The organism is Alkalibacillus filiformis (assembly GCF_030814115.1).
GTDB classification, from domain to species: Bacteria; Bacillota; Bacilli; order Bacillales; family Alkalibacillaceae; genus Alkalibacillus; species Alkalibacillus filiformis.
Genome location: NZ_JAUSUP010000003.1, coordinates 1 through 57671, shown reverse-complemented (window position 1 = coordinate 57671; position 57671 = coordinate 1). Strand labels below are relative to the sequence as shown.

The window sequence follows — 57671 nt, the reverse complement described above, 5'->3', positions numbered from 1 at the left end:
GAACTGAGCTGCAGAAGTTACGTTTGCAACTGTCCAGTTATTTTCAGCAGATAATTGTAAGAAACGCTCTAGTCTTGCACTTGAGTGCTCTGGCCCTTGACCTTCATAACCATGAGGAAGCAACATTACAAGGCTTGCAATTTGCCCCCATTTAGCACGGCCGGACGCGATAAATTGATCAAAAATCACTTGTGCTGCGTTTGCGAAGTCACCAAACTGTGCTTCCCAAAGAACAAGTGTATCATCACATTCAACGCTATATCCATACTCAAATCCTAAGACCCCATTTTCAGATAATGGACTGTTATAAATGCTAAATGATGTATCCACACCTTCTAGTCCATGGAACGGGCTATATTTACGTTGTTTTTCAGTATCGTGTAATACAGCATGACGGTGAGCAAACGTTCCACGTTCTGAATCTTGACCAGTCATACGGATCGGTGTGCCATCTTTTAAGATTGAAGCATATGCTAAAGCTTCACCTAAAGCCCAGTCAATTTTCTCACCTTCGTTAAACGCTTTTTCACGACGCTGTAAAATTTTCTCTAGCTTCTTGAAGCCGTTAAAATCATCTGGACGCTTTAACATGTCTTCATTTAATTTCTTCAATACATCTGTATCGACAGCTGTTTCAATTTGATCTAAGCCATTAACAACCTCTTCAGGTAAATCAGGAATCGTATGTTCAACGTCCTCATTTTCCTTCATGCTGTTGTATGTTTCACGAAGTTTAGACATAACATCATCTTTGAATGTTTTAGCGTCATCTTCTGAGATCACATTTGAATCAACTAAGAAATCAGCAAATAGCTCGTAAGCTGTTTTATGATTATCAATTGACTGATACAGTAACGGTTGAGTTCCACGCGGCTCATCCATTTCATTATGGCCATAACGTCTGTAACCAACTAAATCAATAATGACATCTTTTTGGAACTTCTTGCGGTATTGATATGCTAGTTCTACAGTCGATAAACATGCTACAGGATCATCTGCATTAACGTGGATAATCGGCATTTCAAAACCTTTAGCTAAATCACTCGCATACTTCGTTGAACGACCATCTTTATGGTTTGTTGTAAAACCGATTAAGTTGTTTGCAATAATATGGATGGAACCACCTGTCTCATAGCCATCTAATTGAGACATGTTTAACGTTTCGGCTACAACGCCTTCACCGATAAATGCAGCATCACCGTGAATTTGAATGGTAAAAGCTTTATTGAAATCGGGATCAGCATAACCAGAAACTCCACGGTTATCTTGAACGGCACGTGTATAACCTTCAACTACAGGGTTAACAAATTCTAAGTGAGAAGGATTATGTGCTAGTGTAATCTTCGTCGTCTCTTCATCACCAATTTCACGGTTTCCACCGAAGTGATATTTTACATCTCCAGTCCAACCGTAGTTAATACCGCTAGAACCTTCAGAAGGTACTAATTCTTTATCAGGTGAATGAGCGAATTCTGAGAAGATTAACTCATAAGGCTTTCCGAGGATATGTGCTAATACGTTCAGACGTCCTCTGTGAGCCATGCCCATCATGACGTGCTCAACGGAGTCTTCATTACCGTTCTTCACCATGTGTTCAAGCATTGGCACCATCATGTCCAAACCTTCAATAGAGAAACGTTTCTGTCCAACGAACGTCTTACCTAAAAATTGTTCAAAGCCTTCAACTTCGGCTAATCGTTTAAGTACTTCTTTCTTTTCTTCACCACTTAGAGACACGTCAATAGCACCAGTCTCTACTTTGTTGTAGAGCCACTCGCGCTCATCATCATCAGGAATATGGTTAAACTCATAAGAGGCTTTTCCAGAATAACGTGATTTTAAATGTTGAATAAGATCCCAAGCGTTTTTTACATGGCTTGGTGCATCAGATACTAAAACACTAGCATCCATTTGTTTTAGATCCGACTCTGCTAAATCATATGTTTTTGGATCAACTAACGGTGTCGAACGATCGTCTTGTTTGCCTACTGGGAAGATATCCGCTTCAAGATGTCCATGACGTCGAATCGCATCAACAAGCTTCATTGCAGAAGTTAACTTCTTCATGTCTGCAACGCTCGCCTGCCCACCACTTGAAGGTTCAACACCACCTGACTGCATCCAATCAGGAGCTCCATGTTCTTCAAACATTTGACGCAGCGATTCATCAACTGCATCAGGGTCATCTAAAAATAATTCATACTGCTCTTCAATATAGCCCATGTTCGGGCCATGAAAAGCATGCCATACATTGTCGTTAGACCCTTTGATTGCCACTTTTTACTACCCCCATCGATTTGTACAAATTGTTTTATACTTATTAGTTTATAACAGTTCTCCTATAATTCTCTACTATAATGTTTACCCATAAAACAAGGTCTACAAACAGTAAATAGAGAACATTTGGAAAAACATAATATACCTTCAATTAGTATATATGAAAACAAGCTTATAGAAAAGGTTCATGCGCGAAAAATTGCAGATTCATCGTCTTAATGTCGAATTCTACCTATATATATAAATTTTATCGAGTTAACGTATCATATAGATCTTCAACTAGTTTGTTTGAATGCTTTATATTCTTACTTTCTAAGTACGATTTAAATTGATGTTGTAGCCATTTACGCAAATCACCTTTTACATCTAACTCTTCCACATATTCTTCCAATAGCTTTTGCTTAAAAACCTTTTGATATTCTTTAGGCAATAAATTTATACTCATTTGATCATCAGTCTGTTCATCTATAAGCTCTTTTAACGAACTATACATGTCGTCACTAACATTAAGCCAACTTTCTACTTTTTCACGATCATAAAGAGATTCATAAACAAATCGATCTAAACGCTTTGACTCATGCTTACATATGAAATTTTCTAAAAGTGTTTGTATTTGTATATAATAATCTTTTTCTGCTCTTTTGATTAAGTCCTTGTACCAATGAAAACTTGCAGTGTCTAAGCGATAGTCTAGTTCAAGCAATTTGCTTAACTCCTCTAATAAGTCATTAGCACTAACAACACCAACTCTACTCATACAACGACCTAGCACTTGAAAAGCTATTCTCGCCTCTATCCCAAACATACCATCTCTTTTATTAAGCGTAAAAGCGTTTGCTTGGTTTAAATTATGAATACGTTTAATCAAAGTGTCACCCTTTTTATGGTGATCCAACCTTGACATTATAATTGCTTTTGCAAGAGTTTCTAACGCTAGGTACCCTAAACGAGTTAGATCCTTTTCATTTAATGCAGATTTATAAAGGGTCACTTCTTCATCTAGTTGCAAGTTATGCGGGACGCGTATGAAAATCATTCGGCTTAGTAGTGCATTGTTTGTATTTTGTTGTATAAAGTCTTTTAAATCTTCCTCATTTGAATGCCCGATTATGACTTGGTCAGTATAAACCATTGATTGACGTGCGACTTTATAAACATCCTCTTCAGCTAACGTCAAAAACGGATACATGAGCTCCCTGCGTGTCTTAAACACTTCATGTAACTCTAACAACCCTTGGTTAGCTATTTGAAATTCCCCGTCATAACGATAGGCTCTTGGATCTGATACCGAACCATATTTCGTAATAGTTGAATAATTTACATCACCGATTAAATCAGTGACCTCTTGTGAATAAGGGTCACTCGGTACAAATGTTCCAATACCATTACGGTCCGTTTCACTAATATAAAAACGTTCGACTTCAATTTGACGCCAATTACCGTCATAATCCTCGATTAATCGATGTTGATTGAGAGGGGATAAAAATCCTTTAACATCTAAATTTACTTTTGTTTTCAGCTTCTCTTTAATGTCATCAGGCAAAGCTAACAGCGGGTTTTCGTTTAACGGGCAATCTTTAATTCTATAGACCGCACCTTCGTCTGTTTTGGAAAACGACATTAACGCTTCTTTTATTAAACGGACAATGGACGTTTTACCACTTCCTGGCGGTCCAACTAATACAAGTAAACGTTTACGGGCATCATAACCTTTAGAGGCAGGTATTAAATAGTTCTTTTCAATTTCATCTAGTATATAGTCCATTCCATATATTTTAGTAAATAAGCCTTTTCTCCTCGCCCGCTTGAAAGCTAGGTATAACCGTTCGTGACTCGTTTTATATGGAATGTCCCGATCTATTATAGACTGTACATACTCTTCCAATGTTCCTTCCCACTTCATACAATTCCCCCAATAAAACTAGTTAAGGTAAAGATTTAATCTAGACCTTCATATCATTTTATTCAGAGGATGGATGTTGTTATACTTATATAGGCACTGCAATTTAGAAGATTATTTGAACTTGTTAACACTTATATTCACAATTCCAGAACTTTTGGTTATAATAAGGTTACGCATAGTCTTGATAATAAGGAGGATTCCCCATGGTAACAGCAATCATAATGGGTGTTTGTTTAGTATTTTTAGTTGCGATTTTCACTGCTGGTTACGAAGGTCAGCCAGGAGAGCCGCGTAAATAAAACACTCAAAGACACTCGCCGAGTAACGGGACCTTTAAGGTGAAGACAAAGGCGTAGTTGTACTGATCATTGAATATTTACAACAAAAAAGCAGAGGGACAATCCCTCTGCTTTTTTATTTCACATTTGGAAACCCTTGTTGCCTTAATGCTTCATAAATAATTATTGCTGCTGTATTCGATAAATTTAAAGATCGAACGTGTTCAGTCATATGTACTCTTAAGCATTGTTCTTCTTTACCAACAAGCAACTCTTCTGGAATTCCATCTGTTTCTCTTCCGAAAATGAAAAAGATATCTTCCTCTTGATTACTATAATCATAATCTGTGTAATGTTTTGTCCCGAAATTCTCAATATAATAAAAAGACCCTTCAGGATAAGCATCATACATATCATCCAACGAATCGTGATATTGAATATTAACATCATGCCAATAATCTAATCCTGCACGCCTTAACATCTTATCTTCTGTAGAGAATCCTAAAGGCCTAATTAAATGCAATGTCGCGTTTGTCGCTAAAGCAGTACGAGCTATATTACCTGTATTTGCTGGAATTTCCGGTCGGTATAATACAATGTGTAAACCCAATGTTTCCACCTCTTTATTTGTTAACTGACGAAATGTATTATACCACAAAATATTAGTTTATTTTTAACCATTTTTCATCTTCTGCCTCAAGAGCTAATAATGCTTTCTTTCGCTCAAGACCACCTTCATATCCAACAAGCTGTCCATTGCTCCCAATAATACGATGGCAAGGAATTAAGATCGAGATCGGGTTTTTATTAATCGCTCCACCAACAGCCCTTACTGCCTTTGGGTTATTAATCGCCTTGGCAATTTGCTGATACGTAGCAGTCTTACCGTAAGGAACTTGTAAAAGAGCATTCCAAACCGACTTTTGAAAATCAGTACCAATTAGCTTCAATGGTAAATTCTCACCTAAAGGTTCTTGATTAAAGTAGCGTTCTAACTTTTGAATAACTTTTTGATTAAACGGACAATCTTCAACCCTTTCATATTGATCAAAAGCTTTTACTTTCCTATTCAACTTGATAAGGTTTTCGTCTTTTAAATGCTCAATTAAATATAAATGGTGATCATAACTACCGATGATGAGAGGTCCTATTGGTGATTGATAAGTGGTAACTTTCATATTCCCCATATCATCATACTCCCCTTTTACATAGTCGGATCTTTCTTTTTAATTAACTCATAAAACAACCCATTAAATGTCAATATAACTATAAATATAATAACAGAATAATACACTTCGTAGTTATTTTGATAATGAATAACGTTCATAAATTTCGATAGCACTTCTAACAATAGACCAATAATCACCCAAATAATGGTATAAGGGATAAACGTTACCTTTCTTATATTCAGCTTCTCATAAAAATAAATATAAAAATAAGCAAAAGGTGCAAAGTTAATGTATGTTATGACATCTGTAAGCTCATAAGCATTTGAATCATTGACTTGATAAAAGTTTAACATACCGCCACCAATTGTGAAGTCAAAAATAATCGGAATGGTAAAACCTATGAGTAAGTATAGCACCGTAATGTGTTTAGGCAATACTTTAGGTAATAAAAAGAAAACAGCATAAACCACTATTAACATAGCAATGAGGAATATCTCATTTCGATCAAACTCTTCCCATAACATCATGTTTGCTTCACCACTTCGTCGTAAAGGTTGTGATAAAATTTATAACTCAATATAGAAATAAACATTAAGCCTGAAAAATAAATTAAATCATAAACAAAATTCCAATTTGTAAACTCAAACACTCTAAAGTACGTAAGTGAATAGTTTACAACCGTTAAAAATAGAACAGTCGTAATAAAGAGAAAGACTTTTGTTAACGTTCCTTCACTTTTTAACATTAAGGCTAAACCAAGCATTACAATAAATGGAGCAATGATACTTCGGTTTAGTAAATAAGCAATGTATTCTTGTGGTTCTTCTGTTACTTGGATCAATTCCATCTCTTCAATTAAGATCCATGACACATTAATCGAAACGACAATTGTTACTAAAAAGACCACTGTACTTTCCATTAAGTTCATTTTATTATTTATAACGATATAACATCCTATTAATAACCAGGCCAGTGTAAAGTATACGACGATTGACATAACGTCCTCCTGCAGTTGAAATGAATTGATACATATTTATTATTCTAAAGTTGCCTAAGTTTAATACGTCATTTACAAATAAAAAAAGCTCGGTTACGATAACCAAGCTTTAAGTCGTTGTTTGAACTTTTAAAAAGTCTAATCCTTTATCAATCTCTTCTATTACGTCTTCATCTTGTTCATAAAGTTTAGCTGTTTCTAAAACTTGCTGAGCATCTTCTCTACCGATTTTACCAATTGCCCAAGCTGACGTCCCACGTATGACTGGACGGGGGTCTTTTTTCATTAAGTTAATTAACGTATCGACTGATTCTTTCTCTTTGTAATGGGCTAACGCAATGATCGCATTACGTTGGATCGGTTTTTTCCCTCGCCAAGAACCTGACATGTAGCCAAATTTTTCTTTAAACTCTCGATTTGATATTGTTAATAGTGGCTCAAGTCTAGGTTTTGCTAATTCTGGATCTGGCTCCATATCAGAGTGTAAGTGATAGTCTACGCCTTTATTTTTCGGACAAACGACTTGGCATGTATCACAACCGTAAAGTCGATTACCGATTTTCGTACGATACTCATCAGGTAAGAACCCTTTTGTTAACGTTTGGTAAGCAATGCAACGATTCGCATTAAGCTGTCCACCTTGTACTAAAGCGCCTGTCGGACATTTATCAACACAAATGTTGCAATCACCACACCCTTCTTCTATTGGTTCATCAGGTTCAAAAGGAATGTTCGTAATTATTTCACCTAAATAAACCCACGAGCCATACTCTTCAGTTATTAAGTTGCAATTTTTACCGACAAAACCAATACCAGCCCTTTCCGCAACAGCACGGTCATGTAACTCACCGGTATCAACCATTGCTTTAAAATGAGCTCCTTCTACTTTCTCTTCAAGAAATTGACCAATTAAATTCAACTTTTCACGTAACACATCATGATAGTCTTTTCCCCAAGAGGCACGAGCAAAAATGCCACGTCGATCACCTTTTTTACTTTTCGGTGCATCTTTCATTTTAGAAGGATAAGCTAGAGCGATTGAAATGATTGATTGGGCTTTCGGTAACAATTTAGTAGGGGTTGTGCGTTCTTCTACAGTCCCTTTCTCAAAACCCGATTGATAGTTAAAGGCTTGTTGTGTGATTAACCGTTGCTTTAACGTATCAAACGTATCAGTTGAAGCAATCCCTACTTTTTGAACGTTAATTTCCTCACAGTAGTCGAACAACTCACGCTTTAATTGCTTAAAATCCATCACAACCCCCTCCTTTCTCATAAATAATTAAGAATCTATTTTCAACTGACGAATTCGATTAATCGCCGCTGCTATTTCAAATTTTCTTGGTCTAGCCAAGTCTCCAGGATGTTGATCTTTTCGTCCTTGTGTAAAGCTTAGACCTTGTTCATCCATGCTTCGTTCAAATAAACTAAGCCATTGCGCAATAGTTTTAGGTTCCTCACGACTGAACGCCATATATTTTAACATATTTGCAATCATTCTTGTTTGGGAATCATCGACAATTTGTTCGACTAAAGCTAAATCGACCGCTTGCTTACCTAACATAACGGTCTTTTGCCCTTTAGCTTGGGCTTTCGCTTTATGACCTAACTTCTTATGAATGGAGTTCGCATTAATTTTACGGTTTGTCCAACTACCAAAAGCCCCTTCTTCTATTACTTGCTTTCTAGGATCATTTTGAGCAATAAAACGAGCTTGTGAAGTAACATTAACAGGAACGTACTGGTCCATCATGATGACCTCATCTGCTATGTCAAAATAATCACCTGATCCACCCATAACTAATATTGTGGATCGATCAAGTTCGTCTCTTAATTGTTTCACCTTTTGGACAAACGGCGTAATCGGTTCTTGAGTTTTAGCCACGAGTTGTTGCATTCGTTCATCACGAATCATGAAGTTAGTTGCACTTGTATCCTCATCAATTAATAAAGTTGAACAACCGGCTTCCACCGCCTCCATTACATTAGCAGCTTGTGATGTACTACCACTAGCATTCTCTGTTGAAAATGATTCCGTATCTGTACCATTTGGTAAGTTGTTAATAAAAGGTGAAATCGTCACATTAGCTATACTACGGCCGTCTTCTGCTCTAATTTTCACTGCATCAAGATCCGTTAAAACATACTCTCTTCCATCACCATGAATATGTTCGTAAACACCTAACTCTAATGCTTCTAATAAAGTACTTTTACCATGATATCCACCACCGACAATTAACGTAATTCCTTTTTTAATAGCCATACCTGTAATTGGTTCTTCTCGGTGCGGAATAGTTAGAGATACTTCATTTTCTTTAGGGCTTTGGAATGGAACTGCTTGTTTTAATGGTTTTGAACTAATACCACTTGCTCGCGGTAAAATAGAACCGTTAGCTATAAAGGCGACCCAACCTTCTTTTTTCATTTTACCTCTTATGGCATCATGTTGATCAGCGAGTTCTAGCGTTTCATTTAATCGTTGTTCATTTAACGATAAAGCGGAATTTTGCACGATATGGGGTATCGCTTTAAGAAATAATTTCTCCGCTTCCTGTCCGTTAATCCTTCTACCGTTTGCAGGTAAACCGACTGACAAACAAATGGTTAACCCTTTTTCACTAAGTTCAACAGCTGTTCGTTCTAAAATTTGTTGATCAGGAGAATCGATGGCGATCATGCCGCTTTTACCGCTTCCTTTAATCGTCATTGACAAATTGTTAATCGTGTGACTCACTTGCCTTGCAATAAAGTCTTCAGCATATACTTTTCTTTTTTTCGTTTGAAGCCAATCCGTTGGAACGGATTGAACTTGTTCTGGAATGAAAATCCTAATTTTTGACGGTGATGCAAAAGGATCACCTTGAACATAATCTATGTGTAGTGTATATGTGTTGAATTGATATTGACCTTGTATGTCTTTATAGGATTTATAACTTTTGCGATCAATTTTTTGTAAGTGCTGTTGTAGATGTTTCATACATTTATCGCCTCCATAATCTAATCTGGTTTAAGGTCTTCAATCGCTCGCATAAACTTGTTATTACAAATAAACGGAATGACAATAACAATCACAAGTAGCGCAACTGTTCCGATAACCGTCATAACATTACCGTCTACCAAGCTGGCACCGACCAAGCTATAAACAATTGTACCTGGAATAATACCAATAACCGTAGCTTTAACAAAGTCCGCAAGCTTTACTTTAGCTAACCCTGCTGTATAACTTATTAAGTCAAAATTAATAACTGGAATTAATCGTAACATTAAAATATACAAGAACCCTTTTTCCTCAAACTTCTTACGGTAATACTCTGTTTTACCCTTTTTATGAAAGCGTACTGCTTTTTCCCCGAATCTTTTAGCGACTCCAAATGCAACTATAGCACTTAACGTTGCACCAATTAAAGCAAAAACAAAACCTAAATAAACACCAAAAGCTAACCCCGAAACAATTGAAAAAATTGAAGCTGGAAAAAGTACTAAAGGTCGCATTGCATATAAAATAATATAAACTACAGGAGCTAACCATCCAGCAGCGTATATAAAGTTACGAATGTCTTCAGGTGATAGATTTAATGCTCTTTGATTAATAAAAAGTAAAATTAAAACCATCACAAACAAAAGAGCCCACTTTACAATCGTTCCACGTTCCAAAACGTTCACCCTCACCCATGTTTTTATAGTCATAATTCCCGTTTAAAACTTGTATCAATCCTTCTTTTTAAAAATTCACTAACATAATTTGTAACATCGTTCATTTATAAACGTCTACTACATTACTATGCGAAATTTAGGGGGCATTGAATAAATGGTTAAACGAAAAGTGAGTTATCTTGCGGTTATGTTATTAATTATTTCAGTGATCTTGTATGGTTGCTCAAGCGACGATGCTGCAATGAATGAGGAAAGTTACGATACTGCAGACGATGGTGACTTAGGTGTGGTTGAAGAAAGAGAGATGGTTGAACAAAGTGGTGGGGATGAAGAACAAGCGAATGCAAGTCATGTAGAAGAAGTCGATTATGATCAAAATCGAATGGTTATATATACAGGTAGACTATCCCTTGAGGTACGCAACTTTGATGAAGCCGAACGAAAATTAACAGAACATATTGAAACAAGAAACGGCTACATTGTTGAGGCATCGCACTATGAACACGAAGGTGATTTTAAATCAGGGGCGATCGTAGCACGTATTCCAGAAGAACATTTTCACGACTTTATGAACAACATTGAAGGCGAACACACGACTATTACTGAAAAATCAATCCAAGGGCAAGATGTCACTGAAGAATACGTCGACTTAGAGTCTCGGTTACGCTCGAGAGAAGCTGTTGAAGAGAGGTTGCTAACATTTTTAGATGAGGCTGAAAGTACAGAAGATTTACTCGCAATTTCTAACGACTTATCACGAGTTCAAGAAGAAATTGAACAATTCAAAGGTCGTATGGATTATTTAGAAAACCATAGTAACTATTCAACTGTCCACATAAACATAGAAGAAAAAAGAATTGATATTCCTGACATACAAGACCAAAGCTCTTTAAACACGATCGAACGAGCACAACAATTACTCATGAATACAATAAACGTAATCATTAATATGTTGTCACAGTTATTTGTATTTACAATCGGACTTTCACCCATCTTAATCCCGTTAGCTCTTATTGCGGTATTTATATTAGTTAAACGCAAAAAACAAAACAACGCCGAGTGAATCACTAACTCTCACTCGGCTCATCTTCAGAAAAATCGATAAAACGTCGTAATAGTTTCGCGATAAAAATACCTATTATAAAACCGACAATATGTGCTAAAATCCCCGTCCAAATCGGCCCTAAAAGAACACCCATTATTTGAAATGTTGGTGAAGCAATCACACCAATTGTTCCTAAAAAAGCCGCAGAAGCAAACGGTATATAGGATAGAGGTTTTTGACCACCACCGGCATCACGATAAGCATCCCACATGGCAAACATATAAAGACAAGGGTAAAACATAATCCATTGATAATTAGTTGCTTCAATTGCTATATCCGTATTCCCTTGAAAGCTTGGTATAATGATATAATTAAACCTCGCTTGTACATTTACAATAATCTCTAACAATATAAAGAAAAGTCCCTTAATATAGCTTTTATTGAGCAATTGAGCAAACCCTGGAAGAGCAATACTCCATATAATAGCTTCCACACGTTTATCCTTTTTCATAAAAAAACCTCTACTCGTTTTTTAGTTTGTCTCGCTCTGCAGCTTGTGGTGGCTGCTCTAACCACCCGTGATCAATCATCATGTTTGTACCGTCTTGAGTATATTGTGCTACCTCAGCCATTAGTCTCGTATAATGAACTCCTAAATCATGCCTAGGACTATTTGCAATGCTTAGACCGTAATAAGATAACCCTAATGCATTTAAGGAGGTCGTTTGATATAACATCAATTTATCCGAGAATACGAAAGAAGTACTATCAGTTACTTCTGTATCCCATGTCATTGGTACTGGCAAATCATTTTCTCGTAAGAGCGAACTAAAAATTTCAATATGCTTATTCGCTATTTCTTTACCTCGTTGAAAATACCGCCTTAGCTCTTTGGACTGTGTTGTTTGGGTAAATCCTGCCATCGTAGCAGCTCCTAATGCATTACGTTGAATATTCGAAAACAGATGAGTGACCTCTGGACCTGTTACAGGTCGCCTATCACCAAACCAGCCTTGTAAAAAGCTTTGTTTTTTTACAAAGTCAGGTTTTTTAGGTATTGGTAAGTATGGTGGGCGCATGTAGGTACCTTGTTTTAACGATACTTGAACGGCTTGCCCATGAAACTGTTGCGTTTCTTGTAAACAATTAGAGAAATACTGGTAAACATCTGATCTTGTTGAAAAAGCGACAGCCGAACTATAAGCCTTCTTACCAATCTGACCCATTTCCCTTAAGTACTCCAACATATATCCATCTGAAAAAATACGAGGTGAATTAATATCTACATCCTCATTTTCACTAAAAGCGACAGGAATTGGGTAACCTTCGTTATTGAATATAGTCTCAATCTCCTGTAAATGATTAAGCGCAGAAGTTAAGCTACTTTCCACTAAAGGTTTAATTTCATCGTCCTCGACTTTATTTAAGAAATTTTTCATCACACAAACTGTTAGGGAGTCATTCATATATGCTCCCCAAAGTTCTGATACTTCTGCTGCGGTTAAGCGAATGTTTTCCACCGTCATAAACGTTCCTCCATTATTTAAAATCTCATACTGTTATACTCTCCTATAACGCGAGGAACATTCACGAAATGGTTACAATTTACCATTTAAATACTAATTGTTTGATTTTAACGTTTCATTCATGCGAATTTGCGCCATCAACCCTGCGATCAAAGGTAGAACGGCGACAATGCCAATCGCCCAAAAAAGATTAAACCAGTCGGCAAAAAATCCTGCTAAAATTGCGCCAAATGCATAACCACTATCTCGCCAAAAACGATAAACCCCCATTGAAGAAGCTCGCCAGCTTGGCGCTACTACATCACTAATCGCAGCTTGTAAGGTTGGATAAACCATTGCTGTCCCCACCCCTAATAAAACAGCTGCGATTAACCAAAGTACAAACCCATCTACTATTAAAATTAACCATAAAGAAATAGCCTGTAAGTACATCCCATAAGTTATTAATAGCTTTCTACCAATTCGATCACTTAATACACCTGTAAACAATTGAAAAATACCCCATGCAGCTGGGTATGCCGCTACAATAATGCCAATTTCACTTACAGTTAAGCCAACAGTGGCAAAGTATAAAGGAAATAACCCCCAAGCCATACCATCCTTCAAATTTGTAGTAAGACCTGAGATACTTGCAACTGATAAATTGCGATCTTTCCATGTCGTTAACGCGAATACTTTTTTAGCTGACAATCCAACCTCATCTTTTTGTGTTGTTTTAGCTTTAACTTGCTCTTTTAAGAAAGGCTCAGTGTCTTTTACGAGTAACGATAAAATAATTCCAATTACAAAAACAGCGATTCCTAATAAGAAGGGTTCAGGTCTTAAGGCAAAGTTTGAAGCAACATAACCTGATAAGGCCGCAAAGATCGCAACACCAGAATACCCTGCAAACTCATTTAACCCTACAGCTGTTCCACGTTGATTAGCTTTAGCTATATCGACTTTCATATTCACGGTCATTGACCACGCAAGACCCTGATTAATTCCTAATAGAATATTAGCAACTACAATAACCCACCAAGCATGAGCAAAAATAATTAATATCGGAACGAAAAAACCAATCGCCCAACCAACAATTAATACTCTCTTTCTTCCATAACGGTCTGCGACTTCACCTGCAAAATAATTAACAATTGCTTTTGAAAAACCAAAGCTAACAATGAATGATAAAGCAGCACTTGTTGAAGCTAGTCCAAAATGTTCTTCGCCTATAATGGGTAGAACCGTTCTTTCAATACCAACCATTGCCCCAACGAAAAAGTTCGTAAAAACTAACATCATAAATAGAAACAAGTTCTCTTTAATTCCGATTGTTACTTTTCCCATCTATTGTTCACCCTATTTTCATTTATTTTGAAATACATTCATACATTTAAACTAAAGGAGGTTATCTTTTTGTCTAATGATTTAACTGTCGAAGATTTTGCAAACGAACCTCTCCCATTTACCGCAACTCGCGACGATCCAGCTCCATTATTTACAGCTGAAGCTATAGTGAATGGAGATATCCAACAAGTAAATCTCGAAGACTACAGAGGTTCTTGGGTAGTACTGTTTTTTTATGCCAGCGATTTTACATTTGTTTGACCAACTGAATTGGCAGCAGTTGCTGCTATATATTCTGAGTTGCAGGATCTTAACACTGAAGTTTTAGCCATTAGTACAGATAGTGTTTACGCCCATAAAATTTTTAAAGAAATTTCACCATCAGCACGCCAAGTTCAATACCCTTTAGTCAGTGATCGTAACCAATTAATTAGTCGAGCTTATCGTACTATCGATGAACAAAACGGTGCTGCATTCCGCACAACTGTCATTGTTGACCCAGAAGGTACGATTGTTTCAAAGATTACTTACCCACGTGAGGTAGGTCGTAACAGTCAAGAATTGTTACGCCTCATACAAGGGATTCAATTTGGCCGCGAGACAGGTCTCGGTGTACCTGGTGACTGGGTTCCAGGTATGCCAGGCATTCCTAGAAGGCCTGAAGATATTGGACGGATATAATGAGTTAAGCCGGATTATAAGACAATCCGGCTTTTTACATACTTTAAAAGACTCGATTAACAAGCGTTCCTAAAACAAATATTATTCCTACCAGGAATATGAGCTTTTGAGATGGTCATAACGATTGCCACAGCTTTTTGATCATGTCAGTCCCTCCAATTCATACTGTCTTTAATTTAACCAAGTTTAAGACATTGTGTAAAAAAACTTGCTCATCCTACTAGGAATAAAAAAACAGCCATGGAGTAACTACCATGACTGGGTTCACATTTACTGCATATGCTGATTTAAAAACTCTTCTAACCATGCTGTGTACGTTTCTTCATAGATCGCAAAGGCCTCACCGTGACCTGCATCTTCGAACAATTTAATTTCCGCTTCACTATTAGTTGCTTCATTTAAATCCTCTGTCATTGATGTAGGAACAAACTGATCATCTTTACCGTGAAAATATAATATTGGAACTTCAGCTTGTTTCACTTGGTCTAATGCTGATGCTTCTCTTAAGGTATAATCTGCTCTTACTTTCGTCACTAAGCTAGTTGTCGGTAAAACAGGAAATGAAGGTAGGTTGTACATCCGATCCATTTGGTGTTCAAACAAGTCATATACTCCTGTATATCCACTATCCGCAACAATAGCTTTAACTTGATTAGGTAGCTCTTCACCACTTGCCATTAATACAGCTGCAGCACCCATAGACAATCCGTGCAACACAACTTCCGTCTCAGGTCCTTGGTGTTCAACGACTCGGTTAACCCAATCAATTAAGTCTAATCTGTCATGCCACCCAAAACCAATATAATCACCTTCACTATCGCCGTGTCCTCTTAAATCAGACAACAACACATTATAACCTAACTCTTCATAATAATATTGACCATAGAGCGCCATATCTCTTCCTCTACCAAGGTAACCATGAGCGAAGACAACTGTTTGATCTGTTACTTCTTCAGCCTCTAAGTAATAGCCTTTTAACGTTAAGCCATCAAACGACGCTAACTCCCAATGCTCAAAAGGTTGTGTATTAACCCATTCACGCCATCCACCTTCTAAGAAAACATTCATCGCACTTGCCGAAACGACTAAGTCATCATCTTCGACTAGAAAATCCTTCTCATCACTCTTAATTGCTAAATTATAAAAGAAATTACTTGCCAATATATTAACGATTAATAACAGTGTTAAGAAACTTCCCCCTATAATGATGATCCATTTTTTCTTTTTCATAGATGCTCTCCCCCTATAAAAGCGACTATGTATCTAGTATAACAGGGGAACTGTCAGAATGTTTTATCATTTATTGGTAACTAATTAAAAAAAAGCGCCTAACACTTCGTTTAGACGCTTACAACTTATAAATCATCTTCATAATCAGGACCATCAGATAAATTAGCAATATTTGTAGACCCGTAAATTAGTAGCAATACAAGAATGACAAGCATTATGGCATTCGATAAACCAATTCCATCAAATCCACTCATTATAATCCTTCCTTTTCCAACCTTTTATTTAAAGCTTCAAATATTTCATCTAAGGTCAAGTCCCCATTCTCCTCAAGGAACTCCTCTAATGCATTGATATGTTCTTTTTTAGGTACCATATAACGCCCAAGTAATGTAACTTCAACTGACGGGTTATTTCGGAATAACTCGACGGAATCAACTTTTAATTTTCCTGTTAACAATAACGCTGCGGTAATTAAATCTAGGTGCTTCCCTCTATACAAGTCAGCTACAGAGTAATCCGCTATGTTAGGATATTGTTTAGCATAATTTTTACTCGTTCGTTTTCGCTTCGGACGCCGTTCCATCCAAGAAAGCACCTCCTCAACATAATTTATGATTGATTTATAGAGTGTGTGATTGTCATGTTAAGTCATCAAAAAAAGACAGGTTAACTAACCTGCCTAATCTGCTAACATTTTATAACCAACGCCTCTGATCGTTTTAATGTAATGTTTGTTTAATTTTTCTCGTAGGTGTGCAATATGCACATCTACTATTCGAGTCTCAACGATATACTCATACCCCCATAATGCAGTCATGAGTTGATCGCGCGATAATGCTTGACCTTGGTGTTGAGCTAAATACAACAACAATTCAAATTCTTTCGGAGTAAGAACTAATGGATTGCCTTTAAAGTAAACTTCATATTCTTTGACGTAAATTTCAAGTTCACCAATAGTTATAACTTCTTTTTGAATTGAATGTTCGTTAAACTCGTGCGTTCTTCTCATCAAAGCCCTTACTCTTGCCACTAACTCCTGAGGGCTAAATGGTTTAGTCATATAATCATCAGCACCAAACTCTAACCCTAATATTTTATTAACTTCATCGTCTTTTGCTGTCAGCATTAATATAGGAACGTTATGGTGTTCTATCCTAAGTTCTTTACAGATTTCCATACCGTCAAGGTTCGGTAACATAACGTCTAAAACGACAAGGTCAAAGTGGTTAAATCTAATTAAATTCAAAGCTTCTTTACCATCTTGTACTGATTCAACACTATAACCTAACTGCTCTAAATGGTGCTGTACTAATGCAATGATTGATGTTTCATCGTCCACAACTAACACTTTACCAGTCACATTAACCTCTCCCTCAAGAACAGAACATCTTATATTTCTATTCTACATGACGAACTAAATAAATAGTGTTAAGAGTTTGTAAATTTCGATGTTTATCCAAAACGCCCACTGACATAATCCTTCGTCCGTTGATCTTGTGGATTAGAAAACATACGATCCGTTCGATTATATTCGATTAACTCGCCATGCAAGAAAAAGGCAGTATGATCAGATATTCGAGCAGCCTGTTGCATGTTATGTGTGACAACAACAATGCTATACAATTCTTTTAGCTCTTCTATTAAATGCTCAATTTTGGCTGAAGAAATAGGATCAAGAGCACTTGTTGGTTCATCCATAAGAATAACTTCAGGTTCAACTGCCAAACATCTAGCAATACACAGTCGTTGTTGCTGTCCTCCTGATAAGCTTAATGCACTTTCATTCAAACGGTCTTTTACCTCATCCCATAATCCAACTCGTTTTAAACTGGATTCCACAACCTCTTTTAACTTCTTCTTGTTTCTTACACCATGAATTTTTGGTCCAAAAGCGACATTATCAAAAATGGATTTAGCAAAAGGGTTTGGCTTTTGAAATACCATCCCAATTGCACTACGAAGTTCCACAAGGTTTACTGACGGGTCAAAAATATCTATATCATGATAAACAATACTTCCACTTGTCTTCACATTTGTATTTAATTCAACCATTCGATTCAATGTTTTTAAAAAGGTCGATTTCCCACAACCTGATGGCCCGATTATTGCTGTGACTTGCTTTTCTTTAATATCAAAACTAATATCTTTTAATGCTTGATTTGAACCGTACCAAAGACTTAATTCCTCAACTTGAAAGACCTTTTTAACATCCCCCTCAAAATACGGTTGAAACTGTTCTCTTACATCAATTTGAATTGGTTCAGCTTCTTTAATCGCCATGATTAACCCTCCTAAAATGGTCTTAAAACCTCTGTTTACAACAGCTCATTTTTTCTTCGGTAATAGTTCCGAATAAAGATTGCAACACTATTAAGTAAAATAACTAATATAATTAATACTAATGCTGTACCGTAAGCAATCGGTCGAACGGTAGCTGTTTCAGAGTGTTGTGTTGCTAATATATATAGATGGTATGGTAGTGCCATAAACTGTTCTTTTATATCATGAGGAATAATAGGTAGAAAATAGGCAGCTCCCGTTAATATAATTGGTGCTGTCTCACCTGCTGCGCGAGCCAACCCTAATATTGCCCCAGTTGCCATTCCTGGTATAGCTGATGGCAAGACCAGTTGCCTAATCGTCTGCCATTTTGTCGCTCCTAATGCTAAGCCACCTTCTCGAAACGATCTTGGAACAGCTTTTAATGCTTCTTCTGCACCTGTAATTACCCATGGTAAAACCATAATCGCTAACGTTAAGGCCGCTGCAATTAAACTACGTCCAAACCCGAAAGTCGCAGCAAATAATCCAAGCCCAAACAATCCATAAACAATAGAAGGAACACCAGATAAGTTTCGAATAGATAAGCGAATAAGTCTTACAAGCCGGCCTTGTTTCGCATACTCATTTAAGTAAATTGCTGCGCCGATTCCAAGTGGCACTGAAATCGCAATAGTTAATAAAGAAACATAAATCGTTCCAACAAGAGCTGGCCAAATCCCACCTGCTGTCATGTTTTGTTCAGGCATTTGGGTTATAAACGACCAGCTGATGACCTCAGCTCCGCCAACAATAATCCAATAAAATAAAAACGCTAATGTACCGACAGTAATGACGGCAAATGTTGCACATATAGTTACCCACATGAGCTGAACATTTCTTTTTTTCTTAATCAAAGCCGCATTAGTCATTACGTAGAGCCCCTCTCTGTCTGTTAATTAATAGATCAGCAATTAGATTTACGATGAATGTAATGACAAATAAAATCATACCGACAACAAATAAAGCACTATAATGCAAACTTCCCCAAGCTACATCAGATCCTTCAATGGCAATGTTTGCAGTTAAAGTACGAACAGACGTCAAGAAGTCAGGAATTGTAAGACCAAGAAGCTGTTGAACTGGCATATCTATCGCATTCCCCGCTGCCATTAATACGGTCATCGTCTCACCTACCGCACGACCAAACCCAAGCATGACTGCTGCGATAATCCCAGATTTAGCTGCAGGTAATGAAATGTCCTTAATAACTTCCCATTTAGTAGCCCCTAGCGCGTAGGCACCTTCTTTAAAATCACTTGGTACACTATTAAGTGAATCTTCTGCAATACTAATGATTGTCGGTAACGCCATGACAGACAAAATAACTGATGCTGTAATAGCCGTTAGTCCATTCGATAAGTTAAAAACATTAGCTACAATAGGAGATATTACGATTAAAGCAATAAACCCTAAAACGACTGAAGGGAAAATAGCAAAAACCTCGACTACTGGTTTAAGCATTTCTTTTAATCGTTTCGGAGCAATTTCAGAGATGAATATAGCTGTAAAAATCCCCCAAGGGACTGCTAACAGTAAAGCACCGACTGTAACCATGACTGAACTTATAATAAAGGGCAAAGCACCATAACGTGGATCACTCGAAGATGGGTACCAACTTTGGCCAAAGATAAATTCAGAAATACCTACTTCCCTTATAGCGTCACTTCCTTCACGAAATAAAAAACCGACAATTAAAAGTAAAATGAATATCGCTAAAGTTCCTAATACGAGAAACAGTTTTTCCATTAAATAATCGCCTAAATTTGTTACAAAAGATTTTTGCGTTAACTTCTGTTTCGTTACGACTACTGATTGATTTGAATCAACATTCGTCTTTAAACTTGGTAACCGCACGATGATTCCCCTCTCACCTAAGTGTTCACCAAGAGGTTGATTAACCTCTTGGTGAGCTTATTACATTTACCATTCCAAACCTAATTCTTCATATAAAGCTTCATTTTGTTCCTCATAATTTCCAACACCATAAAAACCTGTGGCATTTAGTTGCTCTTGTGCTTCATCTGACTTAATGACCCAATTGAGATAGTGCAACATTAATCCATCTGGTACACCATTTGTGTAAAAGTACAGTGGTCTAGCAATTGGGTATGATCCATCGTTAATATTTTCTGCTTCTAAAGGTGATACGTAATCGTGATCTTCATCAATAGCTACGTTTGCTACATTCACTGTGTCTACGTTATAACCAATTCCACTATATCCAATTCCGTTTAAATCTTGAGATATCGCTTCTACTAAAGCTGCAGAGCCTGACATAAACTGTGCTCCTGCTGCCCAGTCCTCACCGTCCATAATATTTTCATTAAAGTAAACGTAAGTACCAGAGTTGCTTTGACGTGAGAATACTGAGATTTCTCCTCCTTCGTCCCATCCAAGCTCAGACCAATCCGAGATTTCACCTGTAAATATATCTTTAACTTGTTGGACCGTTAGTTCATCAATAGGGTTATTTTCATTCGTGTAAACCGCAAGACCATCTTGCCCGACAACAAACTGATGAACATCAACATTATTGTTTTCAGCTTCTTCTAACTCTTCGTCTTTGAACGCTCTTGATGCTTGTGCGATTTCAACATCGTCATTAATTAAAGCTGCAATACCTGTGCCACTTCCTCCTCCAGTCACGGCTACACTGCCAGGGAATTCGGACATATAAGCCTCGGCGAAAGCTTGACCAAGGTTCACCATCGTGTCAGATCCTTGAGCTCTTATATAACCTTCTGGGCCTTCTTCCTGATTTGATTCATCATTTTCGTTTTCGCTTGCCGATACGACATCTTGATTTTCTTCCGAAGGTTCGGCATCATCTTCTTGTGTACAGCCAACGATTAGACCTAGTAATAATACGAATCCAATAAGTAGTGTCGCTTTCTTTAATACATTGTTCATTTAAATCCCCCTCTTTGTATTTGCCTTACAATTAGAAGAGTACACCCTCACTATTAAGTCCATATTAATGAATTGTTAATATTTCGTTTAGATTTTCATAAATCAGTTGTCTTAATGAAACAATAACGTATGGAAGATTACCATATCCTTGAAAGGAATGAATCAAATGCAAGTTAATAAGCCAATCCCAAAAACAGATGGAATTGACCATACGTTAACGCTAATTAAACAAGGGTTTCATTTTTTACCTCAGACTAGAAAGAAATTAAGTTCTGATATATTCGAAACACGTCTTATGGGGAAAAAGGCAATCTGTATGGCTGGAAAAGAAGCAGCAGAAATGTTTTATGACAACACGATTTTCAAGAGGAAAGGAGCAGCACCTCTACCTTTAAAGCAAACATTACTTGGACAGGGCGGTGTACACGGATTAGACGGTGAGCAACACAAACAAAGAAAACGAATGCACTTATCTTTAATTACACCCGAACGACTTGAAGCGATGAAAAATATTGCCTTACAAGAGTTAGATGCTAAAGCGAAAACGTGGGAGAACAAAAAACAAGTTATACTTTTTGACGAGTTAAACGAGATCTTAACTCGAGCAGGGTTAAAATGGGCTGGCATTCCGTTAGAGGAGAAAGATGTGAAAGAGAGAACAGAAGAGCTAACGCATATGGTTGATTCTTTTGGCGGATCGGTGTCACGCTATCGTAATGGTAAAAGAGCTCGTGACAATCATGAAAAGTGGCTTAAAGATATTATCAAGAAGATCCGCGCAGGAAAATACCGACCGCCAGCGTATACACCTGCTTATATCGTTTCTAACCATCATGAACCAAACGGAAAATTACTTGACTTACAAACAGCTGCTGTTGAATTAAACAATACTTACCGCCCACTTCTTGCAACAACTTATTGGATTATTTTCGGAGCACTTGCTTTACACCAATACCCAGATACTTATGTCAAAATGAAGAAAGATGAAAACGACTATAGCCATATGTTTGCCCAAGAAGTTAGGCGCTTTTACCCATTTGCCCCAGCTATGGCTGCCAAAGTGAAAAAGAGCTTTTACTGGCAAGACCATCATTTTAAAAAGGACCTTCTCGTCGTATTAGACTTGTATGGGACGAACATGCACGAAGATGACTGGGAGTCACCAAATGAATTTAAACCAGAGCGTTTCACCAATTGGAAAGGAAGTCCATTCAGCTTTGTCCCACAAGGCGGAGGGGATCACCACATCGGTCACCGCTGTGCAGGTGAGTGGTTAACCGTTATGGTGATGAGGTCTTTTTTCAAATACTTCGTTAGTAACTTAAGTTATGACGTACCTGATCAAGATCTGTCTTTTAATTTGAACCGTATGCCGACATTACCAAATAGCCATTTTATAATGAAAAATGTTAAGAGAACGAAAGATTCGATTGAAGATTTAAAACTCGACATTCAAACACGTCCTGTTATTTAAATAGGTGAAATAAAAAAACGGCGAACGACAGTATTTCAAGCGTTCGCCGATATATTTTGATTTTCGCTGATATATCAAATTTTTCGCCGATAAAATTAAAGAATCGCCGATAAATTGCCCACTACACTTTCCCAATCTTATCTGAGATGAACCTATGAATTAATATATTTAATTCTTCACTTTTGTTCGCAGGAATTTGGTGGCGCCCACCTTTTATAACTTCAATCTGACAATCAGGCATTTGCGTTGCAATATTGAAACCATAACGCCCTAAAAGTGGATCGCGCTCACCATAAACGAGCAAAGTTGGTTGATCAATTTCAGACAGGCTTCCTGTGTAGCCAGATTTTAAATAAGCATCATAAAAGGCTGCAGCATCTGTTGGATTCGTTTTAAACGACTCTTTTATTAATGGGAATAAGACATAAGGCTTCTTCGTATTGCTAAGTGCTCCAAAAACGGCGATTATATTGGTAATGCCTTGACTCGAAACCATAGCCCCACCTTTGGAGAGTGTGGTTAAGATGGGACTAGCTACTTCATCCACTGCTCCAACCTGGATTAAACCTTTTACATAACTAGGGGCTCTTAACCCTAGGTCAAACGCAATTGAACACCCCGCTGAATAGCCACAAGCCCATACAGGCCCAACTTTCAAATGGTCTAACAAGCCTCTAAGGTCTTCAACGATCGTCACAAAGTCCCATTTTTCTTTCGTTGAAGTACTTCTTCCATGCCCTCTTAAGTCGACATTAATGACTTGATAAGACTCTGATAAGTTTCGACTTTGAGCTTTCATAACTTGACTAGGAAATAGCGGACAATGAATGAGTAAAATCGGTTCGCCACTTCCTTTTACGTTGTAATATAACTTAACGCCATTTACTTTTACATAAGGCAAATTAACGACCTCCAGAGCTATACTAGGCTATTCTTAACTTGGCTAGAATTGGCTAAAGCATGCATAAAAAAAGCAGCAGAGGATCCCCCTCTACTGCTAACTTCTAACCTAACTCTCGGTCTAAAAATGCGTAAAAATCAACCCACTCATCAATTAATTTCGAAGTCGGTTTTCCTAATCCATGGCCTGCTTTAGATTCCAGTCGAAGCACTGATGTTGTTTCAGGCGTTTTTTCTTGCAACGTAGCATGGAATTTCTTCGCGTGTGCTGGAACAACACGATCATCACTTGCAGCTGTTGCAATTAGAACTGGCGGATACTTCACGCCTTGTTGAACGTTATGAAGTGGCGAATACTCATATAAATAGTTAAACTGTTCCGGATTTTCTGCACTTCCGAATTCCGGAATCCAAAACTTCCCAATCGTAAACTTATGATAACGCAGCATATCAATAACAGGCACTCGACAAACGACAGCTCCAAATAAATCAGGTCGTTGTACCATACAAGCGGCTACTAATAATCCACCGTTTGAGCCTCCCATGATTGATAACTTTTCTTTCTTCGTATAATTCTGCTCGATTAAATATTCTCCAGCTGAAATAAAATCATCAAACACATTCTGTTTATTTTCAAGCATGCCTGCTTCATGCCACTTTTCGCCGTATTCTGAACCACCACGTAAATTAGCAACAGCGTACACGCCACCTTTTTCGATCCAACGTAAAACAGCTGGGTTAAATGCGGGCGTTAAACTAATATTGAATCCTCCATAACCGAATAAAATAACAGGATTTTCACCATCTAAAGGTAAATCCTTTCGTTTCGTAATAAACATCGGCACTCGAGTACCATCTTTAGATGTGTAAAACTCTTGGACTGTTTCAAACTGAGACGTTTCAATCGCTAGTTCTGATTCAGCATAAGTCGATAACTCATCTTTTTCTAGGTCGTATCGATACACAGCTGTCGGACTTAAATATGATGTCATACCGAAATACATTTCAGCTTCATCATGCTTTCCAGTTAAATCTGTGATCGAACCTAACATTGGCACATCAACTGCATGACTTTTTGAACCATTTAAGTGATAAACGTAAAGCTGGTGATGCGCATCGTGTAAGAAAGCAATGACAAACTGACCATTAAAAAAACGGACAGCATGCATATAGTCTTCTTGCTCAGAGATCACTTCTTCCCAGTTTCTCCGTTCTGGTTGTTTAAGATCAATCGCAATAATACGATTTTTCGGCGCATCTAAATTCGTTAAAAAGTAAAAACGTGTCCCTTCGTTGTGAACATACGTATATTGAGCATCTGCATCATCTAACAAACGATGAAACGCTTCATCTGAATCATATTTCTTAACGTAGAAACGGTTTTGTGCTGACGTTCCAACGTTAACGTCTAAATAGATATAATCCCCTTCATGCGTAAGGCTAGGGAAAAACAAGTAATCTTTCGCATCTGGTCGCTCATAAATTAACTCATCTTCATTTTGATCAGTGCCAATACGATGAAAATAAACTTTATGATGTTGGCCTTGCTCCTCTTCACTCACAGTATCAGGGTGCGGATAGCGACTATAGAAAAATCCTGAATCATCAGGAGCCCACTTAATTGGTGTGAACTTTAACCATTGTAAGTGGTCACTTAACGTTTCATCCGTCTCAACATCCTTCACATAAACTTCTTGCCAGTCACTCCCGTGTGTCGAAGTCGCATAAGCGACATAACGTCCATCTGAACTCGCTGTACAATTCGTCATGGCAACCGTTCCATCAGCGCTTAATTGATTCGGATCAATGACGACTTCCTCTCTATTACCATCATATACATATAGTACCGCTTGGTTTTGTAAGCCATCATTTTTCTGATAGAATAACTTGTCCTTTACGCGTTTTGGAACAAAATATTTCGGGAAATTCCAAAGTTCCGTTAACCTTTCGCGATCTTCTTCTTTCGATTTAACGTTTTGAAAATAGTCATCACACTGTTTTCCAACTTCTTCAACCCAACTTAACGTATCTTCACTTTTTGGGTCTTCTAACCAACGATACGGGTCTTCTACTTTCGTCCCATGAAAATCTTCAACGACGTTACTTCTTTTAACAACTGTCATACAACCCCTCCTCTCCTTATATAATTCGATACACGAAATGAATTCCCTGCTCGTTAAATGCAGTTTTGATAAAATCCATTGGAGACGATGGGGTTAAACTTAACCGTGTTTGGTAGACAAGTGACCATTTTTGAAGAGAATCTATTTATCGTTAGTTTCACCATCAATATGAATTCTTTTAGCTACAATTAGCTTCAAACGAGCGAACGCTTAAGTTTTACGATAGAAAGTCAAAAACGCTTGGTCCCACGCCCCAAGCGTTTTTACTTTGCAAAATTCACAATTTGCTTATACACTTCTTTTGGCTTTTCGTCCGTTATCAAATGTCCTGCTTTCTCATAAACCACTAATTCAGAGTTCGGCAAGTCTTCATTTAACTTTTCCCCTATCTTTAACGGTACGATTTCGTCTTCTTTACCCCAAATTAGTAACGTCGGTGTATTAATTTGTTTTAATTCTTCAGTTGATAAGTCACCTTCTCGATGTCTTAATAACCTTAATAATGACTTATAAAAATCTTGCTCCATTAGCGGTCGCTTGTACTCTTCCATCATTTCATCAGTAATTAACGAATGATCATATAAGACGTGCTCCATAACGCTGCGCACATCTTTCTTTTGAAAATATCGATAGGCGTACCAATGAAATAATGGTAAATAAGAACCGTAACGTAAAAAACGGTTGGCCTTTTTTAAATACCCTGAACTACATAACAGTACGATTTTCTTCACACGTTCAGGGGCATATTTTGCCACGTTTAATGACACTTGACCACCCATCGAATGCCCGGCAAAAAAGGCATCCTTCACTTTAAAATGATCCATGATCGCTAAGATTAGCTTTGTATAATTTTCAAAGGAATAGTTAAACGTTGTCGATTTCTCACTTCGTCCAAATCCAGGCAAATCTACTAATAAAACCGAGTAGTGTTTAGATAAGTTTGGAACGATTTGATTATATGTAAAAGTTGAAGCTAAAAAGCCGTGAATTAAAATGATTAGTGGCTTTTCATTTATCGAATGTTCACAATAAACTTCAACGTCCAAAATATTAATTGTTTCTTTTTTGATTGTTTTTTCCACATCGATCGCTTCCTCTTTTATGTTAACCATACGTAAGTTTATATGTTATATTTTAACCATACTATAAATTTAAAACCGTGACGACAAGGAGTTTTTTGTACATGTCTAAAACATTAATTCTAGCCTCATCTTCTCCAAGGAGACAAGAGCTGTTAACCCTTGTAAACCAACCTTTTACTATTCGTAAGCCTGACGTAGATGAATCACAAATTGAAACCAATGACCCTGTTGAGAAAGTGAAGCAATTAGCGGTATTAAAAGGTAGAAATGTGCCTATTTATCGTGATGATGAAATTATTTTATCTGCAGACACTGTCGTTTCTTATCAAAATTCTATATTTGAGAAACCAAAAGATCGACACGAAGCTTATAACATGATCAAAGCGTTAAGTGATGATACTCATGAAGTGTATACTGGATTTATGCTTCGTAGTAAAGATGAAGAAGTTGTCCATGTAGAAAAAACAGAAGTACAATTTTGGCCGTTAACAGAAGAAGAAATCGAGCAATATATCGATACAAATGACCCTTACGATAAGGCTGGATCATACGGCATTCAAAGCCTAGGTGCACTATTCGTTAAACAGATTATTGGTGATTATTATAATGTCGTAGGTCTGCCGATTTCCCGGGTTATGAAAGTGTATAAAGAGTTTAGATGAACGCATATTAAAAACCCTCTTCAACTTAATGAAGAGGGTTCGGTTATATTATTTGATAAATTATAAACCATTCCGCACGATGTCGTAATCCGATTGCCTTTTTAACCCGCATTGGCAGGTGGGTAACCGCATTAAACCTTCCAAAGTCCTGGTTAACAGGCGTGTTGTCCAGTTTAAAATTTAAGTTTCCCTTTTAGATCTTATAGGTTTAAGACAAAATGATATTACGAACAACGCAGAATTGGTTGTTAGAGAACTATGTCTCTATAATTAGTACTATATCAACTTTAGCTAGTCAGTGCAATGGTAATTAAACCCAAGTTTACGCTTCTTCCTAAGCATACGTCAACTTAATTGATTTTTATTAACTAAAGTGTTAAAATAGAAACAATGGTCAAATAAATTTGGCTGTACATTCAGGAGGTTTTAGTCATGTTAAACATTGGCGATTTAATTATCTACTCTAGTCACGGTATCTGTCGGATTGATGGTATTAATAGTATGAAAATTAACGGTGTTACGAAAGATTACTACGTACTTCATCCACTAGAAAATGATCAACAACAGCTGACGATCAATGCACCAGTAGATAACGACAAGATCAAGATGAAAGAATTAATTAAGAAGCCAGAGGCAGAAAAAATCTTGGAGTCATTTCATTTAGATGGCGTTGAATGGATTGATAATCCGAACTTACGATCACAGACTTATAAGAAAATCGTAAATAACGGAGACCGCTTTGACATCGCTAAAGTAATTAACACGCTTATTAAGAAAAAACATGAACTCGAAAACAATGGCAAAAAGCTATATGAACAAGACAACAAACATCTAACGACGATCCAAGGTATTCTATTCAAAGAGCTGTCCTTAGCATTAGGCCTCTCTGTTAAAGAACTACATGACAAAATAAACCAAAGACTTCTTAAAGCTGTCTAAACATAAATAACGAGTCTACTCAATTAGAGTGGACTCGCTTTTTTTATTTAGACGCGCAGCACTTTAAATTGGCCGCCACCTAATAATGTTTTCGTATAATCAATTTTGGCATTAGTGAAGTAAGTTTGATCCTTGTCACTCACCAAAAACTTTACTCCTTCAACCTCAGTCACTTCGTCATCATCATTTGCTGACTCCTCCAGAGCCAGTTGTAATCGTGGGCCACCTCAACCAACACCCATTGAAAGACGAATGATTGGTATCTCATCTTCATTAACTCTTGATTCAACTTCCTTCTTCACTTGGTTTACAGCCGCTTCTGTAACTTTAACCATTCAAGACCCTCCCTTTCTCTAAATTTTATAATACAAAAATGAAACAAGCTAAATTAATGCTCACACTTCATTGAAAGGAGTCCTCTTCATTTATAGCTTTAACCTCTTCTGCATGACATTCTTTACAATAAAAATAATGTAAACACTGGTGGTTCGCTTTCGATTCACGATCACCATCTAATAGCTTCATCGATCCAATATCCATATAGGCACTATAATCATCAAAGTAGTCTGTAATTTTGCCTTGATCATCTATGTGTGAATCACACGTTGAGCATGTAAATGAATGCTGTTCTAAACCATTACACAAAGGACATAAGTACATCATTCCAACTCCTTTATTACTACTAAAATTCCCTCAAGCAAAGCCGTTTATGTACACCAAAATAATATAGGCAGAAACTGTAACACCTGCCTAGGTCAGCGCATACGAATAGGCAAGAATTACTATATTCATGTAAAGGAGTTAAAAGCATGGAGCTGACCTTAGCGCATTGGTTATATTTAACTGGGACACTCATCATTATTTTAACGATGTTATTTAGACAAAATGTTGTCGTTCCAGCCTTAGTCATGGTCTTATTTGTGGCTTGGGCTTTTACAGGTTCCTTTTTAGATGGCGTTCAAGCAATCTTCAATGCAAACTTAACAGCGGCCACTCAACTGTTTAATATATTTTTAATCATTGCGGTCATGACGACATTACTTAAATCGATCCAGTCCATCGGGGCAGATGAACAAATGATTAAACCTTTTCAAAAGGTTATGCGAAACGGACCATTAGCTTTCTGGGTACTCGTAATCGTCACATACTTTTTATCATTATTCTTCTGGCCAGCACCTGCCGTTCCATTAATTGGTGCACTTATGATTCCAGTTGCCATTAAAGCAGGACTTCCACCGATTGGAGCAGCTATTGCAATTTCATTAGCTGGACACGGAATGGCGCTGTCATCAGACTTTATATTAAAAGTAGCACCAGAATTAACAGCTTCAAGTAGTCCATCCATTTCCTCTGGGGACGTTGGGGAACTAACGTTAATTTTATCGTTAGTCGCTGGTATTGTTTCAATTACGATTGCATACTTTATGATTCGAAAACATATTAAAAAGCCATCACAACAAAACCTAACAGAATGGGAAGAAAGCGGGGATGATGACTTAAACATCCGTGTAAAAGATACAGATGTTAAGAAAGGTAAATTCAGTCCAGTATTTGCGGTTTTAGTACCTGTTATCTTCTTAATCATCGTAGCTTATGTAGTAATTGCGACATTCTCAGATTTCATTCCAGCAATTGAAGACGGCGCAGGCTCTTCACTAGTTGGTGGTACAGCATTAATTTTAATTATCATCATGTCACTGTTTAAAAACTACAAAAACACGTTACAAGATGTTAGTAAGCATATCGTAAGCGGGTTCGTTTTTGCTTTTAAAGTGATGGGACTCGTGATTCCAGTTGCTGCCTTCTTCTTTATCGGAAGCGGACAATTAGCTGCAAGCATTTTAGGCACAGACCCGAATACAACACCTTCATTCTTGTTTGATTTAGTTCAAGCAAGCCAGGCGTATATTCCAGATAACAACTTCTTCACCGCATTAGGTGTACTAATGCTAGGGATGGTTTCCGGTCTTGATGGCTCAGGGTTCTCAGCCCTTCCATTAATCGGTTCATTATCTGAAGCATTAGGCGCGACGACTGGAATGGACGCAACAACACTAGCCTCAATCGGGCAAGTCGGCGCCATTTGGGTAGGTGGCGGAACACTAGTTGCTTGGTCACCAATTATTGCAATTGCCGGATTTGCGAAGATTTCAGTTATTGACTTAGTAAGAAAAAGCTTTATCCCAGTTGTCATTGGTTTAATTGTTACAACAGTGTTTGCGGTATTACTATTTTAGGATTTGAAAAAGGCCGGCAGTGGCGCCGGCCTTCTTATTTTTGTCGCTTATGAGCTATTGTTTGGGGGCTATGAGCTATTATTTGGATTCTATGAGCTATTTAATCTTCTTCATCATCTTCTACTTTCTTCAACAACGTTTCAGGAATCATTTCAAATCCTTCGATCACTGTATTTTCCTCAACCTCAATCATGAGACAAAGCTTTCCACCTAATTGCGTCTGACGGACATACTTTAAGTCTTGTGGGCTGACTGAGATGTCAGCTACTTTCGTTTTAATTTTGATCGACTTCGAATTATACTTCGGTACGACGTTGCTTGCTTTAAGCTCGTATGATTCATCGTCTATTACCGTTTTAAAAGCTTCTTGAACTTTCTCTGGCTCAGTATCTTTTACACCGCTACTTTTTAATACTTGCTCAACATCTTTATAGTCTAACTTAGGCGGTTCTTCCTCTTCACTTTCTTCAACTACACGGTTCACCTCTTCATAAACGCTTGAGAGTGTTGATGTATTAATTTGATCGCCGGCTACTTTTCGAATAACTTCTTCAAAAACAACTTTATCTTCTTGTGCTGTTACCGCTTCTTCAGCATTTAACACCTCTTCGATAAAATGATAATCGAGTTCATATGCTTTTCCTGAAGAATACAAGATATGGTTCACATCAGATGCATTGTCCGTAATCGCCGGGAATAAAAAGCCTGAGATCGGCTTTTGTAAGTTAATAACTGGATCAACGACAATATTATATTTAAATTCTTTTTGCACATAATCAAACAGCAATTCTTTTTTCGGATCTTGTGTTTGATTCATGCTACACAAAATGAACGGATGCGAATAAACCGTATCATGACTACTTTCATCCGATTCTTCGCTACGCTTTTTCGTTGGGTTGCGAAACTCAGCACGAATAAACGTGACGACGATATCCATTTCATATTGTTTATCCTTCAACATTTTCTCGACGATCTTAAGCATTTGCTCTTTCCATTCTTCAGTTCCTTGACTGAGCAAACCTTGGTGTAAAATGAGCTGACTGCTATTTTCAACGTCCTTTTGGAATGTTAGTTCAAATAACTTTTCATCCAATTGACCGGTTAACACTTTTTTGAAGTTATTCATGAACAACTCTTGTTGCTCTTCTTCTAAAAGGTCAAACGGCATGCTTTGATGATGATAAATCTCGCTTGATTCTTTCATAATATAAACGTTAAAAATCTCATGGATATATAATAGATCATTATTCACTTTAAACTGTTTTTTAATGTTAGCGATGTCTTTTTTGTTCACTCTCGTTCCACTCCTATGCCTGAAAATTCATTGTTTCATTTTATCATAGAAATGGGACTATGAACGAAACTTTAGCAAAGAAAAAGCACCCTATTTAAAAGGGTGCTTTGACAAAACTAACTTCTTGTATTGCGAGTATTAGACTTACCTTTCCTTCTTCTTTGTTCGTCCGGAACTTTATGCTCGTTATTTCGCTTCGCTTTAGGTGCTTTTGAATCTTTAGTCATTTGAATTCCTCCATTATCAAAAGTCACTTTATATCATAACCGTGTCTTTATGGATTATGCGCAAAGTATTGACGAGCTAAAACAAGGCAGGGACTATTAAGCCCCTGCCTTTTATTTAGCCACGTTATCTAGTCACTTCTTCCACTTTAATCGGCCACTCTTCTAAATTTTCAGCCATATCCCAGAACATATACTCAAGTAAGCTCGTTTTGACAACGATTTCTTCTAATTCCACTAACTCACGCTCTGGCTTACCGTCTGCTAATTCATTCATCAGCTTCTTACAATCCTCAGCTAGCTCTGTGAATTCATCAGACGAATACATTTCGACCCAGTGACCGTAGAACTCATGGTCTTTAGAACCTGGCCAAGTCGCTAACGCTTTGCCGATAAAATTATAACTCCAGGCACATGCCAAGACAGAAGCCACAACATTCTCAACCCCGCCACGTTGGGACACATTCAGCATATAACTCGTATAAGCTGTAGTCGTTGATGCTGCATCTGTTTCCTCTAATTCTTCAGGCGTAATCCCAAATTTACTTGCATATTGGCGATGAAGGTCCATTTCCATATTTAATGTGCCGTGAAGGAGATTAGCAAAAGTCGTCATCGTTTTTAAATCATTGGACTTAGCACTCCCTAAAGCCATTAACCTTGAATACTCGACTAAATAAACATAGTCTTGTTTTAGCCAATGTTTAAATTTCTCTTGTTCTAACCATCCTTCACCAAGCCCCTTTACAAAAGAATGTTCCAAATACGAATTCCAAATTGTTTTTACTCTTTTCCATAATCGATCGGTAAATTGTTCACTCATGTTCATTCCCCTTTCAATTAATTTTTCTAAATATGATCTACTTTTAGAAGAAGATCCTCACCCCTTTCAAGCGCTAAGGAGCATTAAAAAGCCCATCCACTAGCAAGTAGGGATGGGCAGTAATCGTCAATATAACAATAACTAACCACTCCACTTCCCTACGCTAGTGTTACCTAGATCAGGTTCAAAGGGTCGGTCAAAGACCTCTCAGCAATGCGATGCTCCCCTAGTAGATCGGTTTAATATTTAATTGTGTAGATCACTTGAAAAAGCTGTCTACTAACTATAACGTTTAACAACTCATAAAGTTTCGTTTGCTCAAAAATTTTTATAACCTTAACGAAACATACTTCGTCTCTAAATATTCATCTATCCCTTGATAGCCACCTTCTCGACCTAATCCACTTTCTTTAAAGCCGCCAAATGGTGCTTGTGTCGTTGAAGGTGCGCCATCGTTAACGCCAACAATGCCGAATTCAAGAGATTCACTTATTCGAAACGCGCGACTCATATTTTCGGTAAACACATATGAAGCTAGCCCATAAGGTGAATGGTTCGCTCGTTTAATGACTTCATCCTCTGTTGAAAATGTTGAAACAGGAACTAACGGACCAAAAGTTTCTTCGTTCATACAAAGCATGTCGTCGTTAACGTTAGATAAGACAGTTGGTTGATAATAGTACCCTTCTCCATCAGCTACCTTTTCCCCACCAACTTCAATGACAGCTCCTTGTTGAACCGCTTCTTTTACATGTTGATCGACTTTCTCCATAGCATTTTCATCTATTAATGGACCAATATCTACACCTTCATCTAAGCCATTTCCTACTTTTAGTTGCTTCACTTCTTCGTTTAGTCGTTGCAAAAATTCTTCTTTAATCGATTCGTGAACATAAATTCGATTAGCACATATACAAGTCTGCCCAGCATTACGGAATTTCGACTGAATAACGCCTCTAACAGCTTTCTTTAGATCAGCATCTTCCATAACGATCACCGGGGCATGACCTCCTAATTCTAGTGAGATCTTTTTCATTGTATCCGCTGCATCACGCATTAACACTTTACCCACTTCGGTTGATCCAGTAAAGGTAAGCTTGCGAACACGGCTATCCTCAGACCATGCTTTACCAATCTCACTGGAACTACCAACAACAATATTGATGACACCTTTTGGTATACCTGCTTCTTCAGCGAGTTCCACTAGTTTAATTGCAGTCAGTGGTGTTTGAGTAGCTGGCTTTAATACGACTGTGCAGCCTGCTGCTAGTGCTGGCGCTATTTTTCGTGTGATCATCGCAGCTGGGAAGTTCCACGGAGTAATCGCTGATACGACTCCTACTGGTTGTTTTTGAACGAAAATTCTTTTTTTAGGGTGTGACGCTGGGATGATATCGCCATAAACACGTTTCCCTTCTTCAGCGTACCATTTAATAAAACTATTAGCGTAACCCACTTCTCCAACCGCTTCTTTTAACGGTTTACCTTATTCTTCTGTCATCAACTTGCCGATCGACTCTTTCTCTTGATCAATAAGCGTGTACCATTTCTCTAAATAGTGAGCTCTTTTATCAGCTGTTAAAGATGACCAACTCGGTAAAGCTTCATGAGCCGCATCGACTACTTTCAACGCTTCCTCACGACCAACTTTCGGTACTTGAGCAACGACTTCTTGGTTAGCTGGATTTACAACGTCAATCTTTTCAAAACGTTCACCAAACCACTCTCCATTTATGTAGAGCTCATGTAGCTGTGATAATTTCTCCACATCACTTCACCCTTTCTTCAAATTTTTATAACGTTCATGAATGTTATTTTTCTTATACGTTGGGTGGGCAAATTCGAACAACTCTAATGAAAAGGCAATGTAGCGTTGATTAAATAATGGTTCCAAATCATTGATGATCGCTTCGTATAATTCATCACAGATTCGCTTTTTCTCTTCATCTGTTCGCCCTTTACCCAACTTTAAAGTCGCATGAACGAAAGCATCATCTTCTTGACCATCTGCCACGACATAATCGTTCAACTCAATCGCTCGTGACCTTAAGCCCCCGATTGGAATTAAATCACTGTGCTTCAATAACGCTTGATTGATATTTTTTAATAGATTTGCAACATCTAAATCATTTTTTAAATTATCGGTGTACTCTAATATTAAGTGTGGCACTTACTTCACCCCTTTTAGCTCACTCACTAACTATCGTGTTCGTTAATCGGCCAACTCCTTCAACTTCAGTCATGACTTCATCGCCAACTTTAGTATCAACAGAACCTTTAGGCGTTCCTGTTAAAATCATGTCTCCTTCATTTAAAGTCATAAAACTACTTAAGTACTCGATTAATTCAGGAATCCCTAAAATCATATCTTTCGTCGAACCTTCTTGTGTTTTCTCACCATTTACAAACGTTCTAAGTTGTAAGTTCATCGGGTCTTCAATATCTTCTTTTGCTACAAACCACGGACCAATTGGCGTACAGCCATCTCTATTTTTCACCCTTAAATTAGGGCGGAAATAGTTTTCGAGATAATCTCTAAACGCATAATCGTTAGCAATGGTATAGCCTTTCACATAGTCGAGTGCATCTTCCCTGTTAACATTTTTGCCTGACTTGCCAATAACTACTGCCAGCTCACATTCATAATGCATGAACTCAACATCTTCAGGCCTAACCGTCGTTCCACGGTGACCGATGATCGTATTTTTACCTTTTAAAAACACGAGTGGTTCTGGTAATGGACTCGTAAAAGATAACTCTTTCGCATGGTCTGCGTAGTTTAAGCCGAGTGTAAAAATCGTCTCCGCTTCAACTGGCGGTAACCATTCAACTTCATGTTCTTCTACTAACCTACCATCTTTCAGTTTTACTTTTCCGTCTGTTTCAGTTACATGATGTAACGTTGATTCATATAAAACTCTACCTTGCTTCATCAACAGCCACCTCACTTACGAAAACGTCATCTTCATGAATGACTCTGTTATTTAAGCGCCCAACTTGTTCAATTTCAATACTGACTTGGTCGCCTTCTTTCGCTAAAGGTTGATTTTCTGGCACACCAACAAGTAGAACATCTCCTTCATATAACGTCATAAATCCCGTCACTTCTGACACAAGTTCAGGAATCGAACGTATTAAATTGCCTGTGTAATTTTCTTGTTTTACTTCTCCATTAACTGAAACTTTAATGGATAGATTGTGAGGATCATGGATTTCATCTTGGTTAACAATCCACGGACCAATTGGGCAGAAACCGTCTCTCGCTTTTTGTTTGATCGCTGGTCTGTAATAACTCGTAATCGGTAAACTGACATCATTCACAACCGTATAGCCTTTAATATAGTTATAGACTTCTTCGGCTTTTACTTTAGTTACTGTTTGACCCATAACTAGCCCTAAAGCCGCCCCAATTTGGACTTGCTCTTCTCCATTTGGAAGTGGGATTGGGTTACTATGAGCAGAAAAAGTATTAACTGGTTTAATGTACAAAATAGGAGCTTTAGGTGGATTTTGATAAGGTTTGTCATTCATTTCTGGCTTAAGTTGTTCATACTCACCTTTATAGTTTAGAAGTGTGCCATACAACGTCCCCGTAATCGGGTTATCAAACTTCAGTTGATTGACGTTATATTGTTTTTCATCTATGGTTACTTTTTGAAAATCGCGATCTAACGTTCCTTCTTTAAGCTGTGAAAAGCCTTGAAGCTTAAATTTAGCGCGTGTCATCTACTTTCACCTCTTATAAAGACTAGCCGGCTATTAGCTAACCGGCTTAGTATTATTTAATAGATTATAATCAATTAGAGTTTCACGGATTACTTGTTGAACATCGTCTGTCGGTAAATCCATTGGCAGCCTTAAAACTGGTTCAATTTTATCCATCATACCTAAAGCTGCTTTAACAGGAGCAGGGTTTGTGTCCATAAACAACACATCATTTAGTCGCATCAGTTCAAAGTGTAAGTTTTGCGCTCTTTCAACATCCCCTGCAAACCATGCATCATGCATTTCTGCTACTTTCTTTGGTTCAACATTGGCTGTTGCACTAATTGATCCTGCACCACCGATCGCTAACATCGGATAACATAAAAGCTCTATTCCTGAGAATAGTAAGAAGTCTTTACCGCAATTTAATAACACACGATTAACGTGTTCAAAGTCTTTGTTCGACTCTTTAACTCCGATAATGTTTGGGCAATCTTGAGCTAATTGAGCTAGTGTTTCAACTTCTAAGTTTTTCGCTGTACGGCCTGGGATATTATAAACTATGATCGGGATATCGACTGAATCCGCAACAGTTTTAAAATGTTTATAAAGCGCCTTTTGGTTCGGTTTATTATAATAAGGGACGATGACCATTGCCGCATCAGCACCCATTTCTTGTGCTTTTTGCGTTAAATAGATCGTCTCATCGTGATTAGTTGAACCTGTGCCTGGTGCAAATGGTACGCGGCCATCAATCGTTCTTGCCGCATTTTCCATGACTTGAACACGCTCTTCAACCGTCATCGAACTCGGTTCACCTGAAGTCCCTGTTACAGAAATGCCATGTGTTCCATTGGCTAACTGGTATTCAATTAACTCTGATTGCTTAACGAAATCTATTTCGTGGTCTGAGTTAAAGGGGGTAATTACAGGTGTAATCGAACCTCTTAACTTTTGTTTAATCTCTTCAAACTGTTTAGACATTGTCATTCCTCCTATCAATCTATTAAATCATGAACTGAGGCTTCGTCTTTTTAAGCTTCGGTTCACCCGTTTCAACTGGTTCTCCAGTATGAACATCTAATACAATTGATGCTTCATCAAACCAACTATCTGGCGCTTCATGACCCCAGAACGTTTGACGTAATGGATCATTTAAATCCCACTTAATTGGTTTAAAATCTGGGTCACTCGTTAAATAGTCACCATTGTAAAGTTCAATACGATGACCATCTGGATCTCTTAAGTATAAGAAGAAAGCATTCGATAATCCGTGTCGACCTGGGCCTCTTTCGATGTTCTTTGCATAGCCCATCGAAGCTAATACATCACATCCATCGATTAAACTCATCGGGTCTTTTAACCAAAAACCGATATGGTGCAAACGCGGCCCAACACTATTCATAAACGCCACATCATGAACACTCGGCTTTCGATGGAGCCAAGCTGCCCAAATGTTCTCCTTATCATCAATCGTATATTCAGAACAAGCAAACCCTAATTCATTAATATAGTAATCATAGCTTTGTTGTACATCCTTTACAGCACAGTTAAAGTGGTCGATTCGTTGGACTTTTGCCCCTTTATACAAATTATAACGTTGCAATAGTCTTTCAACGGAATCCATTTCAGCATAAAATTCCACTGGTAAACCTTGAGGGTCTTGAATACGAAACGCTCTACCTAAAGCATGTTGAGAACCTTTTTCTAACCATTTAACTGTCGTGCCTTCACTTTCAAAATGACCAGCAAGCTGATCCAAGTCTTCATCAGAGTAAACTTTATAACTAATCGCCTCGACAACTGGTTCGTCTTTTTCTTTTAGTAACAAACTATGATGGTTATGCTCTTCAAGCCCTCTTAAATAAACACAGTCTGAATCAGATTCAGTGATTACAAACCCTAACGCTTCGTAAAAGGCCTTAGAACGCTCTAAGTCAGTGACATGTAACACAGCACGACCACAACGAATAATGTTAAAATCCATAACTTCAACTCCTCTCCATTTACTTACCAAACTGTGGAATATAGTGATCTTTCATTGCAACGTGAATGATTTGCGTTTCTGTGTAAAACTCAAATGCATAAAACCCACCTTCGCGGCCAATTCCACTATGTTTGGATCCACCAAATGGTGTACGTAAATCGCGTACGTTTTGCGAATTCACCCACAACATACCAGCATCGATCGCTTGCGCAACACGATGACCACGTTGCATGTCTTTCGTCCAAACATAACCTGCAAGACCGTAACGCACGTCATTTGCCTTTTCAATTACTTCATCTTCATCTTTAAATGTCATCACTGCGATGACTGGACCGAAAATCTCTTCTTGGACGACTCGCATATGCTGATCAGCGTTTAATAGTAATGTTGGCGCGACAAAATTACCTTGGCTATGCTCAGCTGGTACATGACCGCTATAAACTTCACAACTTTCTTGTTCGGCCAATTCGAGATAACCTTTTACATTGTCATAATGATTACGGTGAACTAACGGGCCTACTTGTGTATTAGGGTCCATTGGGTCACCAACTCGAATGCGGTCAACTCGTTCTTTTAACTTCTTAATAAATTCATCAGCAATATCTTCATGCAGATAAACTCTCGAGTTAGCGGTACAACGTTCACCGTTAAACGAAAATACACCCCAAGTACACGCATCAAGCGCACGGTCGAAATCAGCATCGTCAAAAATGATGATCGGTGACTTTCCACCTAACTCCATCGAGAATTGCTTTAATGCATCTGCACCGTTTTTCATAATTTCTGAACCTGTCGTCGTCTCACCTGTAAATGAGATGAGTGGAACATCTGGGTGACGAACTAATGCAGCACCCGCTGTCTCACCATACCCATGCACAACGTTAAAAACGCCATCAGGAAGTCCCGCTTCATTAATCACTTCCGCAATACGATTAGCCGATAGCGGTGACCATTCAGCCGGTTTTAACACGACCGTGTTCCCTGTTGCTAAAGCCGGAGCAATCTTCCACGTTTCTAACATGAAAGGGGCATTCCAAGGTGTAATTAACCCCGCTACACCGACTGGCTTACGAACCGAGTAATTGATGAATTCATCATCGACTTGATACGCTTCACCATATAAATGACTTTTGACCATTTCAGCGTAAAACCTAAAGTTTTTCGCCGAACGGGCAATCATTTTACGCGTCTGACTAATTGGTAAACCTGTATCATAGGACTCTAATACTGCAATTTCTTCACTATGTTCCTCAATTAAGTCACCAATTTTATAAACGTAATCTAACCTTTCGTCTAACTTCATTTTTCCCCATTCACCGTGAAAAGCTCTTTTAGCAGCAGCGACTGCCTCATCAATATCTGACGCATCACCAGCTGCAATGTGGTTTATTGTCTCATTCGTAAATGGGTTAATATTTTCAAACGTTTCTTGACTATTGGACTCAACAAATTCACCGTTAATATACAATGATATATCTTTTAACTTTTTCTGAGATGGCGCTTGAAACTGCGTCACAAGATCCTCTCCTTTTGCTATATTTTATTCATGCTTGATCGACTATACAAACTTCAAAAAGAGGTGTTTAATGACAACACCTCACGACTTATACCGGTTGATAACTCCCATACTTACCGCCGAAAAAGGCAAGTGGATTGCCGTCAGTTAGTTTAATCTCAAGCACTTCCCCAATAAACAACGTATGATCGCCAACTTCATAAGATTCGATCACGTTACACACGACAGCAGTTAGCGCATCACGAATAACCGGTATTCCACTAACAAAATCAAATTGAACGGCTGCTGGATTGTCTTTTTGCCCAGCAAAATGCATCGACACATCCATTTGCTCATCAGATAAAATGCTTACTGCAAACTGTTGTGATTGTTTAATACGGCTATACATTTTAGCGTTATGATCAATGGAGATCGTCACTAACTTAGGGTCTAAAGATACTGACATAAAAGCATTGGCCGTCATACCATGTGTTTCGTCATCAACTTGTGTTGTTACTACCGTAACCCCTGTAGCAAATCGCCCCATCGCATCTCGGAAAGTTCGACTGTCCATATTTCCCCTCCTGACTCATTAAAGTTATACGTTCATCCCACTATTAATAGCACTTGGCTTTGAAATATTCTCTTGTTTTAAGAAATCTTTTACAACGTCTTTATATTTTTCTTTATCGTACTGATCAAAGTAAGCCATTCCCATTTTGATCGGGTCACCGAAGAAGTAATACTCATAGTGCGTTTGGCGACTACCGAATGCACTCATCGTTAAATCCCAAGCTAAACGGAAAATTTGCACACGTTCAAAACCTTCAACATTTTTCCCTTGCATAGCACGATGCAAAATAGGACCAATCTCATCAGAAGCAAAATCGTCATAAGATGGAATGCCCATCATGCCTGATGCACCTAAAATTCTTAAAATCTCGGCTAAACGTGGATACACTCTTGGATACCAGTTTCTAGCTGCATTAAGCGCTTCAAAGTCTGGCGTCATCATGCCCCATTTATCTAACTTCGCATTATGTTCTGCACGGAATAAGTGAGACTTCATATTTTCTAACGTCAACATGACTTCAGTTCCTTTGTCCTTAACATGCTGGAAACCGTCAATTCCGATCGAATCCATTAACGTTAAAACGACACCTAATAAAAACTCAGTCTTGGCAATGTCTTTTGCGACAACTTGGTGCGTCATATGAACAACCGCATTCGTCTCCGCAAAAGCTTGATTACAAATGGTCGAATTCTCTAAAATAAAGATTCGATCCCACGGCACTAATACGTGATCAAAGGCTACAATCGTATCACCTTCTTCAAATTTAGAACCTAAAGGATGATCATAACTGTTCATACCATAATCAAATGATTCACGGCTAAGGTAGCGAAGTCCTGGGGTGTTATTCGGGATGGCAAATGCTAATGAATATGGGTCATCCTTCTCCCCTGCTTTCTTAACAGTGGACGGAAATACCATAATTTCATCCGTAATTCCGCCTTGTGTCGCTAATAAACGAACACCATCTACGACGACACCATCATCATTTTTCTCAACGACATGTAAGGCTACGTTTGCATCTTTTTGTTCTGCTTGGATCTTGGCGCGGTTAACTTGTGGGTGGATTAAAGTGTGGGTTAAACTAATATCATTTTCTCTAGCATACTCTGCATACTTACGAGCGTTTTCGGCAAACAGTGGATTGTCTTGACCGTAGAAATCGTAAGCCGCTTCCATCGTCATAACTTCTGCGTTTAAGTAATCTGGCGAGCGTCCCATAACACCTTTCGTAAAGCTTTGCCATTCCATAATCGCTTCACGGCGTTCTATTAACTGATCAATCGTCTTCGGCATCATAAATGTTTTACCGACTTTATCACCCGTTGTCGGTGAGTCATACAACATTTTTTCCGGCTTCTCATACTGCATGTCATAAAGCTTAGCCATCGATTGGATAACGTTTTTAAACGCAGGGTGTTCTGTCACATCATCAACACGTTCACCCCCAATGTAAACGTTGTTGTTAGCTTTTTTGAGACGTTCAATATACTCTGCACCTGTTTTTGCTGGCATTTTAATAAAACCTCCTCATTTTTGTATGTATTTCCATACGCATCACGCTTTTTTCTTTATATTTTGAATATTAGCACTAATTTTGGTATATTAAAAATATAAGTTTTGTTATAAGACCATATAAAAAATGTATGGGAGTTGAATTAACAAATGGACTTTAAACGATTGAAGTATTTCCATACGATCGCAACGGAAGGTCAAATTACGAAAGCAGCGAAAAAACTACACATGCAACAACCTCCCCTCAGTAAAAGCCTCAAAGACTTAGAAACCGAACTTGGTGTTACCCTATTTGACCGTCAATCTAGAAAACTCGTACTAACAGAAGCTGGAGAAGTTTTATATAAAAAGGTTGAATTACTCTTTTCACAAATTGATGAGACGGTGACGGAAGTAAAAGATATTGAAGAAGGTGATCGCGGACAACTAGCTGTTGGCTGTGTGAAAACGTGCTTTTCATACATGCCTGAACGACTGAAACAGTTCAGAACACAATACCCAAACGTTACATTTCGTTTAAAAGAAGGCGATTCATACGCTCTTGCTGAACACCTTCTGAACCACGAGTTGGATTTTGCCATTATTCGCCTCCCATTAGACTTACAACCTTTCGAATCACGACCATTACGAGAAGAGAATTACGTCGCCGTTTTACCAGAAGAGTGGGAAGTGCCCAATTCAGAGTCGATTACTATGGAAGAACTATCAAACTTACCTCTTATGTTATTACATCGTATTAGTGGGGTTGGACAATATGAAGTGATTTTGGAGAAATTTAAAAAACACGACCTCACGCCTAAAATCATACTAGATTGCCCAGATGTCGATATGATCATAGATTTAGTGAGGTCAGGTATAGGGGGAACCATCATCCCTGAGTCGACTTTCCAACATAAAAACTTAGATGGCGTGAAGATACTGATCATTGCTGATGAAAATATATACTCAGAGTCAGCATTAATTTGGTTAAAAGACCGCTACTTAACTAAGAGTGCTAGAAGGTTTATCGGGCTATTTGAGTGATGGCTAATTAGTATGAAAAATAGCTTACGGTTAACAGAATACAAAAAACAGAACTTCCGTATAAGGAAGCTCTGTTTAATATTTATGTTGTCATTTAATTAATAACCCATAATTTCAAAGTCATCAATGTTAATTCGTTCACCTGATGGGCCTGTTACTTCTATTTTAAACCGAACATCATTCGGCTCATCAACTGTCAAAATCACTCTCTCTAAATCATATTGACTCTTAAATGTCTCACTTAATTCAATCCAACTATTTCCTTCATCAGTAGATTTATAGACTGTAATTTCACCTTCAGTATCTGAACCAAAATTAGCATGATAAAACGAAATATATTGTGCTTCTGGCGCATCATAATTCATAGATATGGAGCCATTAGAGCGAATACGTGCTGAACGATCTCCTATCTTTTTATCACTACTATGCGAGCCTGTTAACGCATTATCAAAATGCCAAGAGCCTGATTGCAGTTCAACATCTCCAGCAGAGTATGAACTTTTCCATCCATCTTCAAAATCCTCATAAACGAAGCTTGGATTACCACCAACCCAGTCATGCTCAAAGACTTCTTTATAAAAATTAGCTACCTCTTCATTCTCGATAATAACGGCTGCTTCGCGGTTGTTTTTTCCACTATTTTTAGACCAATTAATACTAGAAATCAACACTTGATCATCTGCTACGACTGCTTTATTATGTGTCTTGTCAATTCCAATTGATGAAGAATCAACTAGTTTAGCTTCTAAATCTAGATTTTCATCGTCAGATATATCATTTAAGTATGAAATCGTATTCGTATTATCACGTGAATTATCAGGATCTAACCAAGAATCACCGAGTAGAAAACGAACGGTTGCACCGTTACGTCCTGCATCAATCACTTCTTCCATATAAATATTAGGATGCGTTTCCGGTCCATCATCCTGAGCTCCCCAATGAGCATGTGAATACATTTGGTCAACATATACATAGTCACTTGCACTATTAATCATACCTAAGATTGAATCTTCAATTAGAAAACTTGTGTCAGGTGCAATCACTGGCGTTACGACAAAATCACCATCAATCGTTTTACTTTCAAATTGAGCTTCATAGTTTCCTGTTGGAATACTATAATCAGGATCAAAATCTTCTGGCGGGTTTCCGTATACATCATGATTAGGTGAATGAGCAACAACATCAGGGAAACGGTCATCCCAATCCGTTTCAAATACATCTAAATAATATTGAGCCACATCCTCATTTTCAATAACAACACCATACCCTCTGTTCCCTGCTGAATTATCAACTGGTACACCTGTTCTTTTCCAATTTTCACTTTGAACAAGCAACTTTTCTTCATCAATGATTGCGTATTTAGAATGATCCCAGCGATATCTTTTATGTCGATCTTCATCTCGGTCCAATGTTATATAACGAACTTGTCCACCCGCTTCGTACAGTTGTTGTGAAACCCAACGTGTTTCATCTGTTAAGCCACCTACAGGACCACCATCAAAATGAGCACGAACTTCTACCCCACGTTCTAACGCATCTACTAAATGTTCAGTTAAATAAGGACTATGCATTTGATATACACTCAAATCGATTGATACCATTGCACTATCAATAAGAGTCGATAACACTTCATAACTACTATCAGGAGATGTATAAGCCGTAACACTTCCTGTAAATTCAAAACGTTCTAAATCAAATCGAGATTGAGCTTGTTTATACGTACGTAACTCATCAGATTCAGCTAATGGATTACCCTTTAAGCTAACCCAATCATTATATGTGTCTGTATCAACCAGTACACCGGTTTTTTCATTTGTATTTCGGACTAAGACATCACCAGAGCTTCCAGTTGGAATCGAATCGCCTGTCCAACCATCACCATCATAATCAGACTCACCATAAATAACTATGTCGACTAAGTTGTGGTCAGGATCTCGAAGCAATACTTCATCACCATTGTTTGCAAAACGAGGTGCATCCCCTTCCATGTTTGGAACCTCATCAACTGTATTATCCGAGTACTCAAAGTCAGGCGCTATACCATTTAATATGTTTTGTTCCAATGCAACATTAGCTTCACGTACGATATACAGCGTTTCACCACTTTCAATCAACGTTCCATCAGGGAAAACAGCTTTTGTGCCTATCTCTCCAATTTGCCAGCCAGATAGGTCAACCGCTTCACTTAATGGGTTATGGATTGCAACATATTCATCTGGTTCATAAGATACTTGTGTATCATAATACACTTCAGATATGATTACAGAATTTGCATCTGCCTTTGCATTGTTACCACCATCAAAGTGAGTTAGAAATGATAAGGTAACTGCTAGAACTAATAACATCGACATTAATATAGATTTTTTTTGCACCAAATTATTCCCTCCAAGTTTTATGTTGTTTCATTTTACGATTATAGAAGATAAACAGATAAATCACTATACATTTTTTCAAAATTTTTAATCATCAAGATTTTTAGACCAAGTGCAATGTCTTATATAAACGAAGCAGAGACAAACGACAGACTATCTATTTTTATGATTCACTGAATAATGATGCTGTTTCTTCAACTGTTGGGTAAGATTTGTAATAAAGCCCATTATTATAGTTCACTTAATCTATTAATTAGAATTAAACCGCAAAAAACGAGAAGAATTTCTCACACTTTTACTAGTACACTGAATGCTACGAAAGGTGTGAGACTATGAACAATAAATCTATAGGATTATTTCAAGGAATTGCTTTATACATTGCAGCTATTCTAGGCTCAGGTGTCCTTTTTCTATCGGGGGCAACCGCCTCAATTGCAGGACCTGCATCAATTGTATCTTGGCTGATCGTTATATTAATTAGTTTTCCGCTTGCTTATTCCTTTGCTAGTTTGGCACGAGAATACCCTGATGCTGGTGGAACAGCAACCTTTGTTAGACGTTCTTTCGGATATCACCTTGGCAATATCGTTGGGTGGTTTTATTTCGTTACAGCCGCAGTCGGTCAAACAATTGTATCCTTAACCGGCGCTTTTTACGTCAGCCAGGCATTTGCATTCTCACATTTTGAGACAGTGATCATTGCTGTCTTTATATTGGTAAGTGCAGGTCTTTTCAATTATCACGGGGTTAAAGTAAGTGGTAAAGTTGCATTAATTTTAAGTACTTTACTACTGATTCTCCTAGTATTAACTATAATTGTGTCACTTCCGAGAATACAGTGGGATAATTTCACACCCTTTGTTCCAAATGGATGGTTTTCTCTCGGAACAGCAGTCACGATTATCTTTTGGTCTTTTTTCGGTTGGGAGGCGATCTGTAATTTAGCTTTGCAATTTAAAAAGCCAGAAAAGGATATTATCAAAGGGGCGGTTGTTAGTGTAGTTGTTATAGGATTTTTATTTTTGGCGTTAAGCTTTGTTACTATTGGAACGGCTACATATGGCAGTCAAGAAAGCAATCTATCTCCTATTGGTGTTATAATGGGAGATACACTAGGCATGGGGGCTAAAGTCGTCACAGCTGTTTTAGCATTAATTATTTGTACAGGAACAGCAAACGCATTTATCGCCAGTCTCACTCAATTAGGATATTCACTAAGTAGGGATGGTGCTTTTCCGAAATTGTTTTCAAGACTACATACAACTACTCAAATTCCGAGACTGATGGTATTGTTTGTTATTTGTTTCTCAATAGCAGGTGTTTTGGTAACGAAGGCTTTGTCACTAGCATTCGATGACATTTTATTTATACCGACTTCATTAGGGATTATAGTTTACCTTCTTTCAATGGCAGCAGGCATAAAATTGTTTAAGAAGAACACAATGGCTTGGTGGACATCACTTACGTCCTTCATTTTGTGTTCACTCGTGCTTCCTTTTTTTAAGTTATATATTGTTGTTCCATTGATTGTGGCATCGTTATATGCAATTTATATGGTTTTTGAGAGGAAGCTTTTTCTTACAAAGGAGGTTTAAAAAGTCATGAGGAATCACAATAATCTGTCTCAAAATATTATGTGGGAAGCGACAATTTCATGTAATTCTGCATATGATGGATTATTTTTTTATGCAGTCAAGACAACGGGCATTTTTTGTCGACCTTCTTGTAAATCTAGGGTCCCCAATCGTGAGAATGTATCTTTCTTTTCAAATGCCACTAATGCTCATAAAGCGGGATATCGTCCATGTAAGAGATGTCGACCTGACTTGAAATCGATAAAAACTTTTGACCCTCTTGAAAAAGTTATAGAAGATATAAAGCAGATCATCGAAGAAAAGTATGGTCAAAAAATTCTATTAGATGAATTAGCATCCATGGTAGGAGTCAGCCCTTATCATTTAAACCGGCTCTTCAAAAATAGAACAGGAAATACTCCTCGTATGTATTTGGAACAGATCAGGGTTAGCAAAGCAAAGGAACTACTTTTAACGACTAATTTAAATAGTACAGAAATTAGTTTTAAAGTTGGTTTTCAAAGTATGTCCAGTTTTTATCATGCCTTTAAACGGAGGACTGGGCTTTCACCTAGTCAGTTTCAAGCTCAGTATTTTAAAGACTCGGCTAATGAGGATTAAACCGATTTCGCTTCTGTGTAAAAAAATATAATCCTTCCCAGTCAATTAAACAGCGACCGAGCTTTCATCTAGTCAGTTTCAAGCCGATATGTTAAAAGCTTAGCTTATGAGAATTACTTCAAAACTTTTCTTTTATCCAGGGCTAAATCACTTTTTTGCTAGTTCATCACGGTCTAATGCCCGTGGTGGTTCTTCCATCCACCCATGTTTAATCATGATTTTAGCCCCATCATCAGCGTATTTTAATATTTCTGAAACTAATCTGCTATACATAACGCCAATATCCCTTCTTGGACTCATCGACATACTTGCCCCGTAGTACCCTACGCTAAGTGCAGTCAAACTGGTTACATAAAACATCATTTTTCTATCAGAAAAAGTGTACTCAGTAGAATCATTTACCTCAGTATCCAAAGACATAGGACTAGGTAAATCGTTATCTTTTAAATATGAACCAAATATTTCACAATGCTTTTGAGCCATTTCCTTTCCTCTTAATAGAAAATTTACCACATCATCATTCTGTGCAACTTGACTATACCCTATCATTGTTGTACTTCCTATTGCATTTCTTTGATAGTTGGCATATAAATTGGTGATTTCAGTACCTGTTAAAGGTCTTTTTTCCCCCAAAAAGCCTGCCAAAAAACTTTTCCGTTTTACAAAATCGTACGATTCAGGCTTTGGAAGATATGGTGATCTGATATACAGCCCTTTTGCCAATAACAGATCATTAGTTTGTTTGACAAGATTATCTGATTCCCTTAAACACTGACTAAAAAAGCTATAAACATCTTCTCTTACCGCTACAGCTAGAGCTGCGCTATATGCATTCAAACCAATCTTTCCCATATTATTAAGCAAATTTAAACAGTAAGTGTCAGAAAACAATTTTCGCGCATTCACATCAACATCTTCATGTAATTTAAAGCCATGAGGAACAGGATAACCTTCTTGAGTAAATATCTCGCTTATTGTGTCTACATGTAATTGTGAAATGTCTAATGCATATTGAATAACAGATTTAACTTCCGTGTCTTCTACTGTATTTAGGTAATATTTTAAATGGCAAATAGAAGCGCTATCATCCATATACACAGTCCATAAATTTGTAATTTCTCCTGATGTTAATTTAATGTTATTGTTTTGAGAAGAATCCATTTCTCTTCACTCCTTAATAATCACTGAGTCTAATCTTCAGTTTAACCATTTTGTACCTATTATATGTAGAATGATTTTGATTTGTCGGAGTGAAAATAGAAATAATTAGTGAATTAATTAGAAAGGAACAGGAAGGAAATTATAATATAGAAAATACTTTAACCTTCAATGGGGTTGGTTTAGATGAACACTTTTTTTACTCCCCCGAAAATTCAAGGTTGAAATTTAGGATTAAAATGATCAGGAGGCAGGAATGAATCTGATAACAAATGGGGTTCAAATAGGCAATATCAATCGATTTCTCAAAAATAACGAAACCCTCGTAATCACTGCAATTTGCCAGTGATTACGAGGGTTTCGTATATTTCAAGAATACATCAAAGTTAAACTAAAATACCGGTGGTCGGGTTCGAACCGACACTCCAGAAGGAACACGATTTTGAGTCGTGCGCGTCTGCCAATTCCGCCACACCGGCATGTAAATAATATGTTCGTTTTCGCTCGTGAGAACAATTATAAATCAGCTACCATACTCAGGTCAACCTTTTATATTTACACTCTCAATCATTCCCCTTTCCGCTTCCAATCCTCAAAACCTTTTGGATCAATTATTGGTATTTCATCCATTTCACCTTCGCCATAAGCCATGTTTTGTACACTTTCCATTTCATTTATATACTCCTCAGCTTCTTTCCGAATCGATTCTGGTGCGTTTTCATCGACGTACATACCATTTTTACCAAACTTTATATAAGGTGATATTCGATCGTTTGGTGGGTCAAACGATGGCATTCAAATCATCCTCCATTTGATTTGTATATAACCATTATAAATGATTTATTGAGAAATATTACATAAAATTGAAACGTATTTTCACTGTAGTTCGTTAATATATATTGAAGAGAAATTACATAAAAGGGAGATGTTATGATGGATCCAATTTGGTATTTTGCTATTGCATCTATTATTGCAGTCATTGGAATCGTTGTTGTGTTTGGTCAGTTATCGAACAAGTTAGAAGACCAATTGAACCAAGGTGAAGTTTCATCCGATTTTACACAAAGCTTAACAACCCAACTTCTTATTAGAGTGACGATTATTGAGATTGTACCGATTCTATTAATTGTTTTTGGCTTTATACAATTAACAGGTACAGAAAGTTCTGTTATCCCACTCGTTTTAACCTTAGTCGTGTTTGCCATTGGGTTAATCAGATTATTTTCTAAAAGAGATTTACTTAAGCACTCAAACATTGACCAACGAACTAAGGTCTTTTACCAATCCACACAAAAGACAGCGATGATGCTTGCCGCTTCTTTTCCTGTCATCACTTTAATTGCATTTATTATGTAAAAAACGCCTACAATTCACTGAATTCCACCCTCCCAACTGTTGTCCTTTCTTGTAGAAATATGTCAAAATATTTAAAATTATCAGTGTTTACTTTCTAGTTTGTATAATGTATAATATTTGTATAAAAGTAAAAAGGTGGTGAAAACAATGAAGAAAAAATTATTAACAGGGATTGTTAGCGTGACAGCTTTCTCTTTTTTAACTATTGGTAGCATCTCTGCATCAGTCGACTTTACAGCTTCGACTTGTCCGCCTGACATGTCAGAAGACTGCTTGGCACGTCCATAGTACTAGTATTTTTACCCAATATGCTCCCCCAAAAAAGTTAGAGAAAAATCTAGCTTTTTTTTTTGGGGGGTGTTTTTATATAGCCAAATATAGTAAAGAGTTTAATTTAAAGATTTTAAACGAATACTTTGAAGGTCCAATTGGGCTCTAAATTGTTGGCTAAACAATTTGGAGTTCCCAATCACAGACAAATCAGAAGGTGAGGAAATGCCTATAAGGCTTTTGGTGAGGAAGGTTTAAAAAGAAAGCGTTCAAAAACAGTTTATCCTGTTCAATTCAAGTTAGATGTATTAAACTATATGAAACAAATGAACTCTTCTTACCAATACACCGCTATAGAATTTAAGTTGACTAATCCATCTCTGATTGCGATCGTTTAGAAAATGCGTATTTAAAAAGTTAAGAGCTTTTCAGGAGAATTCGAATGCCTTCCTCGAAAAGCATTAGCAGCGTTGGCGTTCGAACTCAAAGAAGAAGGATTCAAATTAAAAGAGGTTCTCTTGATTGTAGTCATACCTGAAGCCACTTATCACTACCACAATCATCGGTTAAGAAATGATGAAAAACCAGATCGTAAATTGATAGAAACAACTCATGAGTTGTTTTAAGAAACACGAGGAAAAGTACGGATATTTGCAAAAGCTGGTCACAAATCTCGTGGAGTTCAAGTGTGTAGGAAATGAAAATCTTTACTTAAATCCGATATTAGACTTGTATAATGGTGAGGTCATTTCTTATGGCATTTCGAATAAACCAACATTAGATGTTGTCATTGACAGCCTTGAACAAGTGGTGAACAACATCAAACATGGTCCGAATATTGAACCACCATCCATCCAGGCTAAGGATGGCATTACCAACATAATAAATGGGTGAAAACCTTAGAGAAGAACAAGGTTTTTCAAAGTATGTCTAGGAAAGCAACCTGTGCGGATAATGCCGTCATGGAGAACTTTTTTCTGAATTATGAAACAAGAAATGTATAATGGAGAAACCCTTGATTTCTTATACTGAATTAAAACAGAAAATAGAGGAGTACATGATTCATGGATTATTACAATCACGAAAGAATAAAAGAAAAAATTGGCTGGTTTAAGTCCAGTTCAATACCGGACTCAAATCAGCCAAATAGCTGCATGGTCAAAACCCCAACTTTTGGGATTAACTACCCTAAGGGTGCTTTATCTTATAATTCATCAAACCCATTATCATCCGATACTTTCGTATACTGCCTTGATTTTTGCTCGAAGAAATCAGACTTTCCTTCATCGACTTCTTTGTATGCTTTAATCCATTTAAGTGGGTTTTCTGTTACTTCTGGGAATGGAACTGGTGCGCCCATTAATTTACAGCGTTTGTTTGCTGTGTGTTGGATGTATTGCTCTAGCTCGTCCATGTTGATCCCATCAATTTTGTTACCAATAATATGTTCGCCCCACTTCACTTCAAGTTCTGTTGCTTCTCTAAATGTTTCTGTCACAAACTGAAGGTTTTCCTCTGTATTAAGTTCAGGGTTTTCATTCAACGTTTCTTTGAAAATGTGTGCGAATAAATTAACGTGTAACAGCTCATCACGATTAATATAATTGATCATTGTGCTCGTTGATACCATCTTTTGATTGCGTGCTAAGTTGTAGAAAAACGCAAAGCCTGCGTAAAAAAACAACCCTTCTAACACGACATCATACACCACAGATTCAATAAAAGCTTGTGGTGATTTTTCTTTAACGAATCGTTCATAACCATCAGCAATAAATTGATTACGTTCAATTAAAATGTCATCACTCTTCCAATACTCAAAGATCTCATCTTGCTCGCCTTTTTCAACGAGTGATGATAAAACATATGAATAAGACTGGTTATGCACAACTTCTTGGAACGACAGCACTTGCATTAATGCAGCCAAGCTCGAGTCAGTTAAGTAATCGGCGACTTTTGCGGAGTAGTCCGTTTGAACTGAGTCTAAAAAAGCTAGCAGTCCAATAATTTTCTTAAACGACTCACGTTCTGCATCTGTTAACTCTGCCCACTGTTTTTGGTCACTCGACATGTTGATTTCAAATGGTGTCCAAAAGTTAGCTAACATATTTTTATACATCGGATAAGCCCATTTAAATCTAACATCGTCCCAGTTTAAAACGTTGGAACTTTCGCCGTTAATAATGCCAGTTGATGCGTTCGGTGCATGAATGTCATATAACTTTCTTTCACGCATTGTTTCGTTCATATTAATCCTCCTTATGATTCGCAGCTTTCACAATCTTCTATGTCTGATGATGTTGATCTCGTATAGTAAGTTGTCTTAAAACCTGAATGCCAAGCTGTTAAATGCAAGTCTAGTAATTCTTTTGCTTTAATCGTGTTTCTAACGTAAAAGTTAAACGAAATTGCCTGGTCAATATGTTTCTGACGTTTCGCGTTTTGCTTAATCGTCCACGTATGATCGATGTCATAAGCTGACTTATAATACCAGAACGTCTTAGGACTTAAATCAGGTGCTGTTACTGGAATCTTGTAATCTTTCTTTTCTTCTGAATAAAACTTTTTGAAAATCGGATCGATACTAGCCGTGCTTCCGGCAATAATACTGGTGCTTGAGTTAGGTGCTACAGCCATTAAGTACCCATTTCTTAGGCCATGCTCATGCACGTCCTGCTTCAGTTCATCCCACTTTTCACCTTTATACCCTTTACCTTCGAAATAACTTCCATCATGCCATTTAGACCCTTTAAACAGTGGGTAAGGGCATTTCTCTTTGGCTAGTTCCATACTTGACTGAATCGTTAAGAACGCCACTTTTTCATACAGCTCGTCAGCAAATTCAACTGCTTCTTCTGATTCCCACGCAATCTCTTTTAGCGCGAGTAAATGGTGGTAACCAAAAGTCCCTAATCCAACTGCACGGTACTTCTGATTCGTTAACTGCGCTTGTAGCACTGGAATCGTATTTAAATCAATCACATTATCAAGCATTCTCACTTGAATCGGAATTAATCGCTCTAGCACATCATCTGGCACAGCCTTACCTAAATTAATACTTGATAGGTTACAAACGACGAAGTCACCAGGGCTTTTCGTAATGACGATCTTGCCATCCTCTGTATACTGCTCTTCAACTGTTGTCGCACTTTGATTTTGCATAATTTCAGTACATAGATTTGAACAGTAAATCATGCCTTGATGGGAGTTTGGATTTTGTCGATTCGCTTCGTCACGATAAAACATATAAGGTGTGCCAGTCTCAAGCTGGCCAACCATAATTCGTTTCATAATATCAATCGCTGGCACTTTCTCTTTTGATAGCTCCGGGTTATGCACACACGCTTCATACTTTTCTCTAAATGAACCTTCACCTTGTTTTTCATCATAATAATCTTCTAAGCTAAATCCCATTATGTCTCTTACTTCATGAGGGTCAAATAAATACCAATCTTCACGCGCTTCTACCTTTTCCATAAATAGATCTGGCAGTGACACACCCGTAAATAAATCATGTGTACGTTGGCGCTCGTCACCATTGTTTAACTTCGCATCTAAAAACTTAAAAATATCCTGGTGCCATACATCCAAGTAAACCGCAATGGCCCCTTGTCTTTGACCGAGTTGATCAACACTTACTGCTGTATTATTTAACTGCTTCATCCATGGCATCACACCACTTGAAACACCTTTAAACCCTTTAATCGAGCTCCCGTGTGAACGAATTTTCCCTAAATAAACACCAATTCCGCCACCATTTTTCGACAAATTAGCAATATCTGTATTCGAATCATAAATACCTTGTAAACTATCATCCACCGTATCGATAAAACAACTTGATAATTGGCCGTAAGACTTCCCTGCATTTGATAAAGTCGGAGTCGCTACCGTCATATAAAGATTACTTAATGCCCAGTAAGCTTCTTCTATTAATTGAAGACGTTTTTCTTTTGGTTCATTAACCATTAACGTCATCGCAATCGTTAGAAATCGTTCTTGTGGCAGTTCATAGTAATGGCCTTCATGATCTTTTGCTAAATAACGGTCAGCTAACGTTCTTAAACCGATATAAGTAAAGAAGTGATCGCGTTCAGGCACGATGAAAGATGCAGCTTCATCAATTTCATCTTTAGTATATTGATTTAAAATTTGATCGCTGTATATGTTTTCGTTTGATAATATATTTAATAATTCATAGTAAGAACCATACTTAGTTGTCCCATCATAGCCACGGTTAGTCGCAGCTTCTTTGTACAACTTTTTTAAATATATATTGGCACAAACGTAAGTCCAATCAGGTTCTTGTGGACTAATATTTTCTAACCCTCTTAATAATAGTTCGTTCGTAATTTGGTCAGGTGTTAATTCATCTTTGCTTTGTACAGCTTTCATAACCTTCTCTTCATAACTAGTAACACTTAAATGCTCGTACCCTTTTATTACTTCCTTAACAAAAAAACTAAGTCGTTCTTCTGAAAAAGTTTCTCTCTCTCCGTTCGTTACAACGAGAGTGTCTTGTTTAGTGATCGTCGTCATAAAATCCTCCTAAAAATAAAAAATTCGCTTCCAACGGGGGAAGCGAATAAAACGACTTATAAGCATACTTTGGTCAATACCAGTATGTATCACGAGTCGTTTCATTCTCTTATCACCCCGAAGAAAATGTAACTTAGCTCATGTAGACAGGTCTCCTGACTGACGCTTCACCCTACTCTGGACCTTCCCTTATAAGTAGCAAACACTTAGCTTATAAAGTGGTCTTCCATTTCGTCCACGTTTACAGTTGCGGGGGCAGTTTTGGACTTTCACCAAATTCCCTTTTAAGCCTTTCGATAGGCATCCACATAAACAAAAACACAATATATAGTTTTATATCAATTAACTAACACCAATATATTGATGTTACCTTTAAGTATAGAAGATTGAATATAAAAAAACAAGAGCTTTCTTTTAAACTATTTTAAATGTAACAAAAAATCCTCTGTCTATAAACAGAGGATTCCTTACATAAAACATTATCCTTTTATAGCACCTTCAGTCATACCTTTTGTAATTCGACGTTGGAAAATCGAATATAAGATGATCACTGGAACAATGGCGAATACTAAGCTGGCAAATAATACGCCCCAAGCATTAGTATACTGTGCCTCATTTTTATGTCAATCATATCTTTAATTTATAAAATTTTATTTCAAAATAGGCATAAAAAAAGTTGATAAACATTTGTTTACCAACTTGGGATTATGTATTAAATATTTATGGAGGCGGCAACCGGATTCGAACCGGTGATAAAGGTTTTGCAGACCTCTGCCTTACCACTTGGCTATGCCGCCATCAATATACTGTATGATTGATATGCGGTGCATGTGAATGGAGCGGAAGACGGGATTCGAACCCGCGACCCCCACCTTGGCAAGGTGGTGTTCTACCGCTGAACTACTTCCGCATATGGCTGGGCCATCAGGATTCGAACCTGAGAATCACGAGACCAAAACCCGTTGCCTTACCGCTTGGCTATGGCCCAAAAAAAGGGCGATCGGTGGGAATCGAACCCACGAGTGCCGGAGCCACAATCCGGTGCGTTAACCCCTTCGCCACGACCGCCATATAAAAATGGCAGGGGTAGTAGGAATCGAACCCACATCAAAGGTTTTGGAGACCTTCGTTTTACCATTAAACTATACCCCTACGTTTTAAATTGTAAAAATGGTGGAGGGGGACGGATTCGAACCGCCGAACCCAAAGGGAGCGGATTTACAGTCCGCCGCGTTTGGCCAACTTCGCTACCCCTCCATTTTGAAAAATGGTGGCTCGGGACGGAATCGAACCGCCGACACACGGATTTTCAGTCCGTTGCTCTACCGACTGAGCTACCGAGCCATTAGATAGAAAATATGTATTAATATTAAAGTGGCGGTCCGGACGGGACTCGAACCCGCGACCTCCTGCGTGACAGGCAGGCATTCTAACCAACTGAACTACCGGACCTTTTGGTTGCGGGGGCAGGATTTGAACCTACGACCTCCGGGTTATGAGCCCGACGAGCTACCAGACTGCTCCACCCCGCGATGTTGACTGCAATTCCTATATTAGGAACCCAGACTATAAAAGGATTAAATTATTTTGCGACGGCTCGTCGCGTTGTAAGTGTTTCGGTGATGCTTACGCTCCTCGCGAAACTGCGATATTAACCGCCATTCCTATAATGAGGAACACATTTGAATGGTGGAGGATGGCGGGCTCGAACCACCGACCCCTTGCTTGTAAGGCAAGTGCTCTCCCAGCTGAGCTAATCCTCCGGTCAATGACCCATAGGGGACTCGAACCCCTGTTACCGCCGTGAAAGGGCGGTGTCTTAACCACTTGACCAATGGGCCATATTAAAAATTCTATGGCGGAGAGCGAGGGATTCGAACCCTCGAGACCGCGTTGGCGGCCTACACGATTTCCAATCGTGCTCCTTCGGCCACTCGGACAGCTCTCCAAAAAATGGCTCCAGCGGCAGGATTCGAACCTGCGACCAATTGGTTAACAGCCAACTGCTCTACCTCTGAGCTACGCTGGAATATTTTTTAACTGTCCACGAAGGAGAATTGATCGCCCGGCGGCGTCCTACTCTCACAGGGGAAGAACCCCAACTACCATCGGCGCTAGAGAGCTTAACTTCTGTGTTCGGCATGGGAACAGGTGTGACCTCTCTGCCAATACCACCGGACAATATCTTTAGTAATTAGTGCAACAAATTATATTATATTCACCTTCGAGCAAAATTGCAAGAGCTTTACTTGAAAAATTCAACTCTTAATTATAAAGGATTATACCTTCAAAACTAGATAAGATTCAACCAAAGTCGAAAACGCGCTTTTCACTTTTGTTTTAAGTTAAGTCCTCGATCGATTAGTATTCGTCAGCTCCACGTGTCACCACGCTTCCACCTCGAACCTATCTACC

Annotated in this window: 50 protein-coding genes, 14 tRNA genes, 1 rRNA gene, 1 other RNA gene, 3 pseudogenes and 2 riboswitches (1 of these 71 running past the window's edge); of the genes and pseudogenes, 11 read left to right on the top strand and 58 right to left on the bottom strand. The window is 37.9% G+C overall.

All coding sequences use genetic code 11. The features are described 5' to 3' along the window. The 9 genes from J2R98_RS07155 to J2R98_RS07115 all read right to left on the bottom strand — a co-directional run. Window positions 1-2277 carry the 5' portion of a 2-oxoglutarate dehydrogenase E1 component gene (locus tag J2R98_RS07155; protein ID WP_370871946.1) on the bottom strand. It extends 546 nt beyond the left edge of the window, so the window shows 2277 of its 2823 coding nt (coding positions 1-2277); the start codon lies at window positions 2275-2277; the stop codon falls past the left edge of the window. Between the two features lie 247 nt (window positions 2278-2524). Then, entirely contained in the window at window positions 2525-4180 is a 1656-nt protein-coding gene (locus J2R98_RS07150) for a P-loop NTPase family protein (RefSeq protein ID WP_307067504.1), read from the bottom strand. A gap of 414 nt (window positions 4181-4594) precedes the next feature. Beyond that, complete coding sequence (gene trmL, locus J2R98_RS07145; protein ID WP_307067502.1) at window positions 4595-5068, bottom strand: tRNA (uridine(34)/cytosine(34)/5-carboxymethylaminomethyluridine(34)-2'-O)-methyltransferase TrmL; 474 nt, start codon at window positions 5066-5068, stop codon at window positions 4595-4597. Window positions 5069-5120: 52 nt separating this feature from the next. Continuing rightward, window positions 5121-5645, bottom strand: a complete 525-nt coding sequence (locus J2R98_RS07140) for a methylated-DNA--[protein]-cysteine S-methyltransferase (RefSeq protein WP_307067500.1) — start codon at window positions 5643-5645, stop codon at window positions 5121-5123. Between the two features lie 17 nt (window positions 5646-5662). Then, entirely contained in the window at window positions 5663-6154 is a 492-nt protein-coding gene (locus tag J2R98_RS07135; protein ID WP_307067498.1) for a hypothetical protein, read from the bottom strand. Further along, the gene (locus tag J2R98_RS07130; protein ID WP_307067496.1) at window positions 6151-6624 is read right to left on the bottom strand and encodes a hypothetical protein; all 474 of its coding nucleotides are present in this window, start codon (window positions 6622-6624) and stop codon (window positions 6151-6153) included. Before J2R98_RS07130 ends, J2R98_RS07135 begins: the two co-directional genes overlap by 4 nt. A gap of 109 nt (window positions 6625-6733) precedes the next feature. Then, window positions 6734-7879: a tRNA epoxyqueuosine(34) reductase QueG gene (gene queG, locus J2R98_RS07125; RefSeq protein WP_307067495.1), complete on the bottom strand. Its 1146-nt coding sequence runs from the start codon at window positions 7877-7879 to the stop codon at window positions 6734-6736. A 27-nt stretch (window positions 7880-7906) separates the two neighbouring features. Further along, the gene (locus J2R98_RS07120) at window positions 7907-9601 is read right to left on the bottom strand and encodes an ABC-ATPase domain-containing protein (protein WP_307067493.1); all 1695 of its coding nucleotides are present in this window, start codon (window positions 9599-9601) and stop codon (window positions 7907-7909) included. Window positions 9602-9621: 20 nt separating this feature from the next. Continuing rightward, entirely contained in the window at window positions 9622-10287 is a 666-nt protein-coding gene (locus J2R98_RS07115) for a TVP38/TMEM64 family protein (RefSeq protein WP_307067491.1), read from the bottom strand. A 145-nt stretch (window positions 10288-10432) separates the two neighbouring features. Between J2R98_RS07115 and J2R98_RS07110 the strand changes: the two genes are divergently transcribed. Further along, window positions 10433-11341, top strand: a complete 909-nt coding sequence (locus J2R98_RS07110) for a DUF4349 domain-containing protein (protein WP_307067489.1) — start codon at window positions 10433-10435, stop codon at window positions 11339-11341. A gap of 4 nt (window positions 11342-11345) precedes the next feature. On the opposite strand, the gene J2R98_RS07105 is transcribed toward J2R98_RS07110, so the two are convergent. The 3 genes from J2R98_RS07105 to J2R98_RS07095 all read right to left on the bottom strand — a co-directional run bounded on the left by J2R98_RS07105 (window position 11346) and on the right by J2R98_RS07095 (window position 14175). Then, window positions 11346-11834 carry a hypothetical protein gene (locus J2R98_RS07105; protein ID WP_307067487.1) on the bottom strand — a complete coding sequence of 163 codons (489 nt, stop codon included), beginning with the start codon at window positions 11832-11834 and terminating at the stop codon, window positions 11346-11348. Window positions 11835-11844: 10 nt separating this feature from the next. Next, entirely contained in the window at window positions 11845-12849 is a 1005-nt protein-coding gene (locus J2R98_RS07100; RefSeq protein ID WP_307067485.1) for a DUF3231 family protein, read from the bottom strand. A 93-nt stretch (window positions 12850-12942) separates the two neighbouring features. Continuing rightward, a complete protein-coding gene (locus tag J2R98_RS07095) occupies window positions 12943-14175 on the bottom strand; it encodes an MFS transporter (RefSeq protein WP_307067483.1) in 1233 nt (410 codons plus the stop codon). Between the two features lie 69 nt (window positions 14176-14244). Between J2R98_RS07095 and J2R98_RS07090 the strand changes: the two genes are divergently transcribed. After that, window positions 14245-14856 carry a peroxiredoxin gene (locus J2R98_RS07090; protein WP_307067481.1) on the top strand — a complete coding sequence of 204 codons (612 nt, stop codon included), beginning with the start codon at window positions 14245-14247 and terminating at the stop codon, window positions 14854-14856. 270 nt (window positions 14857-15126) lie between these two features. Here the strand turns inward: J2R98_RS07090 and J2R98_RS07085 are convergent, their stop codons facing one another. From J2R98_RS07085 to J2R98_RS07050, 8 genes are all read right to left on the bottom strand, one after another. Then, window positions 15127-16086, bottom strand: a complete 960-nt coding sequence (locus tag J2R98_RS07085) for an alpha/beta hydrolase (RefSeq protein ID WP_307067479.1) — start codon at window positions 16084-16086, stop codon at window positions 15127-15129. Window positions 16087-16211: 125 nt separating this feature from the next. Next, on the bottom strand, window positions 16212-16340 hold the full coding sequence (locus J2R98_RS07080; RefSeq protein ID WP_307067477.1) for a hypothetical protein: 129 nt from the start codon (window positions 16338-16340) through the stop codon (window positions 16212-16214). After that, the gene (locus tag J2R98_RS07075; RefSeq protein ID WP_307067475.1) at window positions 16340-16669 is read right to left on the bottom strand and encodes a hypothetical protein; all 330 of its coding nucleotides are present in this window, start codon (window positions 16667-16669) and stop codon (window positions 16340-16342) included. The genes J2R98_RS07080 and J2R98_RS07075 overlap by 1 nt, the downstream gene beginning before the upstream one ends. 96 nt (window positions 16670-16765) lie before the next feature. Continuing rightward, complete coding sequence (locus J2R98_RS07070) at window positions 16766-17446, bottom strand: response regulator transcription factor (RefSeq protein ID WP_307067473.1); 681 nt, start codon at window positions 17444-17446, stop codon at window positions 16766-16768. Window positions 17447-17538: 92 nt separating this feature from the next. Next, window positions 17539-18366 (bottom strand): phosphate ABC transporter ATP-binding protein PstB, encoded by an 828-nt coding sequence (pstB, locus tag J2R98_RS07065; protein ID WP_307067470.1) that lies wholly within the window; start codon window positions 18364-18366, stop codon window positions 17539-17541. Between the two features lie 35 nt (window positions 18367-18401). Beyond that, window positions 18402-19277 carry a phosphate ABC transporter permease PstA gene (pstA, locus tag J2R98_RS07060; RefSeq protein ID WP_307067469.1) on the bottom strand — a complete coding sequence of 292 codons (876 nt, stop codon included), beginning with the start codon at window positions 19275-19277 and terminating at the stop codon, window positions 18402-18404. Then, the gene (gene pstC, locus J2R98_RS07055) at window positions 19270-20262 is read right to left on the bottom strand and encodes a phosphate ABC transporter permease subunit PstC (protein WP_307067467.1); all 993 of its coding nucleotides are present in this window, start codon (window positions 20260-20262) and stop codon (window positions 19270-19272) included. The genes pstA and pstC overlap by 8 nt, the downstream gene beginning before the upstream one ends. Window positions 20263-20328: 66 nt before the next feature. Then, window positions 20329-21318 carry a phosphate ABC transporter substrate-binding protein gene (locus J2R98_RS07050; protein WP_307067465.1) on the bottom strand — a complete coding sequence of 330 codons (990 nt, stop codon included), beginning with the start codon at window positions 21316-21318 and terminating at the stop codon, window positions 20329-20331. Window positions 21319-21484: 166 nt separating this feature from the next. Between J2R98_RS07050 and J2R98_RS07045 the strand changes: the two genes are divergently transcribed. Then, entirely contained in the window at window positions 21485-22792 is a 1308-nt protein-coding gene (locus J2R98_RS07045) for a cytochrome P450 (protein ID WP_307067463.1), read from the top strand. Between the two features lie 121 nt (window positions 22793-22913). Here J2R98_RS07045 and J2R98_RS07040 read toward each other — a convergent pair whose 3' ends face one another. The 3 genes from J2R98_RS07040 to J2R98_RS07030 all read right to left on the bottom strand — a co-directional run bounded on the left by J2R98_RS07040 (window position 22914) and on the right by J2R98_RS07030 (window position 26897). Beyond that, window positions 22914-23693 (bottom strand): alpha/beta fold hydrolase, encoded by a 780-nt coding sequence (locus J2R98_RS07040; RefSeq protein WP_307067461.1) that lies wholly within the window; start codon window positions 23691-23693, stop codon window positions 22914-22916. A 103-nt stretch (window positions 23694-23796) separates the two neighbouring features. Continuing rightward, window positions 23797-25815, bottom strand: a complete 2019-nt coding sequence (locus tag J2R98_RS07035) for a prolyl oligopeptidase family serine peptidase (RefSeq protein ID WP_307067459.1) — start codon at window positions 25813-25815, stop codon at window positions 23797-23799. Between the two features lie 263 nt (window positions 25816-26078). Continuing rightward, on the bottom strand, window positions 26079-26897 hold the full coding sequence (locus J2R98_RS07030) for an alpha/beta fold hydrolase (protein WP_307067456.1): 819 nt from the start codon (window positions 26895-26897) through the stop codon (window positions 26079-26081). Between the two features lie 101 nt (window positions 26898-26998). On the opposite strand from J2R98_RS07030, the gene J2R98_RS07025 reads away from it, so the two are divergent. After that, window positions 26999-27559 (top strand): Maf family protein, encoded by a 561-nt coding sequence (locus tag J2R98_RS07025; protein ID WP_307067454.1) that lies wholly within the window; start codon window positions 26999-27001, stop codon window positions 27557-27559. A 65-nt stretch (window positions 27560-27624) separates the two neighbouring features. Here the strand turns inward: J2R98_RS07025 and ssrS are convergent. After that, window positions 27625-27804, bottom strand: a non-coding RNA gene (ssrS, locus tag J2R98_RS07020) — 6S RNA. A 187-nt stretch (window positions 27805-27991) separates the two neighbouring features. Here ssrS and J2R98_RS07015 point away from each other — a divergent pair. After that, window positions 27992-28498, top strand: coding sequence for a CarD family transcriptional regulator (locus J2R98_RS07015; RefSeq protein ID WP_307067452.1), 507 nt, complete (start codon window positions 27992-27994; stop codon window positions 28496-28498). Between the two features lie 47 nt (window positions 28499-28545). Here J2R98_RS07015 and J2R98_RS07010 read toward each other — a convergent pair whose 3' ends face one another. Both J2R98_RS07010 and J2R98_RS07005 read right to left on the bottom strand, forming a co-directional pair. After that, window positions 28546-28701: a hypothetical protein gene (locus J2R98_RS07010; protein ID WP_307067830.1), complete on the bottom strand. Its 156-nt coding sequence runs from the start codon at window positions 28699-28701 to the stop codon at window positions 28546-28548. 199 nt (window positions 28702-28900) lie between these two features. Next, window positions 28901-29158 carry a hypothetical protein gene (locus J2R98_RS07005; protein ID WP_307067450.1) on the bottom strand — a complete coding sequence of 86 codons (258 nt, stop codon included), beginning with the start codon at window positions 29156-29158 and terminating at the stop codon, window positions 28901-28903. Window positions 29159-29307: 149 nt separating this feature from the next. Between J2R98_RS07005 and J2R98_RS07000 the strand changes: the two genes are divergently transcribed. Continuing rightward, the gene (locus J2R98_RS07000) at window positions 29308-30735 is read left to right on the top strand and encodes a hypothetical protein (RefSeq protein ID WP_307067448.1); all 1428 of its coding nucleotides are present in this window, start codon (window positions 29308-29310) and stop codon (window positions 30733-30735) included. Window positions 30736-30835: 100 nt separating this feature from the next. Here J2R98_RS07000 and J2R98_RS06995 read toward each other — a convergent pair whose 3' ends face one another. The 11 genes and pseudogenes from J2R98_RS06995 to hpaB all read right to left on the bottom strand — a co-directional run bounded on the left by J2R98_RS06995 (window position 30836) and on the right by hpaB (window position 42349). Continuing rightward, window positions 30836-32029 carry a DUF4317 domain-containing protein gene (locus J2R98_RS06995; RefSeq protein WP_307067446.1) on the bottom strand — a complete coding sequence of 398 codons (1194 nt, stop codon included), beginning with the start codon at window positions 32027-32029 and terminating at the stop codon, window positions 30836-30838. Between the two features lie 351 nt (window positions 32030-32380). Continuing rightward, a complete protein-coding gene (gene tenA, locus J2R98_RS06990; protein WP_307067444.1) occupies window positions 32381-33076 on the bottom strand; it encodes a thiaminase II in 696 nt (231 codons plus the stop codon). 138 nt (window positions 33077-33214) lie between these two features. Continuing rightward, a riboswitch (TPP riboswitch) is annotated at window positions 33215-33314 on the bottom strand. Window positions 33315-33404: 90 nt separating this feature from the next. Continuing rightward, a pseudogene (locus tag J2R98_RS06985) lies at window positions 33405-34844 on the bottom strand (NAD-dependent succinate-semialdehyde dehydrogenase). Window positions 34845-34850: 6 nt separating this feature from the next. Further along, window positions 34851-35246 carry a 5-carboxymethyl-2-hydroxymuconate Delta-isomerase gene (locus tag J2R98_RS06980; protein WP_307067441.1) on the bottom strand — a complete coding sequence of 132 codons (396 nt, stop codon included), beginning with the start codon at window positions 35244-35246 and terminating at the stop codon, window positions 34851-34853. A gap of 19 nt (window positions 35247-35265) precedes the next feature. Continuing rightward, window positions 35266-36009, bottom strand: a complete 744-nt coding sequence (locus tag J2R98_RS06975) for a fumarylacetoacetate hydrolase family protein (protein WP_307067439.1) — start codon at window positions 36007-36009, stop codon at window positions 35266-35268. Beyond that, window positions 35996-36802: a fumarylacetoacetate hydrolase family protein gene (locus J2R98_RS06970; protein ID WP_307067436.1), complete on the bottom strand. Its 807-nt coding sequence runs from the start codon at window positions 36800-36802 to the stop codon at window positions 35996-35998. Before J2R98_RS06970 ends, J2R98_RS06975 begins: the two co-directional genes overlap by 14 nt. 33 nt (window positions 36803-36835) lie before the next feature. Next, window positions 36836-37765, bottom strand: coding sequence for a 2,4-dihydroxyhept-2-ene-1,7-dioic acid aldolase (hpaI, locus tag J2R98_RS06965; protein ID WP_307067434.1), 930 nt, complete (start codon window positions 37763-37765; stop codon window positions 36836-36838). 22 nt (window positions 37766-37787) lie between these two features. Continuing rightward, window positions 37788-38768: a 3,4-dihydroxyphenylacetate 2,3-dioxygenase gene (gene hpaD, locus J2R98_RS06960; protein ID WP_307067432.1), complete on the bottom strand. Its 981-nt coding sequence runs from the start codon at window positions 38766-38768 to the stop codon at window positions 37788-37790. 19 nt (window positions 38769-38787) lie between these two features. Continuing rightward, window positions 38788-40284 carry a 5-carboxymethyl-2-hydroxymuconate semialdehyde dehydrogenase gene (gene hpaE / locus J2R98_RS06955; protein ID WP_307067430.1) on the bottom strand — a complete coding sequence of 499 codons (1497 nt, stop codon included), beginning with the start codon at window positions 40282-40284 and terminating at the stop codon, window positions 38788-38790. 88 nt (window positions 40285-40372) lie between these two features. Then, window positions 40373-40837: a flavin reductase family protein gene (locus J2R98_RS06950; RefSeq protein WP_307067428.1), complete on the bottom strand. Its 465-nt coding sequence runs from the start codon at window positions 40835-40837 to the stop codon at window positions 40373-40375. A 24-nt stretch (window positions 40838-40861) separates the two neighbouring features. Beyond that, on the bottom strand, window positions 40862-42349 hold the full coding sequence (gene hpaB, locus J2R98_RS06945) for a 4-hydroxyphenylacetate 3-monooxygenase, oxygenase component (RefSeq protein WP_307067425.1): 1488 nt from the start codon (window positions 42347-42349) through the stop codon (window positions 40862-40864). A 150-nt stretch (window positions 42350-42499) separates the two neighbouring features. Between hpaB and J2R98_RS06940 the strand changes: the two genes are divergently transcribed. Then, on the top strand, window positions 42500-43372 hold the full coding sequence (locus tag J2R98_RS06940; protein ID WP_307067423.1) for a LysR family transcriptional regulator: 873 nt from the start codon (window positions 42500-42502) through the stop codon (window positions 43370-43372). Between the two features lie 98 nt (window positions 43373-43470). Here the strand turns inward: J2R98_RS06940 and J2R98_RS06935 are convergent, their stop codons facing one another. Continuing rightward, the gene (locus tag J2R98_RS06935; RefSeq protein ID WP_307067829.1) at window positions 43471-45744 is read right to left on the bottom strand and encodes a phospholipase D-like domain-containing protein; all 2274 of its coding nucleotides are present in this window, start codon (window positions 45742-45744) and stop codon (window positions 43471-43473) included. Window positions 45745-46076: 332 nt separating this feature from the next. Here J2R98_RS06935 and J2R98_RS06930 point away from each other — a divergent pair. Then, window positions 46077-47362: pseudogene (locus tag J2R98_RS06930) on the top strand (APC family permease). After that, on the top strand, window positions 47346-47939 hold the full coding sequence (locus J2R98_RS06925; RefSeq protein WP_307067421.1) for a bifunctional transcriptional activator/DNA repair enzyme AdaA: 594 nt from the start codon (window positions 47346-47348) through the stop codon (window positions 47937-47939). Before J2R98_RS06930 ends, J2R98_RS06925 begins: the two are co-directional and overlap by 17 nt. Window positions 47940-48086: 147 nt before the next feature. Here the strand turns inward: J2R98_RS06925 and J2R98_RS06920 are convergent, their stop codons facing one another. The 3 genes from J2R98_RS06920 to J2R98_RS06910 all read right to left on the bottom strand — a co-directional run bounded on the left by J2R98_RS06920 (window position 48087) and on the right by J2R98_RS06910 (window position 49892). Then, complete coding sequence (locus J2R98_RS06920) at window positions 48087-49100, bottom strand: DUF3231 family protein (RefSeq protein ID WP_307067419.1); 1014 nt, start codon at window positions 49098-49100, stop codon at window positions 48087-48089. A gap of 394 nt (window positions 49101-49494) precedes the next feature. Beyond that, window positions 49495-49576, bottom strand: a tRNA-Leu gene (locus J2R98_RS06915). 88 nt (window positions 49577-49664) lie between these two features. After that, the gene (locus J2R98_RS06910; protein WP_307067418.1) at window positions 49665-49892 is read right to left on the bottom strand and encodes a hypothetical protein; all 228 of its coding nucleotides are present in this window, start codon (window positions 49890-49892) and stop codon (window positions 49665-49667) included. A 138-nt stretch (window positions 49893-50030) separates the two neighbouring features. Between J2R98_RS06910 and J2R98_RS06905 the strand changes: the two genes are divergently transcribed. Together J2R98_RS06905 and J2R98_RS06900 are read left to right on the top strand one after the other, a co-directional pair. Then, entirely contained in the window at window positions 50031-50453 is a 423-nt protein-coding gene (locus tag J2R98_RS06905) for a hypothetical protein (protein ID WP_307067417.1), read from the top strand. Window positions 50454-50600: 147 nt separating this feature from the next. Then, window positions 50601-50741 (top strand): hypothetical protein, encoded by a 141-nt coding sequence (locus J2R98_RS06900; RefSeq protein ID WP_307067415.1) that lies wholly within the window; start codon window positions 50601-50603, stop codon window positions 50739-50741. Window positions 50742-51927: 1186 nt separating this feature from the next. Here J2R98_RS06900 and J2R98_RS06895 read toward each other — a convergent pair. The 17 genes and pseudogenes from J2R98_RS06895 to rrf all read right to left on the bottom strand — a co-directional run bounded on the left by J2R98_RS06895 (window position 51928) and on the right by rrf (window position 57435). Next, the gene (locus J2R98_RS06895) at window positions 51928-52968 is read right to left on the bottom strand and encodes a ribonucleotide-diphosphate reductase subunit beta (protein WP_307067414.1); all 1041 of its coding nucleotides are present in this window, start codon (window positions 52966-52968) and stop codon (window positions 51928-51930) included. An 11-nt stretch (window positions 52969-52979) separates the two neighbouring features. Next, entirely contained in the window at window positions 52980-55256 is a 2277-nt protein-coding gene (locus J2R98_RS06890) for a ribonucleoside-diphosphate reductase subunit alpha (RefSeq protein ID WP_307067412.1), read from the bottom strand. 128 nt (window positions 55257-55384) lie between these two features. Beyond that, window positions 55385-55579, bottom strand: a riboswitch (cobalamin riboswitch). Window positions 55580-55735: 156 nt separating this feature from the next. Then, window positions 55736-55873 (bottom strand): annotated as a pseudogene (locus J2R98_RS06885) (carbohydrate ABC transporter permease); the annotation flags it as partial. A 106-nt stretch (window positions 55874-55979) separates the two neighbouring features. Then, window positions 55980-56053: transfer RNA gene (locus J2R98_RS06880), tRNA-Cys, on the bottom strand. 38 nt (window positions 56054-56091) lie between these two features. Next, a tRNA-Gly gene (locus J2R98_RS06875) sits at window positions 56092-56166 on the bottom strand. A 3-nt stretch (window positions 56167-56169) separates the two neighbouring features. Next, a tRNA-Gln gene (locus J2R98_RS06870) sits at window positions 56170-56244 on the bottom strand. 7 nt (window positions 56245-56251) lie between these two features. Continuing rightward, window positions 56252-56324: transfer RNA gene (locus J2R98_RS06865), tRNA-His, on the bottom strand. 10 nt (window positions 56325-56334) lie between these two features. Continuing rightward, window positions 56335-56408, bottom strand: a tRNA-Trp gene (locus tag J2R98_RS06860). Window positions 56409-56427: 19 nt separating this feature from the next. After that, window positions 56428-56513, bottom strand: a tRNA-Tyr gene (locus J2R98_RS06855). Window positions 56514-56524: 11 nt separating this feature from the next. Further along, window positions 56525-56600 (bottom strand) — tRNA-Phe (locus J2R98_RS06850). Between the two features lie 31 nt (window positions 56601-56631). Further along, a tRNA-Asp gene (locus J2R98_RS06845) sits at window positions 56632-56708 on the bottom strand. 3 nt (window positions 56709-56711) lie between these two features. Further along, window positions 56712-56788 (bottom strand) — tRNA-Met (locus J2R98_RS06840). Window positions 56789-56943: 155 nt separating this feature from the next. Then, a tRNA-Val gene (locus J2R98_RS06835) sits at window positions 56944-57019 on the bottom strand. Window positions 57020-57025: 6 nt separating this feature from the next. Further along, window positions 57026-57097: transfer RNA gene (locus J2R98_RS06830), tRNA-Glu, on the bottom strand. A 15-nt stretch (window positions 57098-57112) separates the two neighbouring features. Beyond that, a tRNA-Ser gene (locus tag J2R98_RS06825) sits at window positions 57113-57204 on the bottom strand. Between the two features lie 6 nt (window positions 57205-57210). Then, window positions 57211-57285, bottom strand: a tRNA-Asn gene (locus J2R98_RS06820). Window positions 57286-57319: 34 nt separating this feature from the next. Then, a 5S ribosomal RNA gene (gene rrf / locus J2R98_RS06815) occupies window positions 57320-57435 on the bottom strand. Window positions 57436-57671: the final 236 nt, after the last annotated feature.

Bases quoted from the DNA above. Each gene is read 5' to 3' on its own strand.
- J2R98_RS07150 (WP_307067504.1), bottom strand. From the start codon at position 4,180: ATGAAGTGGGAAGGAACATTGGAAGAGTATGTACAGTCTATAATAGAT.
- J2R98_RS07140 (WP_307067500.1), bottom strand. From the start codon at position 5,645: ATGGGGAATATGAAAGTTACCACTTATCAATCACCAATAGGACCTCTC.
- J2R98_RS07135 (WP_307067498.1), bottom strand. From the start codon at position 6,154: ATGATGTTATGGGAAGAGTTTGATCGAAATGAGATATTCCTCATTGCT.
- J2R98_RS07130 (WP_307067496.1), bottom strand. From the start codon at position 6,624: ATGTCAATCGTCGTATACTTTACACTGGCCTGGTTATTAATAGGATGT.
- queG (WP_307067495.1), bottom strand. From the start codon at position 7,879: ATGGATTTTAAGCAATTAAAGCGTGAGTTGTTCGACTACTGTGAGGAA.
- J2R98_RS07120 (WP_307067493.1), bottom strand. From the start codon at position 9,601: ATGAAACATCTACAACAGCACTTACAAAAAATTGATCGCAAAAGTTAT.
- J2R98_RS07110 (WP_307067489.1), top strand. From the start codon at position 10,433: ATGGTTAAACGAAAAGTGAGTTATCTTGCGGTTATGTTATTAATTATT.
- J2R98_RS07105 (WP_307067487.1), bottom strand. From the start codon at position 11,834: ATGAAAAAGGATAAACGTGTGGAAGCTATTATATGGAGTATTGCTCTT.
- J2R98_RS07100 (WP_307067485.1), bottom strand. From the start codon at position 12,849: ATGACGGTGGAAAACATTCGCTTAACCGCAGCAGAAGTATCAGAACTT.
- J2R98_RS07095 (WP_307067483.1), bottom strand. From the start codon at position 14,175: ATGGGAAAAGTAACAATCGGAATTAAAGAGAACTTGTTTCTATTTATG.
- J2R98_RS07085 (WP_307067479.1), bottom strand. From the start codon at position 16,086: ATGAAAAAGAAAAAATGGATCATCATTATAGGGGGAAGTTTCTTAACA.
- J2R98_RS07080 (WP_307067477.1), bottom strand. From the start codon at position 16,340: ATGAGTGGATTTGATGGAATTGGTTTATCGAATGCCATAATGCTTGTC.
- J2R98_RS07075 (WP_307067475.1), bottom strand. From the start codon at position 16,669: ATGGAACGGCGTCCGAAGCGAAAACGAACGAGTAAAAATTATGCTAAA.
- pstB (WP_307067470.1), bottom strand. From the start codon at position 18,366: ATGGCGATTAAAGAAGCTGAACCAATTCAAATTGATGTAAGAGAACAG.
- pstA (WP_307067469.1), bottom strand. From the start codon at position 19,277: ATGACTAATGCGGCTTTGATTAAGAAAAAAAGAAATGTTCAGCTCATG.
- J2R98_RS07050 (WP_307067465.1), bottom strand. From the start codon at position 21,318: ATGAACAATGTATTAAAGAAAGCGACACTACTTATTGGATTCGTATTA.
- J2R98_RS07045 (WP_307067463.1), top strand. From the start codon at position 21,485: ATGCAAGTTAATAAGCCAATCCCAAAAACAGATGGAATTGACCATACG.
- J2R98_RS07035 (WP_307067459.1), bottom strand. From the start codon at position 25,815: ATGACAGTTGTTAAAAGAAGTAACGTCGTTGAAGATTTTCATGGGACG.
- J2R98_RS07025 (WP_307067454.1), top strand. From the start codon at position 26,999: ATGTCTAAAACATTAATTCTAGCCTCATCTTCTCCAAGGAGACAAGAG.
- J2R98_RS07015 (WP_307067452.1), top strand. From the start codon at position 27,992: ATGTTAAACATTGGCGATTTAATTATCTACTCTAGTCACGGTATCTGT.
- J2R98_RS07005 (WP_307067450.1), bottom strand. From the start codon at position 29,158: ATGTACTTATGTCCTTTGTGTAATGGTTTAGAACAGCATTCATTTACA.
- J2R98_RS07000 (WP_307067448.1), top strand. From the start codon at position 29,308: ATGGAGCTGACCTTAGCGCATTGGTTATATTTAACTGGGACACTCATC.
- tenA (WP_307067444.1), bottom strand. From the start codon at position 33,076: ATGAGTGAACAATTTACCGATCGATTATGGAAAAGAGTAAAAACAATT.
- J2R98_RS06975 (WP_307067439.1), bottom strand. From the start codon at position 36,009: ATGAAGCAAGGTAGAGTTTTATATGAATCAACGTTACATCATGTAACT.
- J2R98_RS06970 (WP_307067436.1), bottom strand. From the start codon at position 36,802: ATGACACGCGCTAAATTTAAGCTTCAAGGCTTTTCACAGCTTAAAGAA.
- hpaI (WP_307067434.1), bottom strand. From the start codon at position 37,765: ATGTCTAAACAGTTTGAAGAGATTAAACAAAAGTTAAGAGGTTCGATT.
- hpaD (WP_307067432.1), bottom strand. From the start codon at position 38,768: ATGGATTTTAACATTATTCGTTGTGGTCGTGCTGTGTTACATGTCACT.
- J2R98_RS06950 (WP_307067428.1), bottom strand. From the start codon at position 40,837: ATGGACAGTCGAACTTTCCGAGATGCGATGGGGCGATTTGCTACAGGG.
- hpaB (WP_307067425.1), bottom strand. From the start codon at position 42,349: ATGCCAGCAAAAACAGGTGCAGAGTATATTGAACGTCTCAAAAAAGCT.
- J2R98_RS06940 (WP_307067423.1), top strand. From the start codon at position 42,500: ATGGACTTTAAACGATTGAAGTATTTCCATACGATCGCAACGGAAGGT.
- J2R98_RS06925 (WP_307067421.1), top strand. From the start codon at position 47,346: ATGAGGAATCACAATAATCTGTCTCAAAATATTATGTGGGAAGCGACA.
- J2R98_RS06920 (WP_307067419.1), bottom strand. From the start codon at position 49,100: ATGGATTCTTCTCAAAACAATAACATTAAATTAACATCAGGAGAAATT.
- J2R98_RS06910 (WP_307067418.1), bottom strand. From the start codon at position 49,892: ATGCCATCGTTTGACCCACCAAACGATCGAATATCACCTTATATAAAG.
- J2R98_RS06905 (WP_307067417.1), top strand. From the start codon at position 50,031: ATGGATCCAATTTGGTATTTTGCTATTGCATCTATTATTGCAGTCATT.
- J2R98_RS06900 (WP_307067415.1), top strand. From the start codon at position 50,601: ATGAAGAAAAAATTATTAACAGGGATTGTTAGCGTGACAGCTTTCTCT.
- J2R98_RS06895 (WP_307067414.1), bottom strand. From the start codon at position 52,968: ATGAACGAAACAATGCGTGAAAGAAAGTTATATGACATTCATGCACCG.
- J2R98_RS06890 (WP_307067412.1), bottom strand. From the start codon at position 55,256: ATGACGACGATCACTAAACAAGACACTCTCGTTGTAACGAACGGAGAG.